The sequence below is a fragment of the Alphaproteobacteria bacterium genome (genome assembly GCA_040905865.1).
GTDB lineage: Bacteria > Pseudomonadota > Alphaproteobacteria > UBA8366.
Genome location: JBBDQU010000073.1, coordinates 1 through 56533, shown reverse-complemented (window position 1 = coordinate 56533; position 56533 = coordinate 1). Strand labels below are relative to the sequence as shown.

General features: G+C 63.0%; 56 protein-coding genes and 1 tRNA gene (1 of these 57 cut by a window edge). 33 read left to right on the top strand and 24 right to left on the bottom strand.

The annotated features are described in order from the left end of the window. The 6 genes in view from sufD to mnmA are tightly spaced (at most 33 nt apart) and all read left to right on the top strand, a layout consistent with a single transcriptional unit that may run on beyond the window. On the top strand, positions 1-810 hold the 3' portion of the coding sequence (gene sufD / locus WD767_16510) for a Fe-S cluster assembly protein SufD (GenBank protein ID MEX2617693.1). Its footprint begins 483 nt before the window's first position; only the last 810 of its 1293 coding nucleotides appear in the window; the start codon falls outside the window, past its left edge; the stop codon is at positions 808-810. Positions 811-813: 3 nt separating this feature from the next. Further along, positions 814-2076, top strand: coding sequence for a cysteine desulfurase (locus tag WD767_16505; protein ID MEX2617692.1), 1263 nt, complete (start codon positions 814-816; stop codon positions 2074-2076). Then, positions 2073-2540: an SUF system NifU family Fe-S cluster assembly protein gene (locus tag WD767_16500; protein ID MEX2617691.1), complete on the top strand. Its 468-nt coding sequence runs from the start codon at positions 2073-2075 to the stop codon at positions 2538-2540. Before WD767_16505 ends, WD767_16500 begins: the two co-directional genes overlap by 4 nt. A 20-nt stretch (positions 2541-2560) precedes the next feature. Further along, complete coding sequence (locus WD767_16495) at positions 2561-2965, top strand: iron-sulfur cluster assembly protein (GenBank protein ID MEX2617690.1); 405 nt, start codon at positions 2561-2563, stop codon at positions 2963-2965. A 28-nt stretch (positions 2966-2993) separates the two neighbouring features. Next, on the top strand, positions 2994-3332 hold the full coding sequence (locus WD767_16490; GenBank protein MEX2617689.1) for an iron-sulfur cluster assembly accessory protein: 339 nt from the start codon (positions 2994-2996) through the stop codon (positions 3330-3332). A 33-nt stretch (positions 3333-3365) separates the two neighbouring features. After that, complete coding sequence (mnmA, locus tag WD767_16485) at positions 3366-4499, top strand: tRNA 2-thiouridine(34) synthase MnmA (GenBank protein MEX2617688.1); 1134 nt, start codon at positions 3366-3368, stop codon at positions 4497-4499. On the opposite strand, the gene WD767_16480 is transcribed toward mnmA, so the two are convergent. Continuing rightward, positions 4496-5851, bottom strand: coding sequence for a VWA domain-containing protein (locus WD767_16480; protein ID MEX2617687.1), 1356 nt, complete (start codon positions 5849-5851; stop codon positions 4496-4498). The two genes, mnmA and WD767_16480, sit on opposite strands and share 4 nt — an antisense overlap. 14 nt (positions 5852-5865) lie before the next feature. After that, entirely contained in the window at positions 5866-6816 is a 951-nt protein-coding gene (locus WD767_16475; protein MEX2617686.1) for a MoxR family ATPase, read from the bottom strand. Positions 6817-7172: 356 nt separating this feature from the next. Here WD767_16475 and WD767_16470 point away from each other — a divergent pair. Beyond that, a tRNA-Met gene (locus WD767_16470) sits at positions 7173-7249 on the top strand. A gap of 155 nt (positions 7250-7404) precedes the next feature. Further along, positions 7405-7611, top strand: coding sequence for a cold-shock protein (locus tag WD767_16465; protein MEX2617685.1), 207 nt, complete (start codon positions 7405-7407; stop codon positions 7609-7611). A 193-nt stretch (positions 7612-7804) separates the two neighbouring features. On the opposite strand, the gene WD767_16460 is transcribed toward WD767_16465, so the two are convergent. The 3 genes from WD767_16460 to WD767_16450 form a co-directional block, all read right to left on the bottom strand. Beyond that, entirely contained in the window at positions 7805-8713 is a 909-nt protein-coding gene (locus tag WD767_16460; protein ID MEX2617684.1) for a phytanoyl-CoA dioxygenase family protein, read from the bottom strand. Positions 8714-8730: 17 nt separating this feature from the next. Beyond that, positions 8731-9495, bottom strand: coding sequence for a glucose 1-dehydrogenase (locus tag WD767_16455; protein ID MEX2617683.1), 765 nt, complete (start codon positions 9493-9495; stop codon positions 8731-8733). Positions 9496-9575: 80 nt separating this feature from the next. Continuing rightward, the gene (locus WD767_16450; GenBank protein MEX2617682.1) at positions 9576-10424 is read right to left on the bottom strand and encodes a TauD/TfdA family dioxygenase; all 849 of its coding nucleotides are present in this window, start codon (positions 10422-10424) and stop codon (positions 9576-9578) included. 350 nt (positions 10425-10774) lie between these two features. On the opposite strand from WD767_16450, the gene WD767_16445 reads away from it, so the two are divergent. The 3 genes from WD767_16445 to WD767_16435 all read left to right on the top strand — a co-directional run bounded on the left by WD767_16445 (position 10775) and on the right by WD767_16435 (position 12694). Then, the gene (locus WD767_16445) at positions 10775-12010 is read left to right on the top strand and encodes a DEAD/DEAH box helicase (protein ID MEX2617681.1); all 1236 of its coding nucleotides are present in this window, start codon (positions 10775-10777) and stop codon (positions 12008-12010) included. A gap of 108 nt (positions 12011-12118) precedes the next feature. Next, complete coding sequence (locus WD767_16440) at positions 12119-12328, top strand: cold-shock protein (protein ID MEX2617680.1); 210 nt, start codon at positions 12119-12121, stop codon at positions 12326-12328. A 192-nt stretch (positions 12329-12520) separates the two neighbouring features. Further along, complete coding sequence (locus tag WD767_16435; protein ID MEX2617679.1) at positions 12521-12694, top strand: hypothetical protein; 174 nt, start codon at positions 12521-12523, stop codon at positions 12692-12694. Positions 12695-12706: 12 nt separating this feature from the next. On the opposite strand, the gene egtB is transcribed toward WD767_16435, so the two are convergent. Then, a complete protein-coding gene (egtB, locus tag WD767_16430) occupies positions 12707-13948 on the bottom strand; it encodes an ergothioneine biosynthesis protein EgtB (protein MEX2617678.1) in 1242 nt (413 codons plus the stop codon). Positions 13949-14115: 167 nt separating this feature from the next. Here egtB and hisD point away from each other — a divergent pair, with 167 nt between their 5' ends. Beyond that, positions 14116-15423, top strand: coding sequence for a histidinol dehydrogenase (gene hisD / locus WD767_16425; GenBank protein MEX2617677.1), 1308 nt, complete (start codon positions 14116-14118; stop codon positions 15421-15423). A gap of 6 nt (positions 15424-15429) precedes the next feature. Then, on the top strand, positions 15430-16194 hold the full coding sequence (locus WD767_16420; GenBank protein ID MEX2617676.1) for an SDR family oxidoreductase: 765 nt from the start codon (positions 15430-15432) through the stop codon (positions 16192-16194). Between the two features lie 10 nt (positions 16195-16204). Here the strand turns inward: WD767_16420 and WD767_16415 are convergent, their stop codons facing one another. The 4 genes from WD767_16415 to WD767_16400 all read right to left on the bottom strand — a co-directional run bounded on the left by WD767_16415 (position 16205) and on the right by WD767_16400 (position 20801). After that, on the bottom strand, positions 16205-16927 hold the full coding sequence (locus WD767_16415; protein ID MEX2617675.1) for a copper resistance protein B: 723 nt from the start codon (positions 16925-16927) through the stop codon (positions 16205-16207). Between the two features lie 10 nt (positions 16928-16937). Further along, a complete protein-coding gene (locus WD767_16410) occupies positions 16938-18590 on the bottom strand; it encodes a copper resistance system multicopper oxidase (protein ID MEX2617674.1) in 1653 nt (550 codons plus the stop codon). 103 nt (positions 18591-18693) lie between these two features. Continuing rightward, positions 18694-19278, bottom strand: a complete 585-nt coding sequence (locus WD767_16405; GenBank protein MEX2617673.1) for a cupredoxin family protein — start codon at positions 19276-19278, stop codon at positions 18694-18696. A 653-nt stretch (positions 19279-19931) separates the two neighbouring features. Beyond that, complete coding sequence (locus WD767_16400) at positions 19932-20801, bottom strand: TauD/TfdA family dioxygenase (GenBank protein ID MEX2617672.1); 870 nt, start codon at positions 20799-20801, stop codon at positions 19932-19934. A gap of 151 nt (positions 20802-20952) precedes the next feature. On the opposite strand from WD767_16400, the gene WD767_16395 reads away from it, so the two are divergent. Next, on the top strand, positions 20953-22116 hold the full coding sequence (locus WD767_16395; GenBank protein MEX2617671.1) for a cobalamin-independent methionine synthase II family protein: 1164 nt from the start codon (positions 20953-20955) through the stop codon (positions 22114-22116). Here the strand turns inward: WD767_16395 and WD767_16390 are convergent. Further along, positions 22113-23234: a mandelate racemase/muconate lactonizing enzyme family protein gene (locus tag WD767_16390; GenBank protein MEX2617670.1), complete on the bottom strand. Its 1122-nt coding sequence runs from the start codon at positions 23232-23234 to the stop codon at positions 22113-22115. The two genes, WD767_16395 and WD767_16390, sit on opposite strands and share 4 nt — an antisense overlap. Before the next feature lie 95 nt (positions 23235-23329). Next, on the bottom strand, positions 23330-24205 hold the full coding sequence (locus tag WD767_16385; protein MEX2617669.1) for a serine protease: 876 nt from the start codon (positions 24203-24205) through the stop codon (positions 23330-23332). A 196-nt stretch (positions 24206-24401) separates the two neighbouring features. On the opposite strand from WD767_16385, the gene WD767_16380 reads away from it, so the two are divergent. The 4 genes from WD767_16380 to WD767_16365 all read left to right on the top strand — a co-directional run bounded on the left by WD767_16380 (position 24402) and on the right by WD767_16365 (position 28118). Beyond that, positions 24402-24749, top strand: a complete 348-nt coding sequence (locus WD767_16380; protein ID MEX2617668.1) for a DUF5658 family protein — start codon at positions 24402-24404, stop codon at positions 24747-24749. Between the two features lie 174 nt (positions 24750-24923). After that, positions 24924-26063: an acyl-CoA dehydrogenase family protein gene (locus WD767_16375; protein MEX2617667.1), complete on the top strand. Its 1140-nt coding sequence runs from the start codon at positions 24924-24926 to the stop codon at positions 26061-26063. Positions 26064-26077: 14 nt separating this feature from the next. Beyond that, complete coding sequence (locus WD767_16370; GenBank protein MEX2617666.1) at positions 26078-27232, top strand: acyl-CoA dehydrogenase family protein; 1155 nt, start codon at positions 26078-26080, stop codon at positions 27230-27232. 103 nt (positions 27233-27335) lie between these two features. After that, positions 27336-28118: a class II aldolase/adducin family protein gene (locus WD767_16365; GenBank protein ID MEX2617665.1), complete on the top strand. Its 783-nt coding sequence runs from the start codon at positions 27336-27338 to the stop codon at positions 28116-28118. 6 nt (positions 28119-28124) lie between these two features. On the opposite strand, the gene WD767_16360 is transcribed toward WD767_16365, so the two are convergent. Continuing rightward, positions 28125-30542, bottom strand: coding sequence for a penicillin acylase family protein (locus tag WD767_16360; protein MEX2617664.1), 2418 nt, complete (start codon positions 30540-30542; stop codon positions 28125-28127). Positions 30543-30558: 16 nt separating this feature from the next. Beyond that, complete coding sequence (locus WD767_16355; protein ID MEX2617663.1) at positions 30559-31947, bottom strand: aspartate aminotransferase family protein; 1389 nt, start codon at positions 31945-31947, stop codon at positions 30559-30561. 200 nt (positions 31948-32147) lie between these two features. On the opposite strand from WD767_16355, the gene WD767_16350 reads away from it, so the two are divergent. After that, a complete protein-coding gene (locus WD767_16350) occupies positions 32148-33401 on the top strand; it encodes a PrpF domain-containing protein (protein ID MEX2617662.1) in 1254 nt (417 codons plus the stop codon). A gap of 13 nt (positions 33402-33414) precedes the next feature. On the opposite strand, the gene WD767_16345 is transcribed toward WD767_16350, so the two are convergent. Beyond that, a complete protein-coding gene (locus tag WD767_16345; GenBank protein ID MEX2617661.1) occupies positions 33415-34563 on the bottom strand; it encodes a mandelate racemase/muconate lactonizing enzyme family protein in 1149 nt (382 codons plus the stop codon). 232 nt (positions 34564-34795) lie between these two features. On the opposite strand from WD767_16345, the gene WD767_16340 reads away from it, so the two are divergent. Beyond that, a complete protein-coding gene (locus tag WD767_16340; GenBank protein ID MEX2617660.1) occupies positions 34796-36391 on the top strand; it encodes a peptide chain release factor 3 in 1596 nt (531 codons plus the stop codon). Positions 36392-36398: 7 nt separating this feature from the next. Here WD767_16340 and WD767_16335 read toward each other — a convergent pair whose 3' ends face one another. Genes WD767_16335 through WD767_16315 form a run of 5 tightly spaced genes read right to left on the bottom strand, consistent with a single transcriptional unit; the run spans position 36399 to position 40689 of the window. Further along, a complete protein-coding gene (locus WD767_16335; protein MEX2617659.1) occupies positions 36399-37667 on the bottom strand; it encodes an MFS transporter in 1269 nt (422 codons plus the stop codon). Further along, positions 37664-38374, bottom strand: a complete 711-nt coding sequence (locus WD767_16330; protein ID MEX2617658.1) for a DUF1194 domain-containing protein — start codon at positions 38372-38374, stop codon at positions 37664-37666. Before WD767_16330 ends, WD767_16335 begins: the two co-directional genes overlap by 4 nt. Before the next feature lie 29 nt (positions 38375-38403). Further along, positions 38404-39162 carry a cyclic nucleotide-binding domain-containing protein gene (locus tag WD767_16325; GenBank protein MEX2617657.1) on the bottom strand — a complete coding sequence of 253 codons (759 nt, stop codon included), beginning with the start codon at positions 39160-39162 and terminating at the stop codon, positions 38404-38406. Between the two features lie 22 nt (positions 39163-39184). After that, positions 39185-40372, bottom strand: a complete 1188-nt coding sequence (locus WD767_16320; GenBank protein MEX2617656.1) for a CoA transferase — start codon at positions 40370-40372, stop codon at positions 39185-39187. 2 nt (positions 40373-40374) lie between these two features. Beyond that, on the bottom strand, positions 40375-40689 hold the full coding sequence (locus tag WD767_16315; protein MEX2617655.1) for a non-heme iron oxygenase ferredoxin subunit: 315 nt from the start codon (positions 40687-40689) through the stop codon (positions 40375-40377). Positions 40690-40828: 139 nt separating this feature from the next. On the opposite strand from WD767_16315, the gene WD767_16310 reads away from it, so the two are divergent. The 3 genes from WD767_16310 to WD767_16300 all read left to right on the top strand — a co-directional run bounded on the left by WD767_16310 (position 40829) and on the right by WD767_16300 (position 45285). Further along, entirely contained in the window at positions 40829-41584 is a 756-nt protein-coding gene (locus tag WD767_16310) for a sulfite exporter TauE/SafE family protein (protein MEX2617654.1), read from the top strand. A 75-nt stretch (positions 41585-41659) separates the two neighbouring features. Then, positions 41660-43339, top strand: a complete 1680-nt coding sequence (locus WD767_16305; GenBank protein ID MEX2617653.1) for a glutamine--tRNA ligase/YqeY domain fusion protein — start codon at positions 41660-41662, stop codon at positions 43337-43339. Between the two features lie 347 nt (positions 43340-43686). Beyond that, on the top strand, positions 43687-45285 hold the full coding sequence (locus WD767_16300) for a BCCT family transporter (protein MEX2617652.1): 1599 nt from the start codon (positions 43687-43689) through the stop codon (positions 45283-45285). A 144-nt stretch (positions 45286-45429) separates the two neighbouring features. On the opposite strand, the gene WD767_16295 is transcribed toward WD767_16300, so the two are convergent. Beyond that, a complete protein-coding gene (locus WD767_16295; protein ID MEX2617651.1) occupies positions 45430-45915 on the bottom strand; it encodes a histidine phosphatase family protein in 486 nt (161 codons plus the stop codon). 168 nt (positions 45916-46083) lie between these two features. Here WD767_16295 and WD767_16290 point away from each other — a divergent pair, with 168 nt between their 5' ends. From WD767_16290 to WD767_16280, 3 genes are read left to right on the top strand one after another with little or no spacing between them, the layout of a single operon-like run. Then, a complete protein-coding gene (locus tag WD767_16290) occupies positions 46084-46950 on the top strand; it encodes a DUF1194 domain-containing protein (protein MEX2617650.1) in 867 nt (288 codons plus the stop codon). 16 nt (positions 46951-46966) lie between these two features. Continuing rightward, positions 46967-47776, top strand: coding sequence for a DUF1194 domain-containing protein (locus WD767_16285; protein ID MEX2617649.1), 810 nt, complete (start codon positions 46967-46969; stop codon positions 47774-47776). Further along, positions 47776-48108, top strand: a complete 333-nt coding sequence (locus tag WD767_16280) for a cupin domain-containing protein (protein ID MEX2617648.1) — start codon at positions 47776-47778, stop codon at positions 48106-48108. The genes WD767_16285 and WD767_16280 overlap by 1 nt, the downstream gene beginning before the upstream one ends. 78 nt (positions 48109-48186) lie before the next feature. Here the strand turns inward: WD767_16280 and WD767_16275 are convergent, their stop codons facing one another. Continuing rightward, positions 48187-48639 carry a group III truncated hemoglobin gene (locus tag WD767_16275; protein ID MEX2617647.1) on the bottom strand — a complete coding sequence of 151 codons (453 nt, stop codon included), beginning with the start codon at positions 48637-48639 and terminating at the stop codon, positions 48187-48189. 84 nt (positions 48640-48723) lie between these two features. On the opposite strand from WD767_16275, the gene WD767_16270 reads away from it, so the two are divergent. The 5 genes from WD767_16270 to WD767_16250 all read left to right on the top strand — a co-directional run bounded on the left by WD767_16270 (position 48724) and on the right by WD767_16250 (position 53804). Further along, positions 48724-49152 carry an Rrf2 family transcriptional regulator gene (locus WD767_16270; GenBank protein MEX2617646.1) on the top strand — a complete coding sequence of 143 codons (429 nt, stop codon included), beginning with the start codon at positions 48724-48726 and terminating at the stop codon, positions 49150-49152. A gap of 85 nt (positions 49153-49237) precedes the next feature. Then, positions 49238-50101 carry an isocitrate lyase/PEP mutase family protein gene (locus WD767_16265; GenBank protein ID MEX2617645.1) on the top strand — a complete coding sequence of 288 codons (864 nt, stop codon included), beginning with the start codon at positions 49238-49240 and terminating at the stop codon, positions 50099-50101. A gap of 167 nt (positions 50102-50268) precedes the next feature. Further along, a complete protein-coding gene (locus WD767_16260) occupies positions 50269-50868 on the top strand; it encodes an ABC transporter substrate-binding protein (protein ID MEX2617644.1) in 600 nt (199 codons plus the stop codon). Between the two features lie 44 nt (positions 50869-50912). After that, positions 50913-51737 carry a tetratricopeptide repeat protein gene (locus tag WD767_16255; GenBank protein MEX2617643.1) on the top strand — a complete coding sequence of 275 codons (825 nt, stop codon included), beginning with the start codon at positions 50913-50915 and terminating at the stop codon, positions 51735-51737. A 75-nt stretch (positions 51738-51812) separates the two neighbouring features. After that, the gene (locus WD767_16250; protein ID MEX2617642.1) at positions 51813-53804 is read left to right on the top strand and encodes an acetyl/propionyl/methylcrotonyl-CoA carboxylase subunit alpha; all 1992 of its coding nucleotides are present in this window, start codon (positions 51813-51815) and stop codon (positions 53802-53804) included. Positions 53805-53840: 36 nt separating this feature from the next. On the opposite strand, the gene WD767_16245 is transcribed toward WD767_16250, so the two are convergent. Further along, positions 53841-54671: a tetratricopeptide repeat protein gene (locus WD767_16245; protein ID MEX2617641.1), complete on the bottom strand. Its 831-nt coding sequence runs from the start codon at positions 54669-54671 to the stop codon at positions 53841-53843. A 106-nt stretch (positions 54672-54777) separates the two neighbouring features. Between WD767_16245 and WD767_16240 the strand changes: the two genes are divergently transcribed. After that, positions 54778-55053 (top strand): acylphosphatase, encoded by a 276-nt coding sequence (locus WD767_16240; protein ID MEX2617640.1) that lies wholly within the window; start codon positions 54778-54780, stop codon positions 55051-55053. Positions 55054-55069: 16 nt separating this feature from the next. Then, on the top strand, positions 55070-55714 hold the full coding sequence (gene bluB / locus WD767_16235) for a 5,6-dimethylbenzimidazole synthase (protein MEX2617639.1): 645 nt from the start codon (positions 55070-55072) through the stop codon (positions 55712-55714). Here the strand turns inward: bluB and lipB are convergent. After that, on the bottom strand, positions 55700-56395 hold the full coding sequence (lipB, locus tag WD767_16230) for a lipoyl(octanoyl) transferase LipB (GenBank protein ID MEX2617638.1): 696 nt from the start codon (positions 56393-56395) through the stop codon (positions 55700-55702). The two genes, bluB and lipB, sit on opposite strands and share 15 nt — an antisense overlap. Positions 56396-56533: the final 138 nt, after the last annotated feature.

Sequence of the window (56533 nt, the reverse complement as noted above, 5' to 3'; positions counted from 1 at the left end):
CCGCTGCATCTGGTCTGTATCGGCGACGCGGGCGATGACCCGGTCGGGATTTCCCCCCGCCATCTGATCGATATGGGCGCCGGCAGTATCGCAACGCTCGTCGAAAGCCATGTCGGCGCCGGCAGCTATTTCGCCAATACGGTGTCGGAAATTTCGGTCGGCGCCGGGGCGGTGCTGAATCATTACAAGCTGCAGAACGAAGGCCCGGAAGCTTTTCACGTTGCCTATACCCATGTGCGGCTGGAAGACCGTTCGACGTATGACGGATTTGTCCTGCAGGTCGGTGGAAAACTTGCACGCAACGAGATCCGCACGCACCTGGGCGAGCATGTGGAATGCCGGCTGAACGGTGCCTATCTGGGGCGCGGCGAGCAGCATATCGACAACACGACCTTCATCGATCATGCTTCCCCGAACAGCACATCGCATGAGGTTTACAAGGGCGTGCTGGATGGACGGTCGCGCGGCGTGTTCCAGGGCAAGATCCTGGTGCGCAAGGACGCGCAGAAGACCGATGGCCGGCAGGTCAACAAGACGCTGCTGCTGTCGCCGGGCACGGAAATCGATACCAAGCCGGAACTTGAAATCTACGCCGACGATGTCAAATGCAGCCACGGGGCAACGACCGGCGATCTGGCGGAAGAGGCGCTGTTTTACCTGATGGCGCGCGGTATCGACCGGAAAAAGGCAAAGGCGATGCTGGTGGTGGCCTTCGTCGGCGAAGCGGTGGCGGAAATTCAGTCACCCGGGCCGCGCGCGGCGTTTCAGAAAACCGTCGATGCCTGGCTTGGCGAAGAGGATGAGAAGTAGATCATGAGCAATACCGCACAGGCGGCGGCTGTGGACAGCGCCGTACCCTATGATGTCGAAGCCTATCGCCGGGATTTTCCGATCCTGTCGGAAACGGTGCACGGGCAGCCGTTTGTCTATCTGGACAACGGCGCCTCGGCGCAGAAACCGCGCCAGGTGATCGACGCCGTGCGTCATGTGTATGAGCACGAATACGCCAATGTGCATCGCGGCGTGCATTACATGTCCGAGCGCGCGACCGACGCCTATGAAGGCGCGCGCATCAAGGTGCAGAAATTCCTGAACGCGAAGCATGACCACGAGATCATCTTCACGCGCAACGCGACCGAGGCGGTGAACATGGTTGTCCGGACACATGGGCAGCGCTTCCTGCAACCCGGCGATGAAATCCTGATTTCGATCATGGAGCATCATGCGAACATCGTTCCCTGGCAGATGCTGGCGGCGGAAAAAGGGTTGAAGCTGAAAGCCGTACCGATCACCGATGACGGTGAACTGAAAATGGACGAATTCCGGAAGATGCTGACTCCGGAAACGAAGATGGTTGCAATCACGCATGTGTCCAACGCGCTCGGTACGATCAACGACGTGACGGAAATTACCCGTCTGGCGCATGATGCCGGCGCCACGGTGTTGATCGACGGATCGCAAGGGGCGGTCCATATGCCGGTCGATGTGCAGGCCATCGATTGCGATTTCTATGTCTTTACCGGCCACAAGCTGTACGGGCCGTCCGGCGTCGGCGTGCTGTATGGCAAGGAAGAGCGGCTGAACGCGATGCCGCCATTCCTTGGCGGCGGTGAAATGATTGAGCATGTCACGATTGCGAGCAGCACCTGGGCGGCACTGCCGAACAAGTTCGAGGCCGGTACGCCGATGATCGCACAGGCCATTGGGCTTGGCGCGGCAGTCGATTATGTTACCGCCATCGGCATGGACAGGATCTCCGCCCATGAAGAGGATTTGCGGCGCTACGCGACGCAGCGCCTTTCCTCGATCCCGGGACTGAAAATATATGGTACCGCACCACGCAAGGCGGCGATCATTTCGTTTACCGTGGAGGGTATCCATTCGCACGATATCGCCACGATTATCGACCGGGCCGGGGTGGCCTGCCGCGCCGGGCATCACTGCGCCCAACCGCTGATGGATTTGCTGGGCGTTCCGGCGACGACGCGCGCATCCTTCGGTCTGTACAACACGCATGCCGACGCCGACGCGCTGGTCGCGGCGCTGGAATCGGCCCGGGAGTTTTTTGGCGCATGATGGACGAACTTCGGGAACTCTATCAGGAAGTGATCCTGGACCACGGCAAGAGTCCGCGGAACTTTCGCGATATCGAGGGGGCGACCGGCCATGCCCATGGCAAGAACCCGCTCTGCGGCGACCAGCTTGTCGTCTATCTGAAATTGGGCGACGGGGACGTCATCGAAGACGTGTCCTTCGTTGGCAATGGCTGTGCGATATCGGTTGCATCGGCATCGATGATGACCGAACTGGTCAGGGGAAAATCTGTCAAACAGGCGCATATCCTGTTCGACCGGTTCCACGATATGTGCACGGGCGATGACGCGGCGCCGGCGGACGCGTCGCTCGACCCGGAGGATCTGGAAAAGCTGACCGTGCTGTCGGGCGTGCGCGCCTTTCCGGTACGGGTCAAATGCGCGACGCTTGCCTGGCATACGCTGAATGCCGCGATCGAGGGCAAGGAGGTAACGAGCAGTGAGTAGGGTAATAAGTGGGGCATGACATGAATATGGAATATTCGCCGTTCAGCCAGTTCGCCACGACGGCGCCCTTGCCGGATGACGGCATTGCGCGCGCCGGCGAACCGCTGAAACCGGGCGAGGACAAGGCCGATGAGGCGGCGATTGTCGCGGCCATGAAGACCGTGCATGACCCGGAAATTCCGGTTGATATTTACGAACTGGGGCTCATCTATAAGTGCGACCAGGCGGATGACGGCTCGGTCGCCATCGAAATGACGCTGACCGCGCCGGCCTGTCCCGTTGCCGGCATTCTGCCGGTACAGGTCGCGGAAGCCGTTGCCGCCGTCGAAGGCGTTGGCGAGGTGACCGTCGAGATTGTCTGGGAGCCGCCGTGGAATCCGTCGCTGATGTCGGAAGCGGCGAAAGTCGAACTGGATATGTTTTAAGGGTGGGACAGGCAAGTGGAGCAAGGCAATGAATAGACCACAGGCGATGACACTCACCGATGCCGCGGTGGCGCGGGTAAAGGTACTGCTGTCGAAGGCGGACAAGCCGGTTGTCGGGTTGCGCGTCGGCGTCAAGGCGCAGGGCTGTTCCGGCATGAGCTACTTCGTCGAATACGCGGACAAGGAACTGCCGTTCGAGGAAGTCGTCGAGGAGCAGGGCGTGAAGGTCCTGATCGACCCGGCGGCGACAATGTTCCTCATCGGCTCGAAAATGGATTACCGCGAGGACAAGTTGCAGTCAGGCTTCGTTTTCGAGAACCCGAATGCCAAGGGCCATTGCGGCTGCGGCGAATCCTTCCACGTTTGAGTACCGCGGCGCGGATGCGCGGACATTGAAGCCATGAATGCACTGGGTATCGACAAGCCGGTTTCGCAGACCCGCGTCGTTGTCGCGATGTCCGGCGGCGTCGATTCGTCGGTCGCCGCGGCGCTGATGGCGGAGGCCGGGTACGAGGTAATCGGCGTCACCCTGCAGCTCTATGACCATGGGGCCGCCGTTGCCCGGAAGGGCGCGTGCTGCGCCGGGCAGGATATCCACGACGCCCGCAATGTCGCGGACCGGATCGGCATTCCCCATTACGTGCTGGATTACGAAAGCCGCTTCCGCGAAGCGGTGATCGACGAATTCGCCGATTCCTATCTGCGCGGCGAAACGCCGATCCCCTGCGTGCGCTGCAACCAGACGGTCAAGTTCCAGGACCTGCTGGCCACGGCGCGGGACCTTGGCGCGGATGCGCTGGCGACCGGTCATTACGTGCGCCGCGCGGCGGGGCCGGGCGGCCCCGCGCTGCTGCGCGCCGTTGATGCCGACCGGGACCAGAGCTATTTCCTGTTTGCGACGACGCGGGGGCAGCTCGATTACCTGCGCTTCCCGCTGGGCGCGATGGAAAAGCCGGAAACCCGCGTTCATGCGGAACGCTTCGGCCTGCCGGTCGCGGACAAGCCGGACAGCCAGGACATCTGCTTCGTGCCCGAAGGCAATTACGCCCGCATTGTCGAACGGCTGCGGCCCGAAGCCCATGCGCCGGGTGAAATCGTCGACCGGGCCGGCAATGTGCTGGGTCGGCATGAAGGCATCATCAATTTCACGATCGGACAGCGCCGGGGCCTCGGGCTCGGCGGCCGGCTGGAAGGCGAGGATCTGTTGTATGTCGTGCGGCTGGATCCGGAACGCCGCCGCGTAATCGTCGGCCCCCGCACGGCGCTGGGCGTCGACCGGCTGTTGCTGGGGACGGTCAACTGGATCGGCGACGGCGCGCAGCCGCCGGATGACATGGCGTGTTCGGTCAAGCTGCGCTCCACCATGGCGCCAGTAGCGGCCCGTCTGCAAACGGGTGCGGACGGCAATACGGTCGTGCGGCTCGACGAACCGCAATTCGGTATTTCGCCGGGGCAGGCCTGCGTCTTCTATGACGGCGACCGGGTGCTCGGCGGCGGCTGGATATTGCGGCAAGCCGGCGAGATCGCGGCTTAAGTCCGGAAATACGTCTTCAATACATCGTCGATGATGCGTTCCAGGTCCTGCACGGTGCTGCAGGTCGTGGCGACATGGCAGAAGGTGCGGTAGCGCGGCATTTCGCTGTCGCCCGTACCCCAGAAGGTTTCCGGTTCCGGGTTCAGCCAGATCACCGATTTGGCGCGGTCATGCAGTTTCCGCATCAGGTCGATGCGCGGATCGGTATCGTTGGTGCGGCCGTCGCCGAGGATCATGACCGTGGTGCTGCGGTCCACCGAATCCATGTAGCCTTCGTCGAAATCGGCCAGGGCCCTGCCGTAATCGGTCGGGCGGAAACCGATTTTCTCCAGGATTTCGGGAATCGCGGCCTCGACGGATTTGTCTTCCAGGATGTCGCTGATTTCGATCAGATTGCCGGAAAACGCGAAGGCGCGCAGCGACGAGATGACCTCGTTCAGCGAATACAGGAACAACAGCAGGAAGCGCGCGGCCGCGGCGACGGATTGCGACACGTCACAGATCACGACAATCTTCGGCTTCTCGATCCTGGTCTGTTTCCAGACGGTCTCGAAGGGGATGCCGTCATAGGCCATGTTGCGGCGCAGGGTCCGGCGAACGTCCAGGACGCCGCGTCTCGTGTGCTTGCGGCGGCGATTGTAGCGGGTTGCCAGCTTGCGGGCCATGCGGCGCACGATACGGTGCATGCGCTGGAAATCGCGCAATTCCACCGCGGACAGGTTTGTCTTGACCAGGAATTCGGCGCGCAGCTGTTCGCCGGCAAAACGGGCATAAAGCTGGAACTGGCGCGCGGTGTATTGCTGCGCCTGTTCGAAAAGATATTGCCGCGCCGCTTCCAGCCGTTGCGCCGCCGCCGTACCGGCCGCGGTTTCCGAGCGGTTCAACGCCGCGATCATCCGCTCCATCTGGCGCAGCCCCATCTGGTCCAGCATGCGGCGGTTGAACAGGTTGCGCTGTGTGGCGTAGCGGATATTGGCGACGCCGGTGGCGGCGGCCGCGCGCTCCAGGGCCTGGGCCAGGTCGCTCTCGCTGCCCTCCAGCAGCAGTTGCGCCAGCGGGCTTTCGGCGATCAGGGCCGGGTCGGTTTCGGATTTGCCCGGTGCGGTATCCGCATCGGCCTCGCGGCGGTCGCGGAATTCCTCGCGGGTGAAAAACATGTCGAAGCATTCGTCGAATTTTTCGACCTCTTCTTCCGATTTCGCGAGCGTGACGCAGAGCGAATCCCGCAGCAGCGACCGGTCGGCGAAGCCGACGGCGTCGACGGTCCGGTGCGCGTCGATGGTCTCCAGTGGCGAGACGGGAATTTCCATCGCCCGCAGCGCGCGCAGGAAATTTGTCAGCGTCTGCTGCACGTTAATGCTCCATACTAATACCGTTTCGCCTTGTTGGTCAGTTCCGGGATGCTCTTGTCGACGGCGGTGAAGTCCTGTTCGTGTTTCAGCAGCACGTTCAGCGTGTTGCGGACCAGTTCGGTGTCCAGCGCCTCCGCGTTCATCAGCACCAGCACCCTGGCCCAGTCGATGGTTTCCGAAATCGACGGCAGTTTCTTCAGGTCCTGTTCGCGCAGCATATGCACGAAGGCGACGAGTTGCCGGGTCAGCCGGTCCGCGATACCGGGGACGCGGGCCGCGACAATGCGGCGTTCCAGTTTTTCCTCCGGCAGCGGGATGAAAAGATGCAGGCAGCGCCGTTTCAGCGCATCGCCCATTTCCCGCATATTGTTGGAGGTCAGGAAGACCAGCGGCGGCACTGTCGCCGTGATGGTGCCGATTTCCGGGATCGAAACCTGGTAGGCGGACAGGATTTCCAGCAGGAAGGCCTCGAATTCCTCGTCCGATTTGTCGATTTCATCGATCAGCAGCACCGCGCCGTGCTTCTGGCGCAGGGCCTTCAGCAGCGGGCGGGGTTCGAGGAACTGTTCGGAAAAGAACAGGTCGCTGAACCCGTGCAGCTTGTCCATCGCCTCGTCCAGCCCCGATGCGCCGGTCAGGACGTCGCCCATCTTGTCCTTGAGGATCTGCGTGTAGAGAAGCTGCTTGCCGTATTTCCATTCATACAGCGCCTTGGATTCGTCGAGCCCCTCGTAACATTGCATGCGGATCAGCGGCAGGCCGAGCCAGTTTGCCGTGGACAGCGCCAGTTCGGTCTTGCCGACGCCGGCGGAGCCCTCGACGAGAATCGGCTTGGTTAGGTTCTGGGCGACGAAAATGGATGTGGCGATCCGGTGCGAGGCGATATAGCCGACACCGTCCAGCCCCTCGACGATTGCATCGACGGAGGTGATCTTCTGCGCGGCCGTGTCGATAGGGGAAGTCATGCTGTGATTGTTTCCGTACTGTTGATCAGGAAGTCAAAGGGCGCGGCAGGGCGCGGGCGCGCCGTTGAGCCTGAATGATATGCGCGGCGCGTGCAATGCCAAGCGACTTTTCAATTTTGCGGCGGGCGAAGTCCGCGGTCGGGGCGGCGGACGGATCGGGAGTCGGTTCCGGCATGACGACCATCATAGTCCACCCGCGGCGCCGGTTCGAGGACCGGAAGCCGCAATCCTCGGGGGGCATGGGACCGGATGGTGTTTGCGCATGAAGTCAGCACGTTACGCGGTTTGTGTTTACCATGGATACTGTTGAGCGCAGTTGACACCAGTCTGCGGAATGCGTATTTGAACGCCCAGATGGCGGAGTAGCTCAGCTGGTTAGAGCATCGGAATCATAATCCGGGTGTCGGCGGTTCGAGTCCGCCCTCCGCTACCAACCGGTATGCTGCTGCCGGTAGACAGTAGCGAACTTGTCCAGTATGTGGCGGGCAGAGCCAGGTTGTCATCAAGTACGACCGTTCCCCCTGAATATTGGAGTAACCTACCCGGGCACGCGCCCGACGATTGAGAACTGTTGCGTGGAGGAACGTTATGCGAGGCACCGTTAAGTGGTTTAATCACCAGAAGGGCTATGGTTTTATCGCACCGGATGGCGGCGGTAATGACGCCTTTGTTCATATTTCGGCGGTGGAACGCGCCGGCCTTTCCAGCCTCGAAGAGGGTGCGAAGGTCGAGTACGAACTGACCGAAGGCCGCAATGGCAAGGTTGCGGCGGAGGATCTGCGTCTGCTCGACTGATTCCGGACGACGCGAACATATCCAGCCGGACCGGTTTGCGGTCCGGCTTTTTTTATCCGCGATTACATCTCGCGAGATCAGATCGTGGTTTGCTGGAGTCGCCTTTGGCGATCCAGCAATCACGTGAATCTGATCTACCTTATTGAAAACAGAGCACCTTCACAGGATTGAACAGAACCTGTTGTGGTTCTGTTCAATCCTGATGTGCTCCAGGAGCGTGTTCGCCTTTTTGCGCCGTGTAGATGGAGCCATAGCCGATCTTGTCCCAGTTCGGCGGCACCGGGCAGGGGCGCGGATCCATATGCGGGTAGTCGGCTGATTTGCCGCGGACGATTTCGCCGGTCTTGTTGGTCGGCGCCGGCGCCGGCATCCAGGGGAATGCATCCGCCGACGAATAAACATAGAGCAGCATGGGCCGCGGTTTCGCCGAGACGTTCTGATGCGAACCGTGAATGGTCCGGCAATTGATGGCGACGACGGTGCCGGCCGGACCGGCCGACGCAACGGCGCTGCCCGTATCGACCGTTTCCATATCCGCATCGGATACCGATCCGGTCCAGCTGCCGTCGGGCCGGGTATGCCGGAACAGGGGACCTTCGTGACTGCCGGGAATACAGGCCAGCGGTCCCATTTCCGGCGTCACATCGTCCAGGTACACGCCCAGGGTGACGGGGCTATAATTGGTGTGCGGCCAGGCCTGGATGTCCTGGTGCCATTTCACGACCTCGTCCCTGCCGGGCCATTTGTAATTCAGCTTGGCGCTGTGGAATTTCACATCCGGTCCACACAGGTCGGCGGCGATATCCGTGAACACGGATTCGCAGGCAAAGCGCCAGAAATCCGGATGCCGGTCGATCGTGGCCCTGAGCCGCCGCATTTGCGGGTGTTCGGCCGTGTGGTTGGGGCCGAGGTCGAACGCCTCGTTCGATTTCGCGACGGACCGGCTCTGGTCCAGGAAATCGCCGGCGAGTTCCTGCAGGCGCGCCAGCCAGGGATCGCCGACGATGCTGTCGATGCTGACGAAGCCGTTGGCGAAATAATAGTTCCGCTGGGCGCCGGTCAGGGCGCACAGGTCGTGTTTGCAGATGTCTTCGGGCGTCATGGCGGTACTCCGTAAAATCAGGCTTTGATCGAATAGCCACCGTCGATGGGAATGGCCGTGCCGGTCACGAAATCCGAGGCATGGCTGCTCAGGAAGACCGCGATACCCGCAAAATCGTCGACATGGCCCCAGGTTCCGGCCGGAGTCCGGGCCAGAACGCTTTCATGCAGCCCCTTGACGACCTGGCGCGCGGTCCTGGTCATATCGGTGTCGATCCAGCCGGGCAGGATGGAGTTTGCCTGGATATTGTCCTTCGCCCAGGCGCAGGCCAGCGCCCGGGTCATCTGCACGATACCGCCCTTGCTGGAGGCATAGGGGGCGGCGAATTCGGCGCCGAAGATCGACATCATCGAGCCGATATTGATGATCTTGCCGCCGCCGGCCTTCTTCATTTCCGGATAGGCTGCCTGGCAGCAGGCGAAGGCGCTGTTCAGGTTGGTGTCGATGACCTTCTTGAATTCCGCCAGGTCATAGTCTTCGGGCTGCTTGCGGATGCTGATGCCGGCATTGTTGACCAGTATATCCAGCCGGCCGAATTTTTCGACCGCCGAGGCGACCATGGCGTGGCAGGATTCCTCGCTTTCCACATCGACCGCGACGAATTCCGCCGTGCCGCCGCGTTCCCGCAGTTCCGCGACTGCGGCCGCGCCTTTTTCCGCATTGCGGGCCGCAACGACGACCGACGCGCCGGCATCGGCCAGTCCCCGGCACATGCCAAGGCCGATGCCGCCATTGCCGCCCGTGACGATGGCGACACGTCCGTCAAGATCGAAGAGTTTCATGGTTCTTCCCTCTGGGTATTAAACCTGCCTGTGCGGTTATACATGGATTCCCGCTGCAATTCGTTCCCGCCGCATCGGGATCAGGCGGGGCGGTCGCCCTTCAGCATCACCCGCTGATGAATCCGCTTCTGCCCCACGGGGAAATCCATATTGACCGAATGAATGACGCCGCGATTGTCCCAGAACAGGATGTCGCCGACGCGCCAGTCATGTTCATAGCGGTATTTCGGCTGGGTGATCGTATCGTTGATCCAATCCAGCAGCGCATCGCTTTCCGCCCGGTCCATATCGACGATCCGGTCTGTCCGGTTGAAATTGTAATAAATCGCCTTTTTTCCGGTTTCCTTGTGGTTGATGACCAGCGGGTGGATGACCTCGCGGGTTTCCGACTTTTCCGACTGGGTCAGGGCCGTGGGCCGGGCCGGGGCGCGCCTGGTGTCGTAATCATGAACCGCCTTGAGGCCCTCGAGCCGCTGCTTTTCCGCTTCCGTCAGGTCGGCATAGGCTTTAGTCATATTGCAGAACCGCGTCTGACCGCCCGAATCCGGAATTTTGACCGACTGAAGCAGGGTATACCGGCAGGGTTCCTCCATGAAGGAATCATCCGTATGCCAGCCGCTCAGGCGGATCATGTGCATATCGTCGGGCTTGTCTTCCGGCTTTTCATAGGTGGTCTCGTGAATCGCCACTTCCGGGGCCAGTTCGTCGCGCCGGCGGCGCACAAGCTGCAATTGCGGTTCGCCGAACTGTCTGGAAAAGGCGGCAAATTGCGGCGGCGTCAGCGGTGCGCTGCGCAGGCACAACAGGTGGTGGTTCATACTGGCTTCTCTTACTGCGGCGAGGTCTTCGCTGCTCAACGGCCGGGTAAGGTCCAACCCGGTTACCTCTGCGCCCAGGGCGTCACTCAGGGGTCTGATTTCCAGTGTCATGGCGGCTTCCTCGTCTGTACCGGACGGATATTTGAAAAGGCCGCAAAGCATCGCACGCGAAATTCAGCATCGTCAAATCGCCCGTTTGCCGCTGTCGATGGCATGGGACGCAGGGTCTTGCGGGAAATTAGCCTTGACACTCCGGGGCGAATGGCCCATTTCCTTCGGCAACGGACCTCGCACTAGCGCAACGCGCGCCTGATTTCATCGGTAGCGCCTTTTTTGCGGATCAATGTGTCCGAACAGTTTCTGTTTCCATTTGCGCATGGGACCAGGGCTAAAAAAGCCCTCGGGTGACGGGATTGCATCGGCAATGCCCGCCTGAAGGCGCAATAAGGAACTTCAATAAATTGACATCTTCCAGTTTTGCGGCGCTCGGCCTTGCCGAGCCTCTTCTTCGTGCGCTTGTGCGCGAAAACTACACGATGCCCACGCCGATTCAGGAACAGGCGATCCCCAAGTTGCTCGAAGGCGGCGATATCCTCGGCATCGCCCAGACCGGCACCGGGAAAACGGCGGCCTTCGCATTGCCGATCCTGCAGCTTCTTGACGCGGCCGGAGCCAGGCCGCGGCCCCGCAAGCCCAGCGTCCTGGTCATGGCGCCGACGCGCGAACTGGCGATCCAGATCGGTGAAGGGTTCAAGACCTACGGGCAGTTCCTGAATTTGCGGCATGCCGTGATTTTCGGCGGCGTCGGGCAGAACCCGCAGGTTACCGCGCTTTCCCGGGGGCTGGATGTTCTGATCGCCACACCGGGTCGTCTGCTCGACCTGATGGGGCAGGGGCATGTAAAACTTGACGAGACTCATATCCTGGTCCTCGACGAAGCCGACCGGATGCTCGACATGGGTTTCGTGCGCGATGTAAGAAAGATCATCGCGACCATGCCGAAGAAACGCCAGTCGCTGCTGTTCTCGGCCACCATGCCGAACGACGTGGCGAAGCTGTCGCAGGAAATCCTGATCAAACCGACCCGGATCGAAGTGACTCCCGCGGCGACGACAGTTGAACTGATCACGCAGAGCGTTTTTCACGTTCCCGCGTCGCAAAAGCGGGCGTTGCTGGAGGACCTTCTGGAAGATCCGGCGCTGGCGCGGGTCATCGTGTTCACCCGGACCAAGCATCGCGCCAACCGCGTCGCCGAACATATCGGCAAGGCGGGTTACACGGCCGAAGCCATCCATGGCAACAAGTCGCAGAATGCGCGGCAGCGGGCCCTGGCGGCGTTTCGCGACGGCAAGGTGCGGGTTCTGGTCGCCACGGATATCGCCGCGCGCGGTATCGACATCGATGACGTGACCCATGTCGTCAATTTCGAACTGCCGAACGAACCTGAAAGCTACGTTCATCGGATCGGGCGTACCGCACGCGCGGGCGCAAGTGGCATTGCGGTATCGTTTTGCGACCAGGAGGAGCGGCCCTATCTGCGCGCGATAGAACAGTTGACAGGAGGCCGCCTTACGGTTGTGAATGGTCACGCCTATGGCGCGGAAAATACGGCGGAAGTGGAAACGTCGAAACCGAAAGCCGCCCCGCAACGCAGGCGCCGTCGCCCGAGTCGCGGAAATACCAAACAGGCCGCGTGACGCGGGACAATTTTCGCGATAGATTAACCTTCCACCGAATTCGAACGACCCACAGCCGCCCGAGTTCCGAACATAGCAACCACGGTTAAGTACCAAGGAGAATTGAATATGCCAGCAGGCACAGTGAAATGGTTCAATCCCCAGAAGGGGTTTGGCTTCATCCAGCCGAATGACGGCGGGAACGATGCATTCGTCCACATTTCGGCCGTTGAACAGGCAGGAATGTCGACACTGCGAGAGGGCCAGAAGGTCGAGTATGAACTCGTACCGGGCCGGAACGGCAAGTCTTCTGCCGAAAACCTTGTCGCGCTTGACTGATACTGAAGGCATGCGGCGGTAACGCCGCGAATACCTTCGTGTGAACGAACCTCGGGCGAAAACCTCGCCTGAGGTTTTTGTTTTTGTTTTTGACCGGACCGGAATTGATGAAAGAAACTGCTTCTGTTTACCGGCCCGTTGAATAGCAAGAAGTGCAATACAGTTCGGTGCGCCGAACGAACGAAAGGACAATTGATGCCGCGCAAACCAAACTACAAATTTGAACGCATGGAACGTGAACGCGGAAAGGCCGCGAAAAAAGCCGCTCGGGACGAAGCCAAGCGGGAAAAAGCCGATGCCAGGAAGGCCGAAGGCACTCCCGCGGATAATGACACGGCGTCGGCGGAAGCCGTTACCGATTGCTGATCCTTTGCCGGGTCAACCGTAATCGGCGAGACGGATCCCGCTGAAGGCCCATCGCTGGTGCGGGTAGAAGAAATTGCGATAGGTGTGCCGTATATGGCCGGGCGGTGACGCAAAGCTGCCGCCGCGCAACACCGTCTGGCTGACCATGAATTTCCCGTTATATTCGCCAATCGCCCCCGGCGGCGTTTCGAACCTGGGATACGCGGTGTAGGGGCTGGCCGTCCATTCCCAGACGCCGCCGGCCGCACCGATGACCGGGGCGCCGTTTTCGTCGCCGGTCGCCTGTTCCCTTATGGCGGCGGCCGCTTCCCACTCGGTTTCCAGGGGCAGGCGTTTCCCCGCCCAGGCCGCATAGGCCGAAGCCTCGTAAAAGCTGACATGGCAGACGGGTTCATTCGGGTCGATGGCGTGCTCGCCGGACAGGGTGAAGACCCGCCATTCCGTGTCGCGGCGCGACCAGTACAGCGGCGCCTGCCAGCCTTCGCGGTTCACTGTGCCCCAGCCATCCATGTGCCAGAATTCCGAACGCCGGTATCCGCCGTCGTCGATAAATTCCATGTATTCGCGATTGGTAACGCGCCAGGATGCGATGCGGAACGGCTGTAGCAGGACATCATGGCGCGGCCCTTCATTGTCGAACGCGAAGCCGTCCCCATCATGGCCGATACCGTAGATTCCGCCAGGAACATCGGTCCAGTCCGGCGATGCCGCCCGCGCCGCTGTTTCCTGCCGTGCGTCGCAATAGGCGGGACGCAGTGGATTGCACGAAAACATGTGCTTGATATCCATCAGCATCAGTTCCTGATGCTGCTGTTCGTGGTTCAGGCCCAGTTCCATGCGCGCAAGGGCCTCGGTCAGTTTCCCGTCGGGGGCGGATTGGATGAATTCCGCCATGCCCCGGTCGACATGGGCCCGGTATTCCATCACCCGGGACAGGGCGGGCCGGGTCAGCATGCCCCGGTGCGGCCGCGCGTGCCGGGGGCCGACGGCCTCGTAATACGAGTTGAACAGGTAACCGAATGCCGGGTCAAACAGAGCGTAGCCTTCAGCAAACGGGTCCAGAATGAAGGTTTCGAAAAACCAGCTGACATGCGCCAGGTGCCACTTGGTCGGACTGGCGTCCTCCATGGACTGGACCTGCTGGTCTTCGGCGGAGAGCGGCGCAGCGAGGTCGTTGCTGGCCTTTCTGACCATCTCGTATCGTTCCAGAAACGCCGCGCGGAAGTTTTCCGACCGCTGTCCTGTGCCATGCATATGCGAGATCCGGTAGCGAAGGAAAGTGATGTTCGAATCGTTCTAATTCACGTTATCCAATAACCCCGACAGGTACAACTTGGTTCCCGGAATTTATGCCGGAAATGCGCTCACACAGGCCCGGCAGACATGGTATGTCCTGAACAGCATTTGCACAGGAGGCGAAAATGGCGAGGTATCTGAAAACAGGCCGGGCGGCAGAGGATGTGGCGGACGACGATGCAAAGGTCAGGCTGACCGTCGAAAACATTCTGGCCGATGTCGCGGCGAATGGCGACGCGGCGGTTCGGGAACTGTCGCAGCGCTTCGACAACTGGTCGCCTGAAACCTTCCGCCTGTCAGAGCAGGATATCGAGACGGCTATGGGCAAGGTCGCCAAACGGGATATCGAGGACATCACCTTCGCGCAGGCGCAGGTCCGCAATTTTGCGCAGCACCAGCGCGACAGCATGCGCGATCTCGAAGTGGAGACGCTGCCGGGTATTGTCCTCGGCCACAGGCATATTCCGGTCAACAGTGTCGGCTGCTATGTGCCCGGCGGCAAATACCCGATGGTCGCCTCCGCGCATATGAGCGTGGTGACCGCGAAGGTTGCGGGAGTGAAGCGTATCATCGCCACCGCGCCGCCGCACCAGGGCGGCCCGCACCCGGCCATCGTCGCGGCGATGCATCTGGGCGGCGCCGACGAGATCCTCGTGCTGGGCGGTATCCAGGCGGTGGCGGCGATGGCGCTGGGAACGCAGACAATCGAACCGGTGGATATGCTGGTCGGGCCGGGCAACATGTTCGTCGCCGAGGCCAAGCGGCAACTCTACGGCCGGGTCGGGATCGACCTGTTCGCCGGACCGACGGAAACCCTGATCGTCGCCGATGACAGCGTGGACGGGGAACTGTGCGCGACCGACCTGCTGGGACAGGCGGAGCATGGCCCCACGTCGCCGGCGGTGCTGCTGACCAATTCGGAAGCCCTGGCGAAGGACACGCTGGCCGAGGTAGAGCGGTTACTGGAGATACTGCCGACCGCTGAAATCGCCCGCGCTTCCTGGGACGCCTATGGCGCGGTCATCGTCTGCGATTCGTACGAGGAAATGGTGCGGGAGGCCGACCGGCTGGCCTACGAACATGTCCAGGTCATGACCCGCGACCCCGATTATTTCCTCAACAACATGACCAACTTCGGGGCGCTGTTCCTGGGGCCGCGCACGAACGTGTCCTATGGCGACAAGGTGATCGGCACCAACCATACCCTGCCGACCAAACGGGCCGCGCGCTATACCGGCGGGCTGTGGGTCGGCAAGTTCCTGAAGACCTGCACCTACCAGAGGGTCCTGACCGATGCGGCAAGCGCCGATATCGGCGCCTATTGTTCGCGGCTGTGCATGCTGGAAGGATTTACCGGTCATGCGGAACAGGCCAATATCCGCGTGCGGCGCTATGGCGGCCGCAATGTCGAATACGCAACGGCGGTGGAGTAGCCGCGAATGGAACTGGCGAAGACGCCGTCCTTCCGGCTCGATGGCCGGCGGGCGCTGGTCACCGGCGCCGGTCGCGGGATCGGGTTGGCGGCCGCGACGGCGCTGGCCGATGCGGGCGCGGCGGTCACCCTGATTGCCCGCACCGCCTCGGAAATCGAGGCGGCGGCGGATGCGATCAAGGCGGCGGGCGGCCGGGCCGATCCGCTGGTGCTCGACATTACCGATACCGCAGCGATGGAAGCGGCCATATCGGCCGCCGGGCCGTTCGATATCCTGATCAACAATGCGGGCACCAACCGGCCGAAGACCATGGCCCGGACGACGGAAGACGATTACGACGCGATCATGAACCTGAACGTGCGGGCGGCCTATTTCGTGTCGCGGGCGGTCACGAACGGGCTGATCGCCGCCGGCAAGCCGGGGTCGGTCATTCATATATCGTCGCAGATGGGGCATGTGGGCGGGCCCAAGCGCACGGTCTATTGCGCGTCCAAATTCGCCATCGAGGGGCTGACCAAGGCGATGGCGCTGGAATTCGCGCCGCATAACATCCGCGTCAATTCCATCGGCCCGACCTTTATCGAAACGCCGCTGGCGCGCCAGTCGCTGGCGGATCCGGAAATGAACGCCTATATCATGTCGAAGATCAAGCTGGGCCGGGTCGGGCAGGTGGCGGACCTGATGGGGGCCATCGTGTTCCTCAGTTCCGACGCCGCCGCCATGATCACCGGCGCGGCGCTGCTGATCGATGGCGGCTGGACGGTCGGTTAGGGTTGCATGGTCAGAACATGAACCTGGTTCCGATAACAGCGAACCAGGCGGCTGCGTCTTCCCCCTCGGCTTTTGCAAATTTGGCGGTGTCACCGAATTTTCGCTCATAGACGATGCCGAGATAGGGCGAGACAGTGCGGTCAACGAGGTCGTAACTGAGCCGTAACCCGACCTCGACATTGTTCACGCCCGACCCGACGCCGGTTTCCCGGTCTTCGGAAAAGGCGATATCGGTATCGGCGGACGGCGTCAGGATCAGCCGGTTGGTCAGCAGCAGTTCGTATTCGATGTCGAGCCGCGCGGAAGCATCGCCCGTCTCGCTGAGGAACAGGTCCGCGTCGATCTCGAACCACTGCTTCGCGAGACCAGTGACGCCGATAACCCCGAACCAGCGGTCCGGTCCGTCCGGCGTATCGAGCCGGACACCGGCTTTCACGTCGAAGAAGTCGGAGACCGGTTTCTGAAGCACGAACCGGTTCTCCATTCGCTCCAGCGTATCTGTTGCGGTATTGTATTCGCCTTGGCCGAGCCAGCGCAGCTTGAGTTCGTCGGTGCCGACATAGGCGTCGCCGTTCCAGACAGCCGTCCTGTCTTCCCCTTCGCCCACCCGGTATTCGAGTTCCTCCATCTGGATGCCATAGAATACGAGTCCGGTTTCCTGGGCCTGCAATGGCGCCGACAGCGATGCGACGGCAATTCCCGTCAGCAGGATGGTCCTGATTTCATTTTTCATCTGCTGATACTCACCGGGCCGTATCGAGTCGCGCGGCTTTCGGCCCGCCTTTGACGATGACCTTGCGGAACATGCCTGCCGCCGCGTGATAGGCAAGATGACAGTGGAAGGCCCATTGCCCGGGGGCGTCCACTTCCGTTTCCATGTAGACGGTGGTGCCGGGCGCAACGCTGACGACATGCTTGACCGGGTTCCATTTCCCGGCGCCGGTATCGAGGATCGACCACATGCCGTGCAGGTGCATCGGATGGATCATCATCGTCTCGTTGACGAATTTGAACCGTACCCGCTCGCCGTATTGCAGGCGGATCGGTTCTGCATCCTCGTATTTTACGTCGTTCAGCGTCCAGACATACCGCTCCATATTCCCGGTGATCCGGATTTCGATTTCGCGGGTCGCGTCGCGCAGGGGATAGAGCGGCTTCTGGGCCTTGAGGTCGTCATAGGACAGGAATTTTCCGCCATCCGCTGCTGCCGGCGTCAGGCCGCTGCCTGGCGCATAGAAGGGGTCGGGCTTCGCGGCGCCAGTCGCCATCGTCGAGTGATCCATACCGGCCATCTTCGAGTGATCCATACCAGTCATCTTCGAGTGGTCCATCCCCGTCATTTTGGAATGATCCATGCCGGCCATGCCCTCATGACCCAAGCGCATATCGGCCATGGTCAGCAGCGGTCGATCCCGCATTTCGGGAACAGCTGCGGTCATGCCTTCACGCGGCGCCAGCGTGCCCCGCGCATAGGCGGTTCGACCCATTGATTCCGCGAAGACCGTATAGGCCCGGTCCTCCGTCGGGCGCACGATGACATCATAGGTTTCGGCGACGGCGATGCGGAACTCATCCACCTTGACCGGACGCACATTGTTGCCGTCCGCCTGGATGACGGTCATGTCGAGCCCCGGTATCCGGATATCGAAATAGGTCATCGCTGAGGAATTGATGAAGCGCAGGCGCACCCGTTCGCCCGGCCTGAACAGCCCGGTCCAGTTCTGGTCCGGACCCTTCCCGTTGATCAGGGGCGTGAACCCCTGCACGTCCTCGACATCCGTGGGCATCATGCGCATATCGCCCCAGGCCTGCCGGTCGGCAATGGTTGCCGCCAGTCCGTTCTTTTCGGCGTCGTTGAAAAACTCGCCGACGGTCTGTTGCTGGCGATTGTAGTAATCCGACATCGTTTTCAGGTTCCGCATGATCCGGGCCGCGGCATGCGGGTGCGTGTCCGTCAACTGGATTACGTAGTCCCGGTCGTAGCGGAACGGTTCACGATCCCTGGGTTCTATGATAATGGCGCCATAGGCCCCATCCGGTTCCTGCATGCTGGAATGGCTGTGGAACCAGTAGGTGCCGGCCTGGACGATGGGAAATTTATACGTAAACGTTTCACCCGGGGCGATTCCGTCATAGCTGATCGTCGGCACGCCATCCATCCGGTAGGGCAGGATCAGCCCGTGCCAGTGGATCGATGTGTCGACATCGAGATTGTTGGTCACGTTGATGGTGACCTCCTCGCCCTCCTTGAAACGAAGCACGGGGCCTGGTGAGGCTCCGTTATAACCGATGCCGGACCTTCGGAAGGCGCCGGTATCAATGGTCACACGGTCGACGGTCAGGTCGTAGGTATCCGCCTGAGCGGCCACCGGGAATGCCAGGAGGGCAAGAGCCATACCCGGCAGCGCCATGCGGACTGGAAGTTTTCGCATTTTTTGGAGATGCTTTCTTTCAATTGAATGATCGGTGGAAGAGGGCGCTTGCAACGTTCCGCTTGCGCTATTTGATGTGCATCTTTCCGACCATTCCGGCCTCGTAGTGGCCCGGGACGTTGCAGGCGAATTCGAGCTCCGCCGCCTTGGTAAATTTCCAGATCACCTCACCGGTCTTGCCGGGTTCTAGAAGCACGCTGTTCGGATCGTTGTGTTCCATGGTTTTCCCGCCGCCCATGTCCATCTTCATCATGTCGTGGTTGACCCTGTCGGCCTCCAGCGCGCCGTGCTCCATCATCGTCATCATCTCTTTCTGGTGTTCGGCATGCATGGCGGCGGTGCCGATATTGAACTCGTGCACGAGCTCACCTTCGTTCCTTATCCTGAAGCGGATCGTTTCATCCGCCTTTACCTCGATGCTTTCCGGTTCGAAGTAGTTTTCCTTCAGGGTGATATCGATGGTGCGGGTGACGTCCGAGGCCGTTCCGGGCGCGCCGAAATCGAACCCGTGCCCCATTTTTCCGTTCGTATGGCCGTGACCGCCGCCATGGGCGCCAGCGGCAAGGGACGGGGCGGCGGCGAACAACAATGCGGCGGCGGTACAGGTAACGGCGGCGAATGTCTTGAGGGTCAGGGTCGGGGAGTCTGTCATCGAAGGATTTCCTTTGTTGTGACAACACGCGCATGTACGCCGACTGGCATATGGCGGCGCCGTCACCAATTAGATGATAGCCGGTGAAGTCTTGATTCCTGTCACGTACAGGCTGGCCGGCGCGCGAAGCCCCTGCCTTCCGGCAAGGGGACACGATCGGATCGGTTCGTCAGGTGAAGTGGCGGCCGTATCGTGGCGGTCGCAGCAGCGGAATGATGTGGCGGTCCCTGAACGGAACCGGTCCGCGCATGTAGATCTTGCGGAAATTTCGAAGCGGCCAGTCAGATTGGCCGGAGTAGGCAACGGCATAAAAGTGGCATATTGGACCCGCGCCATGGCAATGATGGCCGTCCGCGTACCGGGTATCCGGAAAATCTTCCGGCATAGCGTTGCTGGATGGATCATCCGTCACCGCTATGTTGCTTGTTTCGACGTGGGTATCATGCGCGTTGGCGGTGCCGGGCGACGCTAGGATCGCCCAAGCCATCAGCGCGCAAAACAATGGTACAAGATGCGCGATGCGCGGAACATGAAACATGCCGTGAATATGGAGGTTCCCCTCACGGGAAGGTCAATGGCGAATCTCGGGTTTTCCGAAATGGCCTGTCCCCGGGTGTTCGGACACTCATCCACGCCCGTTTATGTTGCGGCAACTAACCGGTCGGCGTGCCACGCAGGCAGGTGCGGTGCAGCACGCGCGGGTATTTGGTCGTGTCGAAATTGCCGTCCGCATGGTGCAGCAGGCATCGGTTGTCCCACATCAGCACGTCGCCGGGCCGCCAGCTGTGGCGGAAGACGAACCGGTCCTGGGTCGCATGCTCTTCCAGCTTCATGATCCGCGCCCGGCCTTCCTCAATCGGCATGCCCTCCAGATGGGAGGCATGGGTGCCGACGAAGATCGCCTTGCGGCCGGTTTCGGGATGGGTGCGTAGCAGCGGGTGCACGTTGTCCGGCGCATCGCGCTTTTCCGCCTCGGACATGAAGCGGCCGATATTCTCCCGCGACTTTTCCCAGCTGTGCACGACCCGCACATCCGCCAGTTCTTCCTTTTCCGATTCCGGCAGCGCTTCGAAGGCGGTATACATATTGGCGAATACGGTGTCGCCGCCGGAGGGCGGCAGGGTGATCGCGTGCAGGATGGTCGCCATGGACGGCGCCGGCCGGAAGGATTTGTCTGTGTGCCAGCTCTCGGATTTGACGCGGCCCAGCAGATTGCCGTCATCGTCCATATTGGTCACCACATGGACCAGCGGATTGTCGTTGGTGCCCAGGTTGCGCAGCGTGTGCTGCTCCAGTTCGCCGAACTGTTCGGAAAACGCGACCTGCTGCTGTTTTGACAGTTTCTGGTCACGGAAAACGATGACCTGGTATTGCAGGAAGGCGTCATGGACGGCATCGCGCGTGGCGTCGCCCAGCGGCCGGCTGAGATCAAGGCCGATGATTTCCGCGCCCATCAAATCCGAAAGCGGCCGGATTTCGAAACCGGTCTGTGCCGGTGTCTGGGTAAGTGTTTGCGCTTCCATGTGATAATTCTCCTGCCTGCGAATCGCAGAAGCGAATGGTAACCGCTTCGCGGCGGATTGGGAAGTGTACCAGGCGGCGCCGTGGTCTGATAACGTGGGCAGCACGAACCGTTTATCAAGCGGCGCGGGCGGCGCCGGGGAGGGAATTACAATGATAAAAAGCGAATCCAGAATCCTGACCACCCATGCCGGCAGCCTGCCGCGCCCGCCTGCCCTGACATCCCTGTTCGCGCGCCGGGCGCGGGGCGAGACAATCGATACGGCGGAACTGGACCGGCTGATCGACGAGGCGACCCGCTGGGTCATTCCCAGGCAGGTCGCCTCCGGCGTCGATATCCTCAATAACGGCGAACAGCCGCGCGAGGCATTCTTCCTGTATGTCCGGCATCGGATGAGCGGGTTCAATGGCCTGGGCACGCGCCGGCCGCCGGCGGATGTCACCAGATACCCGGCCTTCGTCGAACAGCGCAAGGCCATGATGGGCGGCCGCGAGGCGGTCAATAATTTCGAGGTCCCGACGGTAACGGGCGAGGTCCGCTATCTCGATCCGGCCTTCGTCGCGCGGGAATGCGACGATTTTCGCGCCATCCTCGACGCGGATAAACCCGCCTTTTCGGAAGCTTTCGTGACCGCGCCGTCGCCGGGCATCATCGCGGCGGCGATTCCGAATGAATATTACGATACCTTCGACAATTATCTAGACGCCATCGCAGCCGCGCTGAAGGTCGAATACGATTCCATCACCCGGCACGGCTTCCTGCTGCAACTCGACTGTCCGGACCTGGCGCTGGAACACCATGTGACCTATGCGGATCGGCCGATGCGCGAATTCCTGGATTTCGTCGAGCGGGTCGTCGCTGCGATCGACCGCAGCCTCGCGGACGTGCCGCGCGAAAACGTGCGGCTGCATGTCTGCTGGGGCAATTACGAAGGCCCGCATGACATGGATGTGCCGCTAAAGGAAATCCTGCCGATCCTCCGGACCGCCGATGTCGGCGCCATCGTGCTGCCCTTCGCCAATCCGCGCCATGCGCATGAATACAAGGTGCTGGGCAACATGAAGCTGGCGGATGACCAGAACCTTGTCGCGGGGGTTATCGACACGACCTCGAACTATATCGAACACCCCGAAACCATCGCCGACCGGATCGAACGCATCGCGCAGGTCATCGGCGATCCGACGCGGGTCATTGCCGGTACCGATTGCGGTTTCGATACCTCCGCCGGGATGGGCAAGGTGGCGGAAGACGTCGTCTGGGCCAAGCTCCGCGCGCTGGCGGATGGCGCGAAGCTGGCCAGCGAACGTCTGTTTTAGCCCCAGGGGTCTATCGCGTATTTTTCGATCACATCGGGCAGGTAATCGTAGCCGAGGCCGGGCTTCTGCGGCAGCAGGACCCGGCCTTTTTCGACGACGGGCTGGGTGTCGAGCAGCCGCCGGAAATTCACGATCGTGTCGTCGTTGAACACTTCGATGAAGCTCGCATTCGGAGTGCTGGCGACGATATGGACATGCATTTCGTGATAGGCGTGCGGCGCGACGGATACGCCATAACTTGCCGCCGTGGCGGCAATGCGGCGGAATTCGGTGATGCCGCCGCAGCAGATCGCATCCGGTTGCAGGATCGTCGCCGCACCCTTTTCCAGGATTTCCTTGAAGCGCCAGCGGCCGGCCTCGATCTCGCCGGTGGCGACGGGAACATTGGTGCGCTGGACCAGCCGCGCGTGGTTGTCGAGATCGTCCGGCGAGAACGGTTCCTCGAAGAAATACGGGTCATAGGGTTCATAGACGCTGACGAACCGCATCGCCGTTTCGATATCCTTCCAGGCATTGGATATATCGAGCATCAGCAGGACGTCACCGCCGACATGCTCGCGGATCGCGGCGAGCCGGGCTTCTTCTTCCCGTAGCCCCAGCAGGCCGACCTTGATCTTCACCGCGTCGAAGCCGAGATCGACGAAGCCCTGCACTTCCGCCGCCAGATCCTCCGGCGTCTTGCCCTCCAGGTAATAACCGCCGCTGGCATAGCCGCGTACCGACTCCTTCTGGAATCCGCCCAGCATCCGGTACAGCGGCATGTTGGCGGCGCGGGCGTTATGGTCCCACAACGCGATATCCAGCGCGCTGAGCGCCCGCATCACGGAGCCTGCCCGGCCCTGCAACAGCGCTTCCTGGTACATCTCCGCCCAGAGCCCCTCGACGCGGAACGGATCCTCGCCGATAAGGACAGGCGCCAGCAGGTTGCGCACCGCCTCTGTCACGATCCCGCCGCCGCTGCTGCCGCCATAGGTGAACCCGATACCCCTGTGCCCGTCATCGGCCTCGATCTCGACCAGGGTCAGGTCGCGGGCCAGCACCTTGCGGGTGGCGAAGGTTGTGGGGTTGTCGAGCGGGATGCGGACGGTACAGGCGCGGACCGCGGTAATTTTTGTCATGGCGAACACTCCGGATGTCGGCGGGCGAACATGTCCGGATACCATGTCAATGCGCTGGCGGCATCGTCAATGGGGCAGTGGCGTCCTTCGGAAGGTCACCTGGGACAGCTGATGCGGGCGATAAAGGGTTTGGCTTCCTGGAAGATAGCGTCGCGCGGTTTTGGCGCCCGGGCCGGCGCGCGCCGGAAGTCGACGCCAAGGCCGGACAGGAATCCGAAGACGACCGGATTGGAAATCGCGAACCCCTGATCCAGGATCAGCTCCCCGCGTGCCTGAAAGGTCTTGACGGTATTGAGTTGGGCGAAGACGACGCCTGCGACATAGCCGCTATCGTCGAGGACCGGGCCGCCGCTGTTGCCGGGTCGAACGGCCGCCCGCATCTGGAAGCGCGTGCCGCTTGTATTGTGCGACTGGAAGGTGCCGGGCGTCACATGGGGGCGGATCGGCGGCAGCTTCGTCGTGCCGTAGCCGATAACGGTAATATCGCTGCCGGGCGCAATAATGTCCGGGCTGCGGAAAACCGCAACGGCCGGCGCCTGTAACGTGCTGGCGAGCAGCGCCAGGTCGTTTCCCGGATCGGCGCCCAGGACAACGGCGGTGCCCTGCTGGCCGTCGGTCGTGTCGACCCAGATGGTTTTCCTGCATTCCGCGATGACATGATTATTGGTGACGATTTTCCCGTCGGCGCTGACGAAAAATCCGGTTCCGTGGCCTCTTGGGCCCTGTTCGCGTTCCGATTTCGGCTGATTGGCCCGTCTGATCCGTTCGCGTCGCAACTCCGCCTTCACCTTCGCCGCATCCTCGCGGCTGAGAATTTCGCCGTCGCATTTGTCCGGCGTCTTGGGCTGAACTACGCCACGCTCTTTGTCGTGGCACTGGATTACGGCGGCCTGCGCCGCCACGGGTTTTTCGGTCGAATGCAAGACCAGGACCAAGGCTGTCAGGAAAAGCCATTTCACGGTAACCGCCACCTGTTCCGGACCTCCGTTCCTGTTACAAACGCATTCTGGCGACAGAATTTCGCGTTGATGTGATAGAGTTATCTCTAATGCAGATTAATTTTTCGTTCATAGCCCATTTGGATGAAAGCCTGCGCCGGGACTTGGGGTATCAACTTTTCATTGAGCGCGACCCCGACCGTCACCATGTGAAAACACGGAAAGCATCATGATCGCACCACCATCGAAATGTACCAAATCCGCTTTCGTATCGCAAAAAGCGGTGTCGCCCTGGGCGCTGGTTGTCGCCCTGTCGGTCATCATCGTCGGCACGCTGGATGTGATTTCGACCAATGTCGGCCTGCTCGCCGGCGCTGTGGAGGCCAATCCGCTAATGGCGGCCATGCAGGACCTGTTCGGCGGTTGGTGGTTCGTGCCGAAAATGGCAATGCAGTTCATTACCGTTGCCATCGTCCTGATGCACCCGGTACGTGCGGTATTTCTCTGCGTCAGCGCAGTGATTGCATTCAACGCTTACGTCGTCCTCAATAATTTTTCCCTGTCCGGCGTCATCTAGCAGTAGCTGCGCACGCGCCGTTCGAGGCGCAAATCCCTTCATTCGGGAACAGGGATGTCTTGACGCGGCATCGTGTTCGACGCATTCATTCTGGCGCCGTGGCGCATTGGATTCTGGCTTGCGGTCGTCCATAAACGGGGCGTGGCGGGATGAATTCAGCGAGGTGGAACGGCAGTGACGGGCAAATCCTTCGAAAACGACGATACGCAACGCATGTTGCTTGATAGCGCGCGCGCCTTCGTATCGCGCAGCGGTGGGGTCGAACGCGCTCGCGCCAGCCGGGAAAAGGCTCCCGGTTTCGACCGCGGGGTCTGGCGGACCATGGCCGCGAACGGTTGGTTCGGCCTGCTTTTCGCGGAGGAATATGGCGGGCTGGCCCTGGGCTTCGCCGAAGCGGCCATCGTGATCGAGGAACTGGGCCGCTGTCTCGCGCCGGAACCGTTCGTATCCGCGGTCGTGCTTGCCGGTGGCGTCCTGCGGGGCAGCGACAACGCGGCGTTGCGGGCCGAAAAAATCCAGGCGCTGATCGAGGGCGAGGTTATTCCCGCGCTGGCCTGGCAGGAAACCGCAAATGACTATGACCCGGCCCGTATCGCGGCCCGGGCGGTTCCGTCGGCGGAGGGTATCACCCTGACGGGCAGCAAACGCTTCATTCCCGCGGCGGCCGGCGCCGATGCCTTTATCGTCACGGCGATGGGGCCTGACGGGGTGGGCCTTTACTGGCTGGAAGCCGGCGCGGCGGGGCTGAGCCTGTCGCTGGACCCGGGTGTGGACGGTATCGACTACGGCACGCTGAATATGAGCAACGTGTTCGTCCCGTCGGACAGGATCGTGCTGTCGCGCGATGCGGGGCCGGTCGTGTCGGCCGCCGTCGATGAGGCGCGGCTGTGCGCGGCCGCCGAACTGGTCGGCGTCATGAAGCAGGCCTTCGACGATACGCTGGCCTATGTCAAGCAGCGCGAACAGTTCGGCCGGCCGGTCGGCAAGTTCCAGGCGTTACAGCACCGGCTTGTCGACCTGTGGGTACAGCAGGAACTGTCGCGGGATGTGCTGGCCCAGGCCTGCCGCTGCTTCGACGAAACCGGCGATCCTGTCCGGCGCGCCGCCGAGGCAAGCGCCGCCAAGGCGCGCTGCAGTGAGGCGGGGCTGCTGATCGGGCGCCAGTCGATCCAGTTGCATGGCGGCATCGGCTATTCGGACGCCTGTCATATCGGCATGTATCTCAAACGCGCCCTCGTGCTGTCCGCCTGGCTCGGCAATGCGGGCATGCATCGCAACCGTTATGCCGAATTCGCGCCCGAAGCCGCCGCCTGAAGGAGATTGTGCCGATGACCGAAACCCGCGATATGAACGCCCTGGGCGATGACGAATTCCGCGCCGAAATCCGCAACTGGGTCGAAGCGAACTATCCGGCGGAACTGCGCTATTTTCCGCGCCGCATCCTGTATGAGGAATGCCGGGAGTGGTACCTGAAACTGTCGGAGAAGGGTTGGCTCTGTCCGGTCTGGCCGAAAGAACATGGCGGCATGGGCCTCGATCCCGGCAAGTTCATTATCTATACCGAGGAATTCGAACGCCACGGCGTCGCCCGCATGCCCGACCAGGGTATCGTCATGGTCGGACCGCTGCTGATAAAATACGGCACCGACGCGCAGAAGGAATATTTCCTGTCCAATATCCGCGCCGGCAACCATATCTGGTGCCAGGGATACTCCGAACCGAATGCGGGTTCCGACCTGGCCAGCCTGCGGACCTCCGCGGTGCTGGACGGCGACGAATATGTCGTCAACGGACAGAAGATCTGGACGTCGCTTGCCCATAACGCGAACTGGATCTACATGCTGGTCCGGACCGACCGGGACGCGGCGAAGCCGCAGGAAGGCATCAGTTTCCTGCTGTGCGACCTGAAGACGCCCGGCATCACCATCCGCACGATTCCGAATATCCGGGGCGAGGAGGAATTCTGCGAGGTATTCCTGGACGATGTCCGTGTGCCGCGGGAGAACCTGGTGGGCGAGCCCAACAAGGGCTGGACCATGGCGAAGGCGCTGCTCGGGTTCGAGCGCATTTTTGTCGGCAATCCGCGGATGTCGAGCTATGCGCTGAACCGGCTGCGGCTACTGGCGGAATCGCTGGGCGCCTTTGAGGACGCGGCCTTTGCCGCGCGGTACAATCGTCTCCGGCTCGATGTGCATGACCTGGCGGCCTCGTTCGAGCGCTATGCCTCGATCCTGAAGTCGGGCGGCGAGATCGGTTCGGATGTGTCCTTCCTGAAAATCTGGGCGACCGAAACCTATCAGCGGATTACCGAGGAAATGGTCGATCTCTCGGGGGATTACGGGGGCTATCGCGAGGATCTGTCGCTCGGTAACAACAGGATCGATGTCATGAACCAGTTCCTGGGATCGCGACCGTCGACGATCTATGGCGGATCGAACGAGATTCAGCGCAATATCATCGCCAAGCAGGTGCTGGGTCTCTAACGGGCCGCCGTCGACAGGTGCGACCGGATTTGCCAATCCGGTGGAAGTGGCTAATATCGCTGCAATCTTTACCGACAATATCTTGGATCAAGGGGAACAACACATGGTAGCGGCTGTACAATCGATCAAGCGCGCGGATCATATTTCCGACGCGGAATGGGACGTCCGGGTCAATCTGGCGGCGGCATACAGGTTGATCGACCTGAATGGATGGTCCGATGGTATCGGAACGCATGTTTCGGCCCGGGTGCCGGGACCGGAAAATCACTTCCTCTTGAATCCCTACGGCATGCTGTTCGACGAAATCACCGCGTCCTGTCTGATCAAGGTCGACCTGGATGGCAACGCCATCGACGACTCGGATTATCAGGTCAATCCGGCGGGATTTACCATTCACAGCGCCGTTCACATGTCCAACCACGATCTTGAATGCGTCATGCATACCCATACGACGGCCGGCACCAGCGTTGCGACGCAGAAGGGCGGGCTGTTGCCGATCAACCAGCATGCGCTCGCGGTCACCTATACGACCGGCTACCACGACTATGAAGGGCCGGCGACCGATCACGACGAACGCGCCCGGATCGTCGAGGACCTTGGCGATAACCGAATTCTGATCCTGCGCAACCACGGTCTGCTGACCGTCGGGCGGACCATCGGTGAAGCATTCGTCTGGATGTTCCGGGCCGAACGCGCCTGCCGCATGCAGCTTGCCTTCCAGCAGACGGGAGCGGAGCTTTATCCGATCAGCGAGGAAGTGCAGAAGATTTCGATCGAGCGCGGTCGCCAGTTCAACAGTGGCAACGGGCACCGGCCGACCGGCAAGCTGGAATGGCCGGCATGGCTGCGCAAGCTGGACCGGATCGATCCGTCCTACAGGAACTAGATACGGCTATTCCGGCGAAAGCGTGAGGATGCTGCCCGCCGCGCGGGCGAGATCCTCACGGCTTCCGGAAATGGTGATGTACTGACCGTCCCGCCAGCGGTGCAGCAGGTCGTCGTAATGCGGCGACAGGAAATTTCCGGACTGGCCGGTCGCAATCATGAACCGGCTGTTGCCGAGATCCGACAGGTCGTAAACGGCGCGGTAGCCCGAACCGTCGAGATGGGTAAAGGGCGCGGTACCGGTAGAATAGCCGCCGCGATTGACTGTGTGCTGTCCGCCGTCCGAAGGAATGGCGCGATCCGACAGGCCCTTCAGAACCGGTATATTGGTCAGGATCCGATGGGTGAAAGTCGCCTTGTGCAGCGTCCCCCACCGCCAGCCTGCCATATCGTCGCCCAGCCTTTCGGCAAGGTCGTCGAGCGCCTGGTCGAGCGACAGGCTCAGCCGCTCGCCGCAGCTTTCAGTCGCGTCTTTTGTCGCTATGTCATCGCACCAGTGCCGCTGCGTCGTCAGGGCAAGCTGGATGAAGCGCGGGTTGGGGCTGTTGATCAACTGCTGGTATCGTTCCACGAGCGGCCCGCTGACTTCGTCCGCGATAATGGCCTTGCCGAGCCGCCGCAGCCATGCGGCATAGATCGACGGTTCCGGCCGGTCCCGCCGCATGGTGAAGTCCCATCCGGCCAGCATGGCCAGCGCCTGCCGAGCCCGGTCGTTGCGCGGCACGGTTGCCAGCATCATCGGCAGGAGAAGCCGCGCTGCGGTGGAGAGCGAATCCTGCTGCAGGGCCATACTCGCGGCGATATCGTGCCTGTTATCGCCGTCGAGACGCTCCCGAATACGTTCCGCGCGAAATGGCTGGTTCCAGTCGTGTGTCAGTATCCACTCGTAACTATCGTCAACCATTCTGTTATTTGCATTTACAATGCTGCCTTCCGGCGGGTTGTACAGCATGGGCATCTCGACAGCGGGCACATATCCGATCCAGTCCTGTTTGCCGTCAGCGCCCGCCGCAGGGATCCTGCCGTCCCCCGATTTCCGGATGGGAACCAGCCCTGCGGTATAGAATCCGATATCGCCATCCGTGGCGGCGAAGAACAGGTTGCTGGCAGGCGACTGAAAACCAAGCGCCGCGTCTCGGAATGTTTCCCAGTCGTGCGCCCGGTTGATCGCCAGCATCGCCGTGGCCGTTGTGTCGTCGACGTTCAATGCGGTGGAATAGAGCGCAATAACCTGCCTGTCCGGTCCATCGGCCACAATGTCGGACACGACGGGCCCGTGCCGGGTCTGGCGGACCGTCATGACAACATCTTCGGAATCCTTGACCCTGATGGTTTCCGTACGGGTGACAAAAGGGGACGACCCATCGGGGACAGGAGAGGACGGCTCGCCGGGGACAAGGTAGTTTTCCGGGCTTTCCGGGTCCAGGGTTTCCACGAAATGGTCTTCGACATCGGCATCGGCGCTGGTCATGCCCCAGGCGATGGACCCGTTATGGCCCAGGATCGTGAACGGTACGCCGGGCGCCGTCGCGCCGGTCAGGCTCAGCCCCGGCGCTTCCAGCCGCGCCAGGTACCACACGATCGGCGCGTCGAAGCGCAGATGCGGATCGTTGGCCAGGATCGGCTTGCCGGTTGCGGTCCGGCTGCCGTGCAGGATCCATCCGTTGGACCCGCTATCGGCGGGAAGGTCGAAGCCCCTGGCGCCCGGCAGCGTATCGAACAGGGATGCGGCTTTCCGGACTGCGTCGGAGACCGTCACGGGACCGTCGGCGGGAGGCTGCGGCCACAATTCGTTCAGTAATGCGGTCGGAAGGCCATGCGCCGCCAGCGCGCTGGCCACCTGAACGCGGATCAGTTCGGTCCGGTTGTTGCGTCCCAGGCGCAGGGCCATCAGCCGGCTCCAGAGGATCGAATCCACCGGTCGCCAGGGTTCCGGTTCTATCCCCAGCAGAATGAATTCCGGGGGCAGGGCGCCGGACCGGTTGGTCAGCCAGGCGTTGACGCCCGCCGCATAGGCGCTGAGGACCGCCTTGCCGTCGGCGGGCATACGGACCGAAATGGCGGCGGCGACCCGGGGAATGGCCATGGTGCGGATGTAACGATCCGCCCCGACCGCTTTTTCGCCCAGGATTTCCGCCAGCCGTCCCGCGCCGACCCGGCGCATGAACTCCATCTGCCACAGCCGATCCTGCGCATGGGCATAGCCCAGCGCGAAATAGGCGTCATGCGAGCTGGTGGCAAAAATATGCGGTATCGCGTTGGAATCGCGTATGATTTCAACCGGGCCGTCAAGCCCTGCCAGGGACACGCCGCCATCGACATCAGGCAGCGAACTGCGCAGCCAGAGATAACCGGCGCCGGCAGCCACGACCATGGCGCCCGCCATAATACCTGCAAGCACCGCAATGCGCTGCAATGCCTTCATGGAAAAGGCCGGGGCATCAGGCGGCGAGGTCGCCTTCGTCCTTGAGCATACGCACCGCCGCGCGGACGGCTTCGGCTGTCGCCTCGATATCCGCCTCGCTGTGCATGGCGGAGGTCAGGCCGCCCGGCTTGCCGGACATGTCCACGCCGTTGAGAATGATCCCGAGGCGCAGCTTCGTGATGGTCGCCGCCTTCTGGCTGCCCTTCAGGGTGGCGTGGTCATGGGCGAACGGGTCGAACGTCGTTGGCGTGATCGGCAGGTTGCCGGGATTCGTGAAGATATAAAAGCCGGAATGCTCGCCGTAGCACGCCCAGGGCACGTCTTCGGCCTCGAAAGCCTCGTTGATGCGCCGGCGCAGCAGTTCCGCCCGTGCGGTCGCCGTGTCGCAGACTCCGCCGGCGGCGATCAGTTCCAGCGCGGCGATGCCGGCCGCCGCGGACATGGGATTGGCATTGTAGGTGCCCTGATGGCCGATCTTCTCGAATCCCTTGGCTTCCGCGACCTCGAAATCGAGCAGTTCCAGGATATCCTCCCGTCCCGCCACCGCGCCGCCCGGCAGCCCGCCGGCAATGATCTTCGCCATGCTGCACAGGTCCGGCATGATGCCGTAATGGGCCTGTGCACCGCCGGGGCCGACGCGGAAGCCGGTGACGACTTCGTCGAAAATGAGCAGGACGCCGTGCTCGGTCGCGATCCTGCGCAATTCGGTGACGAATTCGCGGGTCACGGGCACCTGGCCGAAACTGGCGCCGGTCGGCTCCAGGATGACCGCGCCGATATCGTCATGGGTTTCGAAGATACGCCGGGTCGCCTCGATATCGTCCGGCGGGGCCAGCAGGACGTTATCCGCGATCCCGTCCAGCACGCCGGGTGTCGGCGTGCCGTCGAAATGATTGGATACGCCGAAGGCGACGTGATCCTGCCAGCCGTGGAAATGCCCCTTGAAGCGGACCAGCTTCGGCTTCCCGGTAAAGGCGCGGGCAAGCCGCAGCGCCATCAGATTGGCTTCCGTTCCCGACGAGGTGAAACGCACCCGCTCCGCGCAGGGCACAAGCTGCTTGACCAGTTCGCCCCAGCGGATCTCCAGTTCGTGGCAGGCGCCGTAGTGGGTGCCCTTGTCCAGTTGCGCATGGACGGCTTCCATGACCGTCGGATGGCTGTGGCCCAGGATCAGCGCACCATGCCCGCCGTAGTAGTCGATGTATTCATTGCCGTCGATATCCCATTTGCGGGAACCCTTCGCATGATCGACATAGAAGGCATAAGGGTCCAGCTTGCGGGAGTCATGCACCAGACCGCTGGGAAAAACCTGCCTGGCCTGTTTTGCGCGCGCCGCCGATTTCGGGGTGTATTCGCGATAGGCGGCAACGATTTTCGAATTGGTCGGCGACGTTGTGTCGGGCATGATAAATCCTGATCCGGTGTCATTGCTGTGATTTACCATAAGCCACACTGTCATCCCGAGGCAATCGCCGCGCGCGGAAGCTTTTGTCATGGCGTGCCGTTGGCTTCCCTGATGAACGCGAAAGGCGTATAGGATACCGCAGGAAAAGACAGTGTCTTCCGGCGGCGGGTTGACAATACAGAGGTTCCGAGATGAACAGCGTGACGACGACACAACCGGTTCACTTTCACGGGCTTGCGCCCCGCTTCCTCGGCGGGGTGCTGGAGATACCCGTCTACCACATGCGCGGCGGCACCTCGACCGGCGTCCTGTTGCTGGAAGAACATCTGCCGGCCGACCTCGCGCTGCGGGAGGAACTGATTCGCCATATCATGGGGGTGCCGCTGCAAGGCGAGGTCGCGGCCAATTCGCAGATCACCGGACTGGGCCGGGGCATTCCGCAAAGCTGCAAGGTCTTCATCGTCGACCGGTCCGACCGCGCGGATGCCGATATCGAAAGTACCCTGGCGCAACTGGCGCCGGGCAAGGCGGCAATCGACTGGAGTGTCAATTGCGGCAATATGTCGGCCGCGCTGCCGGTTTTCGCGGACCAGGTCGGCCTGGTTTCCCTGCGGCCGGGTACGAACCGGGTGCGCATCCACAATACCAATACCGGCGTGGTGGCCCATGCGCTGATCGAAACGCCGGAACCGGGCAAACCTGTTGCGTCCGATACGGTGATCCCGGGGGTCATGGGGCACTGGCCCGGCGTCCAGCTGGCGTTGCTGAATCCGGTCGGGGCGAAGACCGGGAAGTTGCTGCCGACCGGCAATCTGACCGATGTCTTTGACGGCATCGAAGTCACGTGTACCGACCTCGCGGTGCCCATGGTGATCATCCGCGCCGCCGACCTTGGCAAGGCAGCATCCGAAACGCCGGCCGAGCTGGATGGGGACAAGGCTTTCCGGTCCCGGATCCGGAGCATCTGGGTAAAGGCGGGGCTGAAGATGGGCCTGGCGGGCAAGGACGGCACGCCCCTGACAGAGGCGCAATTGGCAGCGAGCGAGACGATCCCGAAGGTCTGCATTATCGCGCCGCCCAGCGCGGAGGAAGCCGCCGCCGGGGCCAATGTCCGGGTGCGCTATTTCACGCCGCAATCGGCGCACAAGTCGCTGGCCGTCACCGGCGGGGCGTGCCTTGCGGCCTGCTGTCTGGTGCCGGGCACGGTCGCGAACGGTCTCGCGCAGGGCCTTGAACCCCTGGGACCGGTGGAAAAGGACCATATTGTCCGCATGGCCAACCCGGCGGGACTGCTGAAGGCGACCATTACCGGGTCGATGAAGGACGGCGTCGACAATATTCCCAGCGCCGCCTATGAGCGCAGCACGCAGATCCTGCTGCGCGGCCACACGCCGATCTACAACGCCTCGCCGGCGCTGTTGGCGGCTTATCGGGACAGGGCGGAAGCGGCGTAGGAAGACCGGCGGCTTACGCCCCGACCTTCTTCACGAAATCCCAGTCGATTTCGACGCCGAATCCCGGCCTGTCGCTGAGATGCAGCATGCCGTCGCGGACCACGGCGTGTTCCGTATACAGCCCGTGCTGGATCGGATGGCGATCGGTGCCGCCGTGGGACTCCGCGCCGAAGGCCGCGTCGCCGAAGGCCGAGGCCAGATGCCCGTGCAGTTGCGGCGCGGTATGCGGCGCGATCTTCACGCCCTGCTGTTCCGCATAATGGGCGATGCGCAGGGATTCGGTGAAGCCCGCATGGCGGGTCGAATCGAACTGCACATAGCCCAGCGCGCCTGAATCGATGAAATCGCGGATCGTGAACCGGGTCCATTCCCGTTCCCCATGCGCCAGCGGGATCGGCGAGCCTTTGGCCAGCCGCACGTAATCCGCCGGCTGCAGGTGCCAGTGCAGGGGTTCCTCCAGCCAGAAGATGTCATGGGGCGCCACCGCGTTGGCGAAGGCGATGCAATCATCGACCCCGTAGGGCGCGTTCATGTCCAGCATCAGCAGGACGTCGGGGCCGATGGCGTCCCGCACCGCCCTGATGCGGATAAGCTCATCGGCCAGCGAAAACGCGCCGGTTTTCATCTTGACCGCCCGGTAGCCCATTTCCACGTAGCCGGCGAATTCCTCGGCGCAGGATTCCAGCGGCGCGCCCTCGATATAATAGCCGCCGGTGGAATAGGTGAAGACGCTGGTGCGGCTGCCGCCCAGCAGCTTGTAGACCGGCATGTTGGCCGCCTTGCCCTTGATATCCCACAGCGCGATATCGATGCCGCCGATGGCCGCCATGGCCTGGGGCCGCTGACCGCGGGGCAGGGGCGCCGGCAGCCCGTCCCAGCCGCCCAGCCCGCCCGGTCGCGGGCTGGTGCTGGAAAAGAGTTTCTCCCAGACAGCGACATGGCCCAGCGGGTCCATGCCCTTGATGCATTCGCCATAGGCTGACGCCAGGTCGCAGATCGTCTTCTGCGGGCCGCCCTGCACTTCGCCGTAACCGGTAATGCCCTCGTCGGTCCTGACCTCGAAGAGGGTCAGGGTCGCGTCGCCGCTGATTTCATGGGCCGTCCAGCTTGGCTGCTGCAGCGCCATCCTGAGCGGATAGGTATTGACCTCGGTAATCCTCATACTGTCTTCTCCGGACGGAAACGCGCGAATGCGCCATGGGGGCGGTGATCCGCCCGTATCTGGACGGAACGATAACAATCCCGCGCCCGCAGCGCTATCTGTCTTGTCGTCCGGAAGGCCCGTGCATTGTTGCACCCGCGAAAACGATCGAACCGCGATGAATGCTTGAGTGGCGGGGCATGGTTCCTATATGTAGGGACGCGCTGTAACCCTCTCTTACCCATAGAAAAACATGAGCCTTTTAACCGACTCCGTCGCGCAGCGGCGAACCTTCGCGATCATATCGCATCCCGATGCCGGGAAGACGACCCTGACTGAAAAGCTGCTGCTGTTCGGCGGCGCGATTCAGCTGGCGGGGGCGGTCAAGGCGCGCGGGGCGCAGCGGCGGGCGCATTCCGACTGGATGAAGGTCGAGCGCGAGCGCGGTATATCCGTCGCGTCCTCGGTCATGACCTACGAATATGAAGGCCTGACCTTCAACCTGCTGGATACGCCGGGCCATGAGGATTTTAGCGAGGATACCTATCGCACGCTGACGGCCGTCGATTCTGCCGTCATGGTGCTGGATGCGGCGAAGGGCATCGAAACGCAGACCCGCAAGCTGTTCGAGGTCTGCCGCCTGCGCGACATGCCCATCGTGACCTTCATCAACAAGCTGGACCGCGAATCCCGCGACCCGTTCGACCTGCTGGACGAAATCGAGCAGACCCTGCAGATCGATGTGACGCCGGCCAGCTGGCCTATCGGCATGGGCCGCAGTTTCCTGGGCTGCTACGACCTGATCCGCGACAGGTTGCTGATGTTCGACCGCAATTCCACCGACAAGTTGGACGAAGGCCGCGCCTGCAACGGCCTGGACGATCCGAAACTCGACGAGCTGCTTCCGGTGGAAGCGCTGCGGCAGTTGCGCGACGAAGTGAACATGGCCCGGGAACTCTGTTCCGGATTCGACCATGCGGCCTATCGCGAGGGCAATCTGACGCCGGTCTATTTCGGCAGCGCGATCAATAATTTCGGTGTCCGCGAATTGCTGGATGGGCTCGCGAAATCGGCGCCTACGCCGCTGACCCAGCCGACGGCGACCCGCGCGGTGGCGCCCGACGAGGACAAGGTCAGCGGCTTTGTCTTCAAGATCCAGGCGAACATGGATCCCCGGCACCGCGACCGTATCGCCTTCGTGCGTCTTTGTTCGGGTCATTTCAAACGCGGCATGAAGCTGCATCATGTGCGCAGCGGAAAGGCGCTGAATATGCACAACCCGGTGCTGTTCCTGGCGCGCGACCGGGAACTGGCGGAAGAAGCCTGGCCCGGCGACATCATTGGCGTGCCCAACCACGGCAACCTGCGGATCGGCGATGCGCTGACCGAAGGGGAGGACTTGCAGTTTACCGGCATTCCCAGCTTCGCGCCGGAACTGTTGCGCCGCGCCCGGCCGGAAGACCCTATGCGGGCCAAGCATCTGGAGCGGGCGCTGCGGCAATTGTCGGAAGAAGGGGTCGGGCAAGCCTTCAAGGCGCGGCTGGGTGCCGACTGGATCGTCGGGGTCGTGGGCGCCCTGCAGTTCGACGTCATGGCCGACCGGATCCGGACCGAATACGACGTGCCGGTCCGTTTCGAGCCAACGCAGCTCTATACCGCGCGCTGGGTGGTTGCGGACGACCCGCGCAAGCTGAAGGAATTCGCCGACGCCAACCGTTCCAGCCTGGCGGACGACCATGACAACGCGCTGGTCTTCCTGGCGCGGAACGCCTGGGCGCTGGGCAAGGCGGAGGAAGACTGGCCCGATATCCGCTTCCTGAAGACGCGCGAACAGACCATGACGTCCTGATCCGCTGCTATTCCGGCGGCGCCGCGATTTTGCCGGGGATCAGGAACCAGAGGAAGGCCAAAACCTGGATCGCGAGGACCGTCCCGAAAGCGGCGGTGTAGCCGATATTCTGGTAACCGCCATCGGCGTTCGGGGGCCAGAGGTCGATGATCCAGCCGATGGCCGATTGCGCGAAGAAGACACCGCCAAAGGCGAGCAGGTTCAGCGCCGTTATCGCCCGTCCGGAATAATGCGGCGGAAAATACCGGGTCAACTGGGTATAGGCCAGTACGGTGAAGTTCATCGTCAGCCCGAAAATCACCCAGGGCCACAATCCCGTCGGCGCGACCTGGAATACGATGGCGGTCTGCGCCGCCATGAAGATCAGCGTCGCGCTGCCCATGACCTGGCTCAGGGTGAAGCCCCGCCGCTCGAACAGGTCGGCGACGACGCCGCAGGCGACGAAGCCCACGGTCATGATCGCGTTCAGGATGAACAGGTGTTCGGCGATGGCGTCCCGGGAATAGCCGGCGACATCGCGCAGCCAGGGCCCGGCCCAGAGCGACTGGATCGCCATATTGGCGGACAGCGCCGCCACGCATATCGGCGCGATACGCCAGAACAGCCGGTTCGTATAGATATGCCCGATGCCGGCCAACTGGTCGCGTAGCGACGGTGGCGCCACCGGACCCGCCTTTTTCTCCGGCACTATGAGGAAGATGATACTGGAGACGCAGACCGTCGCCGCGGAAAGTCCGACAAAAACGCCGCGCCAGTCGGTGTAATGCAGTGCAAATTCCAGCGGTATGGTGGAGGACACCGCGCCCAGCCCGCCCATTGCCATGAAGCAGCCATTGACCAGCGGCCAGCGGCTCTGCGGAAACCAGATCGTGATCGCCTTGAAGGAGGACATCAGCCCACCGGCAACGCCGAGGCCGATCATGGCGCGGGCCAGGATAAGGGTGACCTTGCTGTCGCCGATGGAAAACAGGAACGCGCCCAGGGCGGCTGCCAGCAGGAAAGAGGACTGCACCCGGCGCGGCCCGAACCGATCCAGCAGCATGCCCAGCGGGATCTGGAAGGCGGCGAAGGCGAAGAAATAGGCCGAGGTCATGAGGCCCAGGTCGCCGGCGCTCAGATTCACCTCGCTGACCAGCTGCGGGGCGATGATCGCGTTGATCGACCGGTACAGGTAGGACAGGAAATACCCGCCCGCGAAGGGCAGGAAGACCGTCGCCACCAGCCGCACGATACCTGGTGGTTTCCCGTTCGCCGTCGTGGCCGTGGTTGCGGTCATGGCGTCATCATCGCGATTTCCCGGATCATCTTGTTCAGGATGGCATGGGCGAAACGCTGCCGGCCTTCCACGGTCATGGCGAAGGCGCCAGGACCGCCGATGATATCGAGCTGATAATGCTGAAATAACGCCTCGCCGGACATGCCGGGGAAACGTCCGCCATCCGCCGCGACGACAAGGGCGTTGATCGTGATGCCTTCGCCGATCGCCATGGCGCGGACGGGCGCCAGCGGCTGGCCGTTCATCTGCGGGCCGTCGCCGGAAATGTCGATGATCTTGCGCGGGCTGGAATGGCCGCTTTCGCGGATAAGGCGCGCCGAATAGTCGATGGCGTTACTGATCGAATTGTAGCCGAAGGCGACGCGGGGTGCGGCCAGCAGCCTTGCGGCAAAGTCCCGGGCCGATGCCGCGTCGCGAATGACCGTCCAGTCGACGATTGTGTGCTGCGATTCCGGCGCGCCCCATTCGACGAAGGCGACGGCGATGGCCTGGCGATACCCGGAACGGATCGCGTTCAACACGCGCTCGTCGGTGATGGCGGCGGCGTAACCGGCCCGTTGCAGGCGGAATTCGTCGTCGTCGATGGAGCCGGACCCGTCTGCGGCGAGCACCAGCTGGACATCGACCTCTTCCGCCAGCGCGGCCTGCGGCGGCAACACCGCCCCTGCGATAGCGAGGAAAATCAGGACAAGGCGTCGAAGGGGCACAATCGCCTCCGTATTCGTCGGTTGCGGGTTCAGCGTCCCTCGATGACGAGGTTGAACGCAATGGATGAATCGAGGCCGCCGACAAGGATCTGGTTCATGCCGAGCTTTAGCGGCGCGCTGTCGGATGCTTCGAAGGGTGCGACCCGGGTTCCGTTGACCAGTGTGCCAAGGACGCTGCCAAGGTCGCGCAGGTTCAGGCGGCCCTGCACGTCTTCAATGACAAAATGCATTGGCGCCATTTCGAAGGGCTTCGTGGTCAGCAGCAGCAGTTCGGCGGGCGTCTTGCTGGCGGGTTCGCCGGCGATGGCGCGGCGGCCGACACGGAAGGGAAGGCAGTCGATGACAATGCCGTCCCGCCCGATTTGCGATTCGACTGCCGGGGTGCCAGGCAGCAGCTTGATTTCGGAGATGGCCGACACCGCGGCGCCGGCGGCGTGGATTTCGCCTTCATAGACCCGTTGCGTCACATCGCTCAGCCGTTCGCAGAGCATTCGCAGGATATTCAGCGCCATCGGATCCTTGTCGCCGAAGGCTGCATCGAAATCTTCCCGGGTGATCACGATCAGGGTTGTGTCGGTGCGTGCCCGGGTGGTGGTGGAGCGCGCCCGGTTGCGGATGATGCCGACCTCGCCAAAAATCTGTCCTGCTCTCAGTACCGCGAGCGGGATGGTGCTTTCGCCCGCCGCGCGCTCGACCGCGACCTCGCCGTCGACGATGACGAAGGCCGCATTGCTGGCGTCGCCCTCGCGATAGATGACGGTTCCGGCGGGGTAGGGGACCTCCTTCATCGCGCCTGGCCCCGCCGCATCCCTAAACCGCCTCGGCTTCCCGCAGCGTCGCGATTTCCGCGGCGCTGTAACCGAGGGCGTCGAGTATCTCGTCCGTATGCTCGCCCAGCTGTGGTGGCCGCCGGTGGATCGTTCCGGGTGTTTGCGACAGCTTGACGGGCGTGTCGATCATGGGCGCCGGAGTCGGCAGGCCGGGGTAATCGGTCATTTTCAGGAATCCGGCCGCCTGGATGTGTTCGTTCTCCAGCGCTTGCTGCAGCGTCAGCACAGGCGAGGCGGGCAGCCTTGCGCCTTCCAGTTCGGCAAGGGCTTCCTCGGTGGTCCGCGTCGCACACCATTCCTGCATCCGCGCGCTGATGACCTTGCCCTGTTCGGCGCGCAATTCGTCATTGGCGTAGCGCGGGTCGGTCAGCCAGTGGTTTTCGCCCATCAGTTTCGCCCAGCGCCTGTGCATGTGTTCCCCAAGGGTCAACACGATGATCGAGCCGTCCTTTGTCTTGTAGCTGTCGGACGGCGCGCTGAGCTGGCCCAGATTGCCGCTGCCTTCCCGGTTCGGCTTCGCGATGGCCTGTTCGATCATCGCCGAATTGCCGTTGGCCAGCGCCGTGTGCAGCAGCGAGCCCTGGACATGCTGGCCCTGTCCGGTTGCCTTGTGATGCATGATCGCGGCCATGGTGCCGAGCGCGGCGAGCGTCGCCGTGCCGTAATCGACCCAGGGAAAGTAGGACCGGGTGGGCTGCCCCGGCGGGCCCGACAGATGCATCGCGCCGGACATCGCCTGCGCCACCAGATCGAAACCGACCTTGGTCGCATAGGGGCCGGTGGTGCCGAAGGCGGTCGCCGTCACCAGAATGATATCCGGCTTGATCGATGTCAGCGTCGCGTAGTCGAGGCCGAGCGCCGCCAGCGCCTTGTCCGGCAGGTTGGCGATGACGACATCGGCGTTCGCGATCATGCGTCGCTGGATTTCCCGGCCCTCCGGCGTGGTGGGGTCCAGCGTCATGCCCCGCTTGTTGCGGTTCATCTGCAGGTACATCGCCCCCGCATTGTCCTCTTCGCTCATCGGCAGGACATGGCGGTCCTCGCTGCCGCCGCGCTTGTCGATGCGGATGACGTCTGCGCCGAAGTCGCCCAGCAGCGCCGCACACCAGGGACCCGCGATGTAGCGGCCGAAATCGAGTACGCGAATGCCGTCCAGAACGCCAGTCATGATCAGATTTTCACGAAGACATTGCCGTCTTCAAGCTTGACTTCAAAGGTTTTCAGGTCGTCGACGATGGGCGCGCAGAGGCCTTCACCGGTCTTGATGTTGAAGCGGCCCTCATGCAGCGGGCATTCGATTTCCTCGCCGTCCTGGAAGCCGTCAGCCATCGAAGCATAGGCGTGGGTGCAGATATTGTCCGTGCAGTAGATATCGCCGTCGACGTTGTAGAGGGCGATTTCCTCGCCGGCGACTTTGTATTTTTTCGGTTCGTCCGGCTTGATGTCGCTCGCGGGGGCAACAAGTTGCCAGGTCGGTTCCGTCATGTCCCTTTTCCTCCACACCCATTTCCTGGTTCAAGACGCCCTTTCGGCGGCGCCGGGCCGAAAATATAGATTTCAGGCCGGGCGAATCCTAGTCTATTTATGACCGCCCCGCATTTCCGCCGGGCATGGGCCGGCAGGCATGATACTCAGCGAACTCGATTATGTAGCGCTTCTGGTCATCGGATTTGCCTACCTGCTGGCGGGGCTGTCCAAGGGCGCCATCGGATTCGGGCTGCCGGTGATCGCGATCCCGCTGGTCGCCACGGTGCTGCCGACACAGGTCGCGATCGCGCTGACCGCCGCGCCAATTCTCCTGTCCAACAGCTATCAGGCGCTGCATCGGGCCGATCCGGTCGGCGCCGTGCGCCGTTTCTGGCCGCTGATCGTCGCCATGCTGGTTGGCTCGACCATCGGCGCGCAGATCCTTACCCGGATCGACCAGCATACGGCGTCGATCGTCGTCGGCACGGTCCTGTTGTGTTTCGTATGCCTGCAGGGGTTTTCGATCCGGCCGGAAATTTCCCGGCGCGGTGAGCGGATCCTCAAACCCTTCGTGGGCATGGCGTCGGGTCTGCTTGGCGGCACGACCGGGATACTGGGGCCGCCCTTTCTGATCTTTCTGGTCGCCCTGCGGTTGCCCAAGGATGTCTTCGTCGGCACCATCGGGCTGCTGTATTTCGTCGGAATCATCCCGGTCTATGCGACCCTGGTCTATACCGGGCTGATTGCCCGCGACGAGGCAATTTTGTCGGGGCTGGCCTGCATCCCGCTGTTCGCGGGCATCTTTGCCGGCGTCTGGCTGCGGGGCCGGATATCCGCGAAACTGTTCCAGCGGGTGCTGCTGGCGGGCATTTTCGTGATCGGCGTTAACCTTGTCCGGCGCGGCTTCGCATAGGTTAAGGCTTGGCCTCAACCCCGTTTTCTGGCAGACACGGCCCCGCCCGGATACCGGAGCATGGAGAGCGACCGAATGACCGATACCGAAACAGCCGCCGTCGACATCAGGCATGACTTCATCCGCGACCGGATCGACAGCGATCTGAAGGCCGGGGTGGTCGCGGGCGTCGTCACGCGCTTCCCGCCGGAACCGAACGGCCATCTGCATATCGGCCACGCCAAGTCGATCTGCCTCAATTTCGGCGTTGCGCAGGACTTCGGCGGCCGCTGTCACCTGCGCTTCGACGACACCAATCCGGTCAGGGAGGAACAGGTCTTTATCGACGCGATCCAGACCGATGTGCGCTGGCTGGGCTTCGACTGGGGCAGCCATCTGTTCTATGCCTCCGACTACTTCGAACAGCTCTACGAATGGGCGGAACTGTTGATCCGGGACGGCAAGGCCTATGTCGACGAACTCAGCGCCGACCAGATCCGCGAATATCGCGGCACGCTGACCGAACCTGGCCGGCCGAGTCCGTTTCGCGACCGCCCGGCCGAGGAATCCCTCGACCTGTTCCGCCGCATGAAGGCGGGTGAATTCCCCGACGGCGCGCGGGTGTTGCGGGCGAAGATCGACATGGCGTCCGGCAATATCAACCTGCGCGACCCCGTGCTGTACCGCATCCTGCACGCGGTCCATCCGCGCACCGGCGATAGATGGAAAATCTACCCGACCTATGACTATGCGCATGGCCAGTCGGACGCGATCGAGGGCATCACCCATTCGCTGTGCACGCTGGAATTCGCCGATCACCGGCCGCTGTATGACTGGCTGATCGCCAGCCTGCCGGTCCCCGCGAAGCCGAAGCAGATCGAATTTTCGCGCCTTAACCTGACTCACACGGTTTTATCCAAGCGCCGGCTGATGCAGCTTGTCGCCGGCGGCCATGTGCGCGGCTGGGACGATCCGCGCATGCCGACCCTGGGGGGGCTGCGGCGGCGCGGCATGCCGGCAGAAGCGGTCCGAGATTTTGTCGCCCGGATCGGCGTAACAAAAAGCGGCAGTACGGTCGAAGCCGCGCTGCTGGACCATTGCGCCCGCGATTGGCTGAACACGAATGCTCCGCGCCGCATGGCCGTCCTCAACCCGCTGAAGGTGGTGATCGAAAACTATCCCGAAGGCGAAACCGAGATGATGACCGCGGTCAACAATCCCGGCGACCCGGATGCCGGCACGCGCGAGGTGCCGTTCTCTCGCGAAATCTACATCGAGGCCGAGGACTTCATGGAAGACCCGCCGCGCAAGTTTTTCCGGCTTGGGCCGGGGCGCGAGGTGCGGCTTCGCTTCGCCTATTTCGTCACCTGCACCGATGTGGTGAAGGACGAGGCGGGCAATGTGGTCGAACTGCGCTGCAGCTATGACCCGGCGACACGGGGCGGCGACGCGCCGGACGGTCGCAAGGTGAAGGGCACGATTCACTGGGTGTCCGCCGCCCATGCGGTAACCGCCGAGGCCCGCATTTACGACCCGCTGTTCACCGCCGAGGCCCCCGGCGCCGAGCGCGACTTCCTGGAGGACATCAACCCGGAATCGCTGACCGTCGTCACCGATGCGCGGCTCGAACCGTCGCTACGGGACGCGGAACCGGGCAAACCGGTCCAGTTCGAACGGCAGGGATATTTCTGCGCCGACCCGGATTCGACTCCGGACCACCTGGTCTTCAACCGCACCGTGGCGTTGCGCGACAGCTACGCGAAAATCGGCGGGTAAGGCCGGCCGTTCCGGTCCGGACCCACGCCATTTGCGGCGGCGGAGAAGGGATTGCTGTTTTTATGGCTGGCCCGCGCCACCCGCTTCAGTACGGTATGCGAATTCAATTTTCCGTCTCCCGGAAAAAACCTGAAAATCCTAGGCTATCATGACAATAATAGGAAAAAATAAAATATCGATTTGATTTCAGCGACCGAGGGCGTTAAATTTGATCCCTCACAACATGCACATTTCCGCGCCCGGTGGCCCGTCGAAGTCTCCGGGGGCCTGCGTATCATAGAAATGAGCTGAAAGCAGCCTAATACGTGCGTGTCCAATTTTTCCGGGGTAACGAGGAGGAGAAGGATATGGCCGGTGAAACCGATATCGATTATGAGATCGGTCAGGATAATATTCAGCCATGCGGTCTCGATATTCACAACCCGGTATTCGTCATTTCCGGATTGGTGATTGTCGGATTTGTCGTCCTGACATCCATTTTTCAGGAAGGCGCCAGCGAGTTCTTTGGCTGGCTGCGGCCGGCGGCGACATCGACCTTCGACTGGCTTCTGATCCTTGCAGGCAATATCTTTGTCATCTTTTGCGTGGCGCTGATTTTCTCGCCCTATGGCCGAATCCGCCTGGGGGGCGCCGACGCCCGGCCGGATTTTTCCTATACCGGCTGGTTCGCGATGTTGTTCGCGGCGGGCATGGGCATCGGGCTGATGTTTTTTGGCGTCTCCGAGCCGATCTCCCACTACGCCTCTTCCGTCGCTGAGACGGCGGGGTCGCCGGACAGCTGGGCGCCGCTGGCGGGCGCGCCGGGCGATCCGGAAGCCGCCGCGCGGCTCGGCATGGCGGCGACGATCTTTCACTGGGGCCTGCATCCCTGGGCGATGTACGCCATCATGGGGCTGTCGCTGGCCTTTTTCAGTTTCAACCGGGGGTTGCCGCTGACCATCCGTTCGGCATTCTACCCGCTGTTCGGCAATGCGGTCTGGGGCTGGCTCGGCCATGTCATCGATACCCTGGCGGTATTCGCCACCCTGTTCGGACTGGCGACGTCGCTCGGCTTCGGCGCGGAGCAGGCGCTGGCGGGGCTGAACCGGATTTTCGGTGTGCCGGTGACCGATACGTCGAAAATCCTGCTGATCCTGGGGATTACGGCCGTCGCGCTGCTTTCCGTCCTTGCCGGGCTGGATGCGGGGGTCAAGCGGCTCAGTGAATTCAATATGGTCCTTGCAATCCTCCTGCTCGGGTTCGTGATCGTCGCCGGCCCGACGATCGCCATACTGACCGGTTTCGTCGATAACCTGGCCGCCTATGTCATCGAACTGCCGGCCCTGGCGAATTTCGCCGACCGGACCGACACGAATTTCTATAACGGCTGGACCGCCTTCTACTGGGCGTGGTGGATTTCCTGGTCGCCCTTCGTCGGCATGTTCATCGCCCGGGTCTCGCGGGGCCGCACGGTCCGCGAGTTCCTGGTCTGCGTGCTGCTTATCCCGTCGCTGGTCTGCGTGCTGTGGATGACCGCCTTCGGCGGCACGGCCATCGACCAGATCGTCAATGACGGTTTTACGGGCGTCGCCGATGCGAATCTTCCGGTGAAGCTGTTCGTGATGCTGGAACAACTTCCCCTCGCCCAGGTGACCTCGGTAATCGGAATCGTGCTCGTCGTGGTGTTTTTCATTACCTCGTCGGATTCGGGCTCGCTCGTCATCGACACCATTACAGCCGGCGGCAAGCTGGACGCGCCGGTGGGCCAGCGCATCTTCTGGGCAACCTTCGAAGGACTGGTGGCCATCGTGCTGCTGGTCGCGGGCGGGCTGGCCGCGTTGCAGGCCGCGTCGGTATCGACCGGCGTGCCGTTTGCGGTGGTGCTGCTGCTGATGTGCGCCAGCCTGTTCAAAGGGCTTCGGGGGGAATATGCGAGCATGGCGCCGGCTAGATCGGATCGTGTTTGATTGGAATCGCCTCTGGCGCTCCAACCAGACACGTGAATCTGATCTAACTTATTGAAGATATAGCACCTTCACAGGTTTGAATGGAACCTGTCGCGGTTTCATTCAGACCTGATGTGCTATAAAGCAAATCGCGGATAGTCGCCGTCACCCGAGGTCTCGGGGGCGGACCGTCATGACAGGCGCGGCGAATTTCGGGGCGAAGTCCCGCCATTTTCCCGTTACCCCGAACACGGCCAGGGCTGCGGTTGGGAAGGGGCCGGGCTGGCCGGACAGCAAGGCTGTCAGGTCCTCCAGACCCGGGTTGTGGCCCACGAACAGCACCCGTTTCGCACTGTCCGGCTGGGCGCGCAGGACTTCCAGAATCCTTTCCGGCAGCGCGAGGTAAAGAAGTTCCTCCTCGACGATTTGCGTCGGGTCCATGTTGAGCGACCTGACGAGGCGCGTGGCGGTATTGGCGGCGCGTGCCGCCGGGGATGTAACGATCCTGTCCGGGACATGGCCGTACTCGCGCAGCCATTGTCCGATTTTTACGGTGTCCTTTTCGCCGCGCTTTGCCAGCGGCCGGTCGAAATCGTATACGTCCGGCGGATAATCGGATTTGCCATGCCGCAGAAGCAGAAATTCACGCATCGGCTCCCTCCCTGAAGCCGGCTCAGGATAAAGTGGCAAGCAGCGCCTTGCCAAGCAAGTGTCGCCGGTCGATGCCGGATATTCCCGGAACTGGCGCCTTACAAAGGCGTGAGCCATTATTTGGTCGCGGCGAATGCGAATTGACCCTAAAATCGGGAAAGCCGCAAAATGGCGCAGTCGTTCGTTCCGGGTTTCCTCATGGAGGGCAACCGCATGAAACGTATCGTTCCGGTCCTGCTCGCCTGCCTTATGGGCGCCACGTTCCCGTCCGGTCTTCTGGCGAAGACGCCGGTGGACCTGGTCCTGGCGCTCGGCGTCGATGTTTCGCGCAGCGTCGATTACAATGAGGGCCGACTGCAACGCCAGGGTTATATCGATGCGTTTCGCGACCCGCAGGTGATACAGGCGATCGGTTCCGGCATGCTGGGCCGGATCGCCGTGGGCTATTACGAATGGGCCGGCGACGGGCTGAACAAGGTTATCCAGGACTGGACCCTGATTGAGGATGCAGCGAGCGCGCATGCCTTTGCCGATGCCCTGACCCGGGAGGCGCCCGAACCGAACCGGCGGACATCGATCAGCGGCGCGATTGCGTTCGGACTGGCGTGGCTGGACCAGAACGATTTCGAGGGGACCCGCCGGGTGATCGACATATCCGGCGACGGGCCGAACAATGCCGGCGATCTGGTCGTCCCGGTCCGGGACAGGGCGGTTGCGGCGGGAGTTACCATCAACGGGCTGCCGATCATGGATATGGGGACTGGCGGCTATGGCGGGCGCTACAATATCCCGAACCTGGACCTCTATTATCGCGACTGCGTGATCGGTGGGCCGGGGGCCTTTATCGTGGTCGCACGGGATTTTTCGGATTTCGCCCGCGCGGTGCGGCGCAAGCTGATCCTGGAAATCGCCAATCTGCCGCCGCCGCCCGCCACGACGCGGATTTACAAGGCGCAACAGATCATGCCGACGCCCCGCAATTCGCCGCCCTGCGATATCGGCGAGCAGATCCTTCGTTCCCGCGATGATTTCTGAGCGCCCGCGTGACGCCATGATACGGGTTGGCCTTGCCGCGCTTGCGGTCCTTGCCGCTGCCCCGGCTGCGGCGAAAACGCCGGTCGACCTGCTGCTGGCGCTGGCGGTGGACGTGTCGCGCAGTGTGGACGAGGAAGAAGCCCGGCTGCAGCGCCAGGGCTATATTCAGGCCTTCCGCGACCCGGAGGTTGTGGCCGCGATCCGCACCGGCATGCTGGGCCGCATAGCGGTGCGCTATTTCGAATGGGGCGGCGAGGGAAATATCGCCGAGATTACCGGCTGGACACTGGTCGAGGATGCAACAGGCGCGGCGGCTTTCGCGGACAGCCTGGCGCGGCTGCCGCCGCGGCCGATGCTATGGACGTCGATCAGCGGCGCCATCGATTATGCGCTGCCCTGGCTGAAAGAAAATGAATTTGACGCCACCCGCAAAGTGCTCGATATCTCCGGCGACGGGCCGAACAATTCCGGCGATCTGGTCGTCCCAGCCCGCGACCGCGCCATCGCGGCGGGCGTGACCATCAACGGATTGCCAATCATGGATCAGGGCAGTGGAATGTATACCGCCTACAATATCCGCAATCTCGACCTGTATTACCGCGATTGCGTGATCGGCGGGCCCGGCGCCTTCCTGATCGTCGCCGAAGACTTCAACGATTTCGCCCGTGCGGTGCGGCGCAAGCTAATTCTGGAGATCGCCAACCGGGCGCCGCAGCCGCCGGCATGGCCCATGCGCATCGTACTGGCGCAGGCCGGGCCGGATATCCGCGAAAGTCCGCCTTGCAATGTCGGCGAACAGATGTTGCGCTACCGCGATGATTTCTGATGCGCGGCGACAGCGGAAACCTTTTTGCCGGCCTGCCGGATGTGCAGCCGGGGGAGGTTCTCGACATATTGATGGCGGGTGGCGGTTTTCGGCTGGTGCGGATCATCTCGACCGGCCAGGCGACGCCGCAAGGGGAGTGGTACGATCAGGCCGAGGAGGAATGGGTCGTGCTGCTGCAGGGGGCAGCCGGGCTGCGCTTTGAGGACGAAGCGGCGGAACGGGTGCTGTCCCCCGGCGACTGGGTCAGCATTCCCGCCCATCGCCGCCACCGCGTGGAATGGACGGCGCCGACCGAACCGACGGTCTGGCTGGCCCTGCATTGCACCGTATAGTGAAAATGGAACGGTGCGCGGATCCGCGCGACCGGTCGGTCGCAGGGAGAAATCGACGGGCGGGCGGGTTGTCGAAACTTACCGGTAAAACCGTTCGCCCTTTTTCAGCAGGATGCCCGCCTTTCCGGCGATACCGAGTTCGAGACTTTCGGCGATACGCCTTGCGCGTTCCATGAAATGATCCCGTGCGGCGGGCGGGCAGGTTTCCGCCGCCGTCGCCTCGAACAGCGCCAGCCAGCGGTCGAAATGCACCGCATCGACCGGCAGCGGCAGGTGCTTCGCCACCGGACTGCCGTGATAGCGGCCGGTCAACAGCGCCACCGAGGACCAGAAGGCGCACATGCGCTGCAGATGAAGGTCCCAGTCCGCGATCCGCGCCTTGAAGACGGGGCCCAGCAACGCGTCTTCGCGAATTCTGGCGTAGAATCGGTGGACGAGGCTTTCGATCATGGCCTCGTCGATGCCCGTGCGGGCGACGATCTCCGCCGTGATGCGCGCGCGCCTTTCCTCGGTCGTCAGGGAGTCGGTCATCGGTTGTTTCCAGAATAGGTATTAATAATACCTATTATACGGGTTTATAATAGGTATTTCAAACGCCAATTCAGGGATGCGACTATGCGCCTCACTACCTTTACCGATTTCGGATTGCGGGTCCTGATGCGGCTGGCGGATGCGCCGGAACGGCAGTTCACGACCGGCGAACTGGCAACCGAACTGGAAATTTCGCGCAACCACCTCGCCAAGGTGGTGCAGAATCTCGCTCGCGCCGACTATATAGAAACAAGGCGCGGCGCCGGCGGTGGGTTCCGGCTCGCACTGCCGGCCGGTTCGATCCCGCTGGGCCAGGTCGTCCGCCATCTGGAACAGCAGAGCCCGCTGGTCGATTGCTTCCGCACCGACGGGGGCAGTTGTTCCCTGACACCACATTGCCGGTTGAAGGGCCGTCTCGCCGCAGCGCGGGAAGCCTTTCTGGCGGAACTCGATACAACCAGCCTGGCCGACTGCGCCTGGCCCGGCGAGGCGGGAAGGATTCCTCCGCGATGATCCACCATGTCGGGAGCCGCGTGGACAGGCGCGGCGCCGCCACCTACAATTGGCGCCTCATTTCAAATCAGCCAAGGAATCTGCCATGACCCCGCCCGCCCGCCTGCGCGCCCTGCTTGCCGAACCCGGATTTATCGCCATGCCCGCCATCTGGGACGGGATCAGTTCGAAGCTGACCTTTGGGGCCGGCTTCAAGACCGCGTTTCTTTCCGGTTCCTGCGTCGCGGCCGCGCGCCTGGGCGGGCCGGACCTGGACCTGATCACGGCGGCGGAAATGCAGGATTCGCTGAACATGGCCCGCGCCGCCGCGCCGGAACTGCTGATCCTCGCCGATGGCGATCACGGCTACGGCAACGCGATGAACGTGCAGCGCACGGTGCGCGCCTACGGTCGGCTGGGGGCGGCGGCGGTGCTGATCGAGGACAAGATCACCCCGCGTGCGCTGACTTCCGCCGGCAAGCCGACCCTGCCCTTCGAGGAAATGCGCATGAAGCTGCGCGCCGCCGTGCAGGCCGCAAGGGAATCCGGAATCATGATCATGGCCCGCACCGACTGCCGGCCCACGCTGGGCATCGACGAGGCCGTCGCGCGGATCGAAATGTATGTGGAGGAGGGCGCGGATATCCTGTTCCTCGATTCACCGGCGGATGAGGACGAATGCCGACGCGCCGTCGCCGCCGCCGCGGGCCGTCCGTCCTTTGCCGTGCTGTCGCCGGGTGGTAACCGTGAAACCCCGACCCAGGCGCGGGCGGCGGAACTGGGCTTCAAGATCGGCACCTTCCCGACCGGCATGCTCTCCCCCGCCATCGCCGGGATCCAGGCCGGGCTGGCGGCGCTCAAGGCCGGCGAGGTGCAGGCGGCGAGCGCCCTGCCGGGCGACGAACTGCGCCGGATCCTCGGCTATGACGATTACGAGGAAAAGGCGAAGGCGTTTACGCTTCCGGGTTGAGGCACGGGCGCGTATCGCCGGAAGAGCTGCGGGACCCGGCGGCGCTGCATTACCTCGCCGGGTCGTCGCCGCGCAGCCCGACACGCGCGGCTTTCAGGACGGTTGCCGTCGGGGCCAAATCGGGAGATAATCCTTCAATTCCGGATGGGTAACGCTGAGGGGCGGGTATGGGCGCATTCAGACGGTTGTTCGCGGCGGTGGCGGTCGGCGCCGGTCTGCTGGCCGGCGCGGCATCGGCGGATGAGTCCGCATTCATCCAGACCCTGGCAAACCGGGCGATCGAGGTCCTTGCCGACCGCTCGGTGACACTGGAACAGCGCGAGGAACGCTTCCGGTCCCTGTTGCAGGACGGTTTCGCGATGCGGAAAATCGGCCGCTTCGTCGTCGGTCGTTACTGGAAGGACATGACGCCGGACCAGCAGGCGGAATACCAGAAACTCTTCGCCGCCTGGGTGCTGAATACCTATTCGGCGCGGCTGGGCGGTTATTCGGGGCAGAAGTTCGTCATCGACGGCACCGCCGAGGCGGGGCAGCAGGACCGCTATGTGCGGACCCGGATCGTGCAGCCGGACGCGCCGCCGCTGCGCTGCGACTGGCGGGTGCGGAAATTCGACGGGGATTACCGGGTTATCGATGTGGTGGTGGAGGGGATCAGCATGCTGTCGACCCAGCGCTCGGAATTCGCCGCCGTGCTGCGCCAGCATGGGGCGGACGGGCTGATCGAGGCGCTGCAGACCCGCCTGACCCGCTACCCGGCAACATCATGACGGAATCACGGGATGACGGAGACCTGTCCTGCAGGGAGGCAAAAATGAGCGTCCGTAATAGGTTGAAGGGCGCGCGGCGGATCGCGTTGATGGCATGCGCCGGGCTGATGCTGGCCCTGCCCGCGGGCGGGTTGTCGGCCGACACATTCGACGACGGCTACGCCGCCTATCAGCGCGGCGAATTCGGCATTTCGCGCAAGCTGTGGACGGCGCTGGCCGAAGCCGGTGACGCGCGCGCGCAGTACAATCTGGGTATCATGCTGGATGAAGGGCGCGGTGTCCCGGTGGACAAGGCGGCGGCGCGCCAGTGGTGGCGCAAGGCGGCGGCGCAGGACATGCCGGAAGCGCTGCACAACCTCGCGACCAGCTATCTGTTCGGCACCGAGGCGGAAACCGACCATGCGGAGGGCATGGGCTTCCTGACCCGCGCGGCGCAGGCGGGGCTGGCGCGCTCGCAATATGTCCTGGGCAAAATCCACCTGCATGGCCGGGGCGTGCCGGTGGACGAGGCGAAGGGCCGCGAATGGATCGAAAAGGCGGCGCTGCAGGGTAACGAACGGGCCCAGTACAACATGGGCAAGCTGACCCGCGACGGGATCGGCGGGGTGGTGGACAAGGCGGCCGCGGCGGGCTGGTTCCTGCGCGCCGCGAAACAGGGCTACGCCAAGGCGCAGAATCACATCGGCACTCGCTATGCCCGCGGTGAGGGGATCAGGAAGGACGAAGCCGAAGCGCTGTTCTGGCTGACGCTGGCGGCGCGGCAGAATCACTGGACGGCGGAAGTCAACCGCAAGGCGCTGGCGGCGAAACTGCCGGACGCTGTCGTACTGGCGGCGACGAAACGGGCGGAACACTGGAAGCCGGAATAGCCGCCGCTGAACTGCTTGACAAGCCGAGGCCGTACCGGTCTTTTTCCGGCTTACTCAGCCGAACCGGGGGCCGCATTGTTCGCCAAGATTTTGATCGCCAATCGTGGTGAAATCGCCTGCCGCATCATGCGCAGCGCCGCCCGCATGGGCATCAAGACCGTTGCCGTCTATTCCGAGGCGGATACGGATGCGCTGCATGTGAAACTGGCGGATGAGGCGGTGCCGATCGGCCCGGCCGTCTCCGCGCAAAGCTACCTCGTCGCCGACAATATCCTGCGCGCGGTGCGCGAAACCGGGGCCGAGGCGGTGCATCCCGGCTACGGCTTCCTGTCGGAAAACGCCGCATTCGCCACCGCGCTGGAAGAGGCGGGCGTCGTCTTCATCGGGCCATCCACCCGTGCCATCGGCGCGATGGGCGACAAGATCGAATCCAAGAAACTGGCCATCGCGGCGGGCGTGCCGACCGTGCCGGGCCATGCGGGCGTCATCGCGGACGCGGATGCGGCGGTCGCGGCGGCGAACGAACTGGGCTATCCGGTAATGTTGAAGGCGTCGGCCGGCGGCGGCGGCAAGGGCATGCGAATCGCGCATGGGGACGACGAGGTCGCGGAAGGTTTCCGCGCGGCGGCGAGCGAGGCGCGCAGCAGCTTCGGCGACGACCGCATCTTCGTCGAGAAATTCATCGTCAACCCGCGCCATATCGAAATTCAGGTGCTGGCCGACAGCCACGGCAACACGATCCACCTGGGCGAGCGCGAATGCTCCATCCAGCGCCGCCACCAGAAGGTGATCGAGGAGGCGCCGTCGCCCTTCCTCGACGCGGAAACCCGCGCCGCGATGGGCGCCTCGGCGGCGGCGCTGGCCAGGGCGGTGGATTACCGCTCGGCCGGGACGGTGGAATATATCGTCGATGCGGAGCGCAATTTCTATTTCCTGGAGATGAACACGCGGCTGCAGGTGGAGCACCCGGTCACCGAATACGTCACCGGCATCGACCTGGTCGAACAGATGATCCGCATCGCCGCCGGCGAAACCCTGTCGATCGCGCAGGACGACGTGCGCCTGACCGGCTGGGCGATGGAAAGCCGCGTCTATGCGGAAGACCCGTTCCGCGAATTCCTGCCTTCCACCGGGCGGCTGGTCCGCTACATGGAGCCGGCGGCGAAGGACGGTTCGGTCCGGGTTGACAGCGGCGTGGCGGAAGGCGGCGAAATCCCGATCCATTACGACCCGATGATCGCCAAGCTGATCACATACGGCGACACGCGGGCGGCGGCGATCGCGGCGATGCGCGGGGCGCTGGACGCCTATTACATCCGCGGCGTCTCGCACAATATCCCGTTCCTCGCCTCGCTGATGGCGCATCCGCGCTTCAACGCCGGCAATCTCACCACCGGCTTCATCGCCGAGGAATACCCCGACGGCTTTTCCGCCAGTGACCTGGTGCATGAGGACCCGAAGCTGATCGTCGCCGTCGCCGCCGTCGTCCACCAGCGCGTGACGCAGCGTGTGGCGGCTTTCGGCGGGCAGGCGCGTGAACGCGACCTCACCGCCATCGTCGGGGTCGAGGCGCGCACCGAATACCCCCTGACCCTGACGCCGGGCGTGGGGGGCGATGACGACCGCTTCGCCGTGACGGTGGACGGCGACGCATACGCCATCACCAGCGCCTGGCGCCCCGGCCAGCCGCTGTTCGAGGGCGCGGCGGACGGCAAGCCGGTCTGCATCCAGGTGGACCGGGCGGGCGTACGCTACCGGCTCAGCCATGCGGGCGGCGCGGTGGATATCCTGATCGTCCGGCCGGACATCGCGGCCCTGAACCGCCTGATGCTGCACAAGCCCCCGCCGGACACCTCGCGCTTCCTGCTCTCCCCCATGCCGGGCCTGCTGCTCAGCCTGAACTGCGCCGAGGGCGACGCGGTCAAGGCGGGCGAGGCGCTGGCGGTGGTCGAGGCGATGAAGATGGAAAACGTACTGCGCGCGGCGCGCGACGGCACGGTCAAGGCGGTGCTGGCGGAAGCGGGCGCCAGCCTGACGGTGGACCAGCCGATACTGGAGTTCGAGTAGGGGGTGCTTTTGGTTTCGGGACGTCGCCTGTTGCCCTTACAGCTTCCCCGCCGCCTTCAGTTTCGCCGTCACCGCCTCCGAGGTATCGCCCAGTTCATGGGCCTTTTCGTAATCGGCCAGGGCTTCGGCGTGCTGCTTCAGGTTTTCATGGGTGCGGGCGCGCTGGGCGTAGGCGTTGGCGTGGTTCGGGTCGCGGCGGATGGCGCGGTCGAATTCGCCCATTGCCGCCTCCATGTTGCCCTTGGCCAGCCAGGCCCGGCCGCGGTCCACATACATCGCCGCGTTGCCGGGCGCGATTTCGATGGCCCTGTCCAGGTCTTCCAGCGCGCGGTCAGCCTCACCGGTTTCGAGATAGGTCACGCCCCGGCCATACCAGGCTTCCGCATAATCGGGTTTCAGGGCGATGACCCGGTCGTAATCGCGGCGCGCGCGCTCAATTTCGCCCTGCCGGAGAAAGGCATTGGCGCGGCCGAGAAACGCTTCGGGATCGTCCGGGGCCAGCCCGATGGCCTTGTCGAAATCGTTTATCGCCAGGACATTCCGGCCCGTATTGCTGTTGGCGATGCCCCGGTTGACGAAGGCGGTGGCGAGGCCCGGATTGCGCGCCACCGCGCGGCCCAGATCGTCCCGCGCGCGTTCGAATTCCTCCAGCCGGATATAGGCCCTGCCGCGATTGATGTAGGTCGCGGCGACCGCATGGCGCTTCAACTGGCCCGAATCGAACAGCCAGCTGCATGCCTCCACGATCTGTTTGGCTTCGGCGCTTTCATCGGCGCAGCGCGCGGTATAATTCGCCATATCGTCGCCCGATGCCGGCGCGGCGAGGCCCAGCATGGCGAGGATGGCGATGGGCCGCAGGTATCGCATGGCATTCTCCCGGTGCGCCGCGCCCGCGGGCGCGAATTCAGGGTATATTGTGCCATAGCGGCGGGCGATTATGAAATTAAACGCTGGTGACAAGGAGAGACAGGATATGGCGGTCCGCGTGATCATAAAGGGGCGGGTGCAGGGCGTCGGCTACCGGGCCTGGACGGCGCGCGAGGCGCAGTCTCGCGGGCTGGACGGCTGGGTGCGCAACCGCCGCGATGGAACGGTCGAGGCTCTGTTCGCGGGCGGTGCGGACGCGGTGCGGCATATGGTGTCCGCCTGCCGCAACGGGCCGTCCTTCGCGCAGGTGACCGGGCTGGCCGAGCATCCGGCCGAGGACCCGGCAACGCGCGGCTTCCGCACCCTCCCGACGACGGAATGATCCACGGAATGACGCAGTGAGCGCCCGCCCGCCCGAATTCGACGATGCATTTCGCGAACAACTGGCGACACTGTTCGCCTGGCGGCGCGATGTGCGGCGGTTCCGGCCCGCGCCGGTCGATCCGGCGCTGGTCGAATTGCTGCTGGAACAGGCCTGCCTGTCGCCATCGGTCGGCAACAGCCAGCCCTGGCGCTTCGTGCTGGTGACCGACCCGGCGCGGCGCGAAGCGGTGACCGAAAACTTCCGGCGCGAGAATGCGGAGGCCCTGCGCGATTACGACGGCGCGCGGGCGGTGGGATATGCCCGGCTGAAACTGGCAGGACTGGTCGAGGCGCCGGTGCATCTGGCGGTGTTCTGCGACCCGGATACGCAGCGCGGCCACGGGCTCGGCCGCCGCACCATGCCGGAAATGCTGGCCTATTCCACGGTTGCTTCGGTCCAGACCCTGTGGCTGGCGGCGCGGGCGGCGGGGTTGGGTGTCGGCTGGGTGTCCATTCTTGACCCTGCGGACGTGCGCGCGGCGCTGGACGTGCCGGAAGACTGGCGGCTGGTCGCCTATTTGTGCCTCGGCTGGCCGGAGGAGGAACATGAAGACCCGGAACTGGAGCGCGCCGACTGGCAGGCGCGCGGCGGGCTGGCGGATTTTCTAACCCGGCGTTGACCCCGATTCCCCGAAGACAGGGTCGAAGGCGGCCCGCAGCGCCACGTCCAGGTCGGCCATGCTGACCGGCAGGCCGAGATCGACCAGCGAGGTCACGCCCAGCTTTTCGTCGCCGATTCCGCAGGGGACGATGCCGGAAAAATGCGACAGGTCCGGGTCCAGGTTGATCGACACGCCGTGGAAGGTGACCCAGCGGCGGATGCGCACGCCGATGGCGGCGATCTTGTCCTCGCGCCCCGCGCCCCGGTCGACCCAGATGCCGACGCGGCCGTCGCGCCGTTCGCCGACCACATTGAAGGCGGACAGCGCGCCGATCACCCAGTCCTCCAGACTGCAGACATAGCGTCGCACATCGGGGCCGCGCCTGCGCAGGTCCAGCATGACATAGGCGATGCGCTGGCCCGGCCCGTGATAGGTGAACTGCCCGCCGCGCCCGGCCTCGTATACCGGGAAACGGTCCGGCTCCAGCAGGTCCGCGCGCTTCGCGCTGGTACCGGCGGTATAGAGCGGTGGATGCTCCAGCAGCCAGACCAGTTCGCCGGCGTTTCCCTCATGGATCAGGCGGACGCGTTCCTCCATCGCCGCCAGCGCGTCCGGATAGGGGACCGGGGTGTCGCTGATGCGCCATTCCGGGGTCGATGCGCCGGGCGGTATCGCCGCGCTTGCTATGCTATGAACGATTTGGTATTTCCCCTGCGTTCCTGTGGGATGGCAATTTATACCAGTTTCCGTCCCGGGTTAAACATATGCGGTCGTGGCGGAATTGGTAGACGCGCAGCGTTGAGGTCGCTGTGGGAGAAATCCCGTGGAAGTTCGAGT

What these genes read in the sequence shown, in the direction of transcription:
- WD767_16505 (MEX2617692.1), top strand. Translation starts at nt 814, where the DNA reads ATGAGCAATACCGCACAGGCGGCGGCTGTGGACAGCGCCGTACCCTAT.
- WD767_16500 (MEX2617691.1), top strand. Translation starts at nt 2,073, where the DNA reads ATGATGGACGAACTTCGGGAACTCTATCAGGAAGTGATCCTGGACCAC.
- WD767_16495 (MEX2617690.1), top strand. Translation starts at nt 2,561, where the DNA reads ATGAATATGGAATATTCGCCGTTCAGCCAGTTCGCCACGACGGCGCCC.
- WD767_16490 (MEX2617689.1), top strand. Translation starts at nt 2,994, where the DNA reads ATGAATAGACCACAGGCGATGACACTCACCGATGCCGCGGTGGCGCGG.
- mnmA (MEX2617688.1), top strand. Translation starts at nt 3,366, where the DNA reads ATGAATGCACTGGGTATCGACAAGCCGGTTTCGCAGACCCGCGTCGTT.
- WD767_16475 (MEX2617686.1), bottom strand. Translation starts at nt 6,816, where the DNA reads ATGACTTCCCCTATCGACACGGCCGCGCAGAAGATCACCTCCGTCGAT.
- WD767_16465 (MEX2617685.1), top strand. Translation starts at nt 7,405, where the DNA reads ATGCGAGGCACCGTTAAGTGGTTTAATCACCAGAAGGGCTATGGTTTT.
- WD767_16460 (MEX2617684.1), bottom strand. Translation starts at nt 8,713, where the DNA reads ATGACGCCCGAAGACATCTGCAAACACGACCTGTGCGCCCTGACCGGC.
- WD767_16455 (MEX2617683.1), bottom strand. Translation starts at nt 9,495, where the DNA reads ATGAAACTCTTCGATCTTGACGGACGTGTCGCCATCGTCACGGGCGGC.
- WD767_16450 (MEX2617682.1), bottom strand. Translation starts at nt 10,424, where the DNA reads ATGACACTGGAAATCAGACCCCTGAGTGACGCCCTGGGCGCAGAGGTA.
- WD767_16440 (MEX2617680.1), top strand. Translation starts at nt 12,119, where the DNA reads ATGCCAGCAGGCACAGTGAAATGGTTCAATCCCCAGAAGGGGTTTGGC.
- egtB (MEX2617678.1), bottom strand. Translation starts at nt 13,948, where the DNA reads ATGCATGGCACAGGACAGCGGTCGGAAAACTTCCGCGCGGCGTTTCTG.
- hisD (MEX2617677.1), top strand. Translation starts at nt 14,116, where the DNA reads ATGGCGAGGTATCTGAAAACAGGCCGGGCGGCAGAGGATGTGGCGGAC.
- WD767_16420 (MEX2617676.1), top strand. Translation starts at nt 15,430, where the DNA reads ATGGAACTGGCGAAGACGCCGTCCTTCCGGCTCGATGGCCGGCGGGCG.
- WD767_16415 (MEX2617675.1), bottom strand. Translation starts at nt 16,927, where the DNA reads ATGAAAAATGAAATCAGGACCATCCTGCTGACGGGAATTGCCGTCGCA.
- WD767_16410 (MEX2617674.1), bottom strand. Translation starts at nt 18,590, where the DNA reads ATGGCTCTTGCCCTCCTGGCATTCCCGGTGGCCGCTCAGGCGGATACC.
- WD767_16405 (MEX2617673.1), bottom strand. Translation starts at nt 19,278, where the DNA reads ATGACAGACTCCCCGACCCTGACCCTCAAGACATTCGCCGCCGTTACC.
- WD767_16400 (MEX2617672.1), bottom strand. Translation starts at nt 20,801, where the DNA reads ATGGAAGCGCAAACACTTACCCAGACACCGGCACAGACCGGTTTCGAA.
- WD767_16395 (MEX2617671.1), top strand. Translation starts at nt 20,953, where the DNA reads ATGATAAAAAGCGAATCCAGAATCCTGACCACCCATGCCGGCAGCCTG.
- WD767_16390 (MEX2617670.1), bottom strand. Translation starts at nt 23,234, where the DNA reads ATGACAAAAATTACCGCGGTCCGCGCCTGTACCGTCCGCATCCCGCTC.
- WD767_16380 (MEX2617668.1), top strand. Translation starts at nt 24,402, where the DNA reads ATGATCGCACCACCATCGAAATGTACCAAATCCGCTTTCGTATCGCAA.
- WD767_16370 (MEX2617666.1), top strand. Translation starts at nt 26,078, where the DNA reads ATGACCGAAACCCGCGATATGAACGCCCTGGGCGATGACGAATTCCGC.
- WD767_16365 (MEX2617665.1), top strand. Translation starts at nt 27,336, where the DNA reads ATGGTAGCGGCTGTACAATCGATCAAGCGCGCGGATCATATTTCCGAC.
- WD767_16360 (MEX2617664.1), bottom strand. Translation starts at nt 30,542, where the DNA reads ATGAAGGCATTGCAGCGCATTGCGGTGCTTGCAGGTATTATGGCGGGC.
- WD767_16355 (MEX2617663.1), bottom strand. Translation starts at nt 31,947, where the DNA reads ATGCCCGACACAACGTCGCCGACCAATTCGAAAATCGTTGCCGCCTAT.
- WD767_16345 (MEX2617661.1), bottom strand. Translation starts at nt 34,563, where the DNA reads ATGAGGATTACCGAGGTCAATACCTATCCGCTCAGGATGGCGCTGCAG.
- WD767_16340 (MEX2617660.1), top strand. Translation starts at nt 34,796, where the DNA reads ATGAGCCTTTTAACCGACTCCGTCGCGCAGCGGCGAACCTTCGCGATC.
- WD767_16335 (MEX2617659.1), bottom strand. Translation starts at nt 37,667, where the DNA reads ATGACCGCAACCACGGCCACGACGGCGAACGGGAAACCACCAGGTATC.
- WD767_16325 (MEX2617657.1), bottom strand. Translation starts at nt 39,162, where the DNA reads ATGAAGGAGGTCCCCTACCCCGCCGGAACCGTCATCTATCGCGAGGGC.
- WD767_16320 (MEX2617656.1), bottom strand. Translation starts at nt 40,372, where the DNA reads ATGACTGGCGTTCTGGACGGCATTCGCGTACTCGATTTCGGCCGCTAC.
- WD767_16315 (MEX2617655.1), bottom strand. Translation starts at nt 40,689, where the DNA reads ATGACGGAACCGACCTGGCAACTTGTTGCCCCCGCGAGCGACATCAAG.
- WD767_16310 (MEX2617654.1), top strand. Translation starts at nt 40,829, where the DNA reads ATGATACTCAGCGAACTCGATTATGTAGCGCTTCTGGTCATCGGATTT.
- WD767_16305 (MEX2617653.1), top strand. Translation starts at nt 41,660, where the DNA reads ATGACCGATACCGAAACAGCCGCCGTCGACATCAGGCATGACTTCATC.
- WD767_16300 (MEX2617652.1), top strand. Translation starts at nt 43,687, where the DNA reads ATGGCCGGTGAAACCGATATCGATTATGAGATCGGTCAGGATAATATT.
- WD767_16295 (MEX2617651.1), bottom strand. Translation starts at nt 45,915, where the DNA reads ATGCGTGAATTTCTGCTTCTGCGGCATGGCAAATCCGATTATCCGCCG.
- WD767_16290 (MEX2617650.1), top strand. Translation starts at nt 46,084, where the DNA reads ATGGCGCAGTCGTTCGTTCCGGGTTTCCTCATGGAGGGCAACCGCATG.
- WD767_16285 (MEX2617649.1), top strand. Translation starts at nt 46,967, where the DNA reads ATGATACGGGTTGGCCTTGCCGCGCTTGCGGTCCTTGCCGCTGCCCCG.
- WD767_16280 (MEX2617648.1), top strand. Translation starts at nt 47,776, where the DNA reads ATGCGCGGCGACAGCGGAAACCTTTTTGCCGGCCTGCCGGATGTGCAG.
- WD767_16275 (MEX2617647.1), bottom strand. Translation starts at nt 48,639, where the DNA reads ATGACCGACTCCCTGACGACCGAGGAAAGGCGCGCGCGCATCACGGCG.
- WD767_16270 (MEX2617646.1), top strand. Translation starts at nt 48,724, where the DNA reads ATGCGCCTCACTACCTTTACCGATTTCGGATTGCGGGTCCTGATGCGG.
- WD767_16265 (MEX2617645.1), top strand. Translation starts at nt 49,238, where the DNA reads ATGACCCCGCCCGCCCGCCTGCGCGCCCTGCTTGCCGAACCCGGATTT.
- WD767_16260 (MEX2617644.1), top strand. Translation starts at nt 50,269, where the DNA reads ATGGGCGCATTCAGACGGTTGTTCGCGGCGGTGGCGGTCGGCGCCGGT.
- WD767_16255 (MEX2617643.1), top strand. Translation starts at nt 50,913, where the DNA reads ATGAGCGTCCGTAATAGGTTGAAGGGCGCGCGGCGGATCGCGTTGATG.
- WD767_16245 (MEX2617641.1), bottom strand. Translation starts at nt 54,671, where the DNA reads ATGCGATACCTGCGGCCCATCGCCATCCTCGCCATGCTGGGCCTCGCC.
- WD767_16240 (MEX2617640.1), top strand. Translation starts at nt 54,778, where the DNA reads ATGGCGGTCCGCGTGATCATAAAGGGGCGGGTGCAGGGCGTCGGCTAC.